The sequence below is a fragment of the Flavobacterium sp. genome (assembly GCF_025352015.1).
Lineage (GTDB): Bacteria > Bacteroidota > Bacteroidia > Flavobacteriales > Flavobacteriaceae > Flavobacterium.
Genome location: NZ_JANXUG010000024.1, coordinates 1 through 40,566, shown reverse-complemented (window position 1 = coordinate 40,566; position 40,566 = coordinate 1). Strand labels below are relative to the sequence as shown.

The following is a 40,566-nucleotide window of genomic DNA, read 5'->3' as shown; positions in this document are numbered from 1 at the left end:
CCATACTTTTTTGCTTTTTCGGATGTTATTCAGGATAATGAAACTATCTTGACTAGAAATTTTAGTTTGCGATTTGTTTGGAATGTTATAGCAATAAGTTGCGCCTTCTTTTATGGTATAAAAACTTGTAGTTCCAGAAGCCAGCATTTCGGCAACCCAAGACGCGGGCGAATAACCTTCGGCTTTCATTAATTCGATTCCTTTTTCAACTCCGATGGCATCCCAAATTTCGAACGGACCATTTTCCCAACCGAAACCTGCTTTCATAGCATCGTCAATTTTATATAACTCGTCTGTGATTTCTGGAACTCTATTCGAAACGTAAGCAAATAGTGACGACAATGATTTTCTATAAAATTCGCCTGCTTTGTCTATTCCGGTTACCAAAACTTTAAAACGATCAATTGGTTTATCGATGGTTTTAGTCAATTCTAAAGTTGCGAAAGAGGCGCGTTTTGCAGCTCTGTATTCTAAAGTATCTAAATCTAAAGTTAAAATTTCTTTAGCTTCTTTTTTGTAGAAACCTTGTCCAGTTTTGCTTCCCAGCCATTTGTTTTCCATCATTTTACTGACAAAATCGGGAAGTTTAAATAACTCGTGAGCTTCGTCGTTAGGACAATTTTCATAAATTCCGTTAGCAACATGAACCAAAGTATCCAGACCAACTACGTCAACAGTTCTAAATGTGGCCGATTTTGGGCGACCAATTACTGGACCAGTTAATTTGTCGACTTCTTCAATAGTAAGTCCCATTTCTTTAACCAAATGAAACAGACTTTGAATACCAAAAATTCCAATCCTGTTGCCTATAAACGCTGGAGTATCTTTCGCAACGACCGATGTTTTTCCTAAAAATTGCGATCCGTAATTGGTCAGGAAATCTAGTACTTCAGCAGAAGTTTGTGGTCCTGGAATGATTTCAAATAACTTTAAATATCGCGCGGGATTGAAGAAATGCGTGCCGCAAAAATGCTTCTGAAAATCGTCACTTCGTCCTTCGTTCATGAATTTTATGGGAATTCCAGAAGTATTTGAAGTTACTAACGTTCTTGGTTTTCTGTATATCTCGATTTGTTCAAAAACCAATTTTTTGATATCTAAACGTTCTACTACCACTTCGATAATCCAATCGTAATTGGCAATTTTGGATATATCGTCGGTGGTATTTCCGGTCGTTATACGACTAGCAAATTTTTGGTTGTAAATAGGCGTTGGACTACTTCTTAAAGCATTTCCCAAATGTTCGTTTACAATTCTGTTACGAACAGTTTTGCTTTCTAATGTCAAGCCTTTCTTTTCTTCTATTTCGTTTAATGCATTTGGAACAATATCCAAAAGCAATACTTCAACGCCAATGTTGGCAAAATGGCATGCTATGCCAGAACCCATTATTCCGGATCCGATTACTGCCACTTTTTTGATAATTCGTTTCATGTTTTTTTATTTGAGAGAAGAAATATTAGACTAAAAGATGATTGACTTTTTCATAAATTCGGATTCATCTATTATCTAATTTAAAAAATCTTCTTCTCTGCAATCAAATCATTTATAATGTCTGCAACTTCAACAAAATTTTGAAGCTTTTCTTCTGTTATATTTTTGCGAATGGTTTCATTAAACTTTAAAACTGTTTCTTTTGATTGTGTTCTTTTTTCTTTTCCAAATTCGGTGAGAAATATTAGTACACCTCTTCCATCATTTGGATTTTTCTTTCTTATTATTAAACCCTTTTCCTCCAAAGTTTTTAAAGTTCGTGTTAAACTTGTGGCTTCCATTCCCATTCTTGAGCTTATTGCTGTTGATGGCGTTCCATCGTCTTTGTCAATGCTTAAAAGAGCGAAGCCTACAGCCATTGAGCCATCAAATTTGGAGGCTTCTTCATTATACATTCTTGCCACTGCTTGCCACGTAGCTCGAAGTATATAATCAATGGTTTTATCTTTCATAAAAATCTATCTACTTAACAAATATACTTAAATTATTATGCATGCATACTATTTTAACAAAAAAACATTGCTTTTAAATTCATTAATAATAAAATTATACTTTTTGTGTTTGATCTATAGAAATTCATATTGTTTGTTAGCTAAAAAAACACGAAGGGTTTCAAATTTATTTTTGATTAGAAACAAAAAAAACTCACAGCATAACTGAAGTTTTTTAAATCTAATACTATTTAAGTTTCGAAACCTATTCTAACATGGTATGATACACATTCATTACGTCTTCATCTTCTTCGATTTTTTCTAATAATTTTTCTACATCCGCAACTTGAATTTCTGTAAGTTCTTTAGTAATTTGTGGAATTCTTTCAAAGCCCGACGATAAAATTTCGATGCCTCGATTTTCTAATTCTTTTTGGATTGCTCCAAAACTTCCGAATGGCGCATAGATTAATATACCATCTTCATCAGCAAAAATTTCTTCGGCACCAAAGTCGATAAATTCCAATTCTAATTCTTCAACATCTACGTTACTATTTGGGATACGAAAATTACAGGTATGGTCAAACATGAACTCAACAGAGCCTTGCGTTCCCATGGTGCCATTACATTTGTTAAAGTAACTTCTAATGTTGGCTACGGTTCTATTATTATTATCGGTTGCGGTTTCGATTAAAATTGCAATTCCGTGTGGTGCGTAACCTTCAAACAACACTTCCTTGTAATTGGCAGTGTCTTTATCGGATGCTTTTTTGATAGCACGTTCTACGTTTTCTTTCGGCATATTAGCCGATTTTGCATTTTGAATTACCGCTCTTAAACGCGAGTTAGCGTCAGGATTTGGACCGCCTTCCTTAACTGCCATTACAATGTCTTTACCAATTCGGGTAAAAGCCTTTGCCATGGCTGACCAACGCTTCATTTTTCTTCCTTTTCTAAATTCAAATGCTCTTCCCATTGCTAAAAAATGTATTTTGTATTGTTTTTATCGGCTGCAAAAATCAGGTATCTAATGCAAGCTTAAAATTTTGATTTTACTTTTTATAAAATGGCAATTTTACCACTATGGCTGCTACTTTATTATTGCGAATTTGAATGAAGATTTCGCTGTCTACTGTAGAGAAATCGGTTTTTACATACCCCATTCCGATTCCTTTTCCTAAACTTGGTGCCATAGTTCCCGAAGTTACAATTCCGATATTATTCCCGTTTGCATCTACAATTTCGTAATCGTGACGCGGAATACCTTTTTCTATAATTTCAAAACCAACGAGTTTTTTTGCAACTCCAGTTTCTTTTTGTTTTTTCAGGTTATCAGAATTGGTAAAGTTTTTGGTAAATTTAGTAATCCAACCCAGTCCAGCTTCCAAAGGTGAAGTGGTATCATTAATATCGTTGCCATATAAACAAAATCCCATTTCGAGTCTTAATGTGTCTCGAGCCGCCAGTCCGACAGGTTTTATTCCAAAAGGTTTTCCGGCTTCAAATATTTTATTCCAAACTTGCTCAACATCGGAGTTTTTGCAATAAATTTCAAATCCTCCTGAACCTGTGTAACCCGTGGCCGAAATAATTACGTGTTCAATGCCAGCAAAATCGGCTACTTCAAAATGATAATATTTTATCGCAGATAAATCTATAGAAGTCAAGGATTGCATCGCTTCAACTGCTTTTGGGCCCTGTATGGCAAGCAAAGAATATTCTTCTGAAATGTTTTTCATTTCCACACCTAAATCATTATGTGATGAAATCCAGTTCCAGTCTTTATCAATGTTTGAAGCGTTGACTACCAATAAATATTGGTTTTCTTTGATACGATATACGATTAAATCATCAACTATTCCACCGTCATTATTGGGCAAGCATGAATATTGTGCACGACCAATTTCCAACACCGAAGCATCATTAGAAGTTACTTTTTGAATTAAAGTCAATGCATTTTCTCCTGTTAATAAAAATTCACCCATGTGTGATACGTCAAAAACACCTACACCATTTCTAACTGTTTCGTGTTCGGCATTCACACCTTCATATTGCACAGGCATATTATATCCTGCAAACGGAACCATTTTTGCTCCCAGACTTTCGTGAATGTGTGTTAAAGCTATATTTTTCATTTTAATTTATAATTTAAATCAGGCACTTCGACTGCGTTTAGTGTGGCAGTTTGGAATTTAAAAGAGTTATTTTCTAACAAACGGCGGTAATAATTTACTCGAAACTTCGCCAAAACCTATTCGAACGGAGCTGTTTTCACAAAATCCTTTCATGATAACTGTGTCATTATCATTGATGAATTTTCGTTCGGTTCCATCGTTCATTTTAATGGGATTTTTTCCACCCCAAGTTAATTCAAGCATCGAACCAAAACTATTGGGAGTTGGACCAGAAATGGTTCCGGAACCCATCATATCTCCAGAATTGATTCGGCATCCGTTAGAAGTATGATGTGTCAATTGTTGGGACATAGACCAATACAGATATTTAAAATTGGATTTAGAAACCAAAGAGGCTGCTACATTTTCGGGTTCAATATATACTTCTAAATTGATATCGAAAGTATGTTTTCCTTTTTGTTGTAAATAAGGTAAGGGTGTTGGTTCTTGAACAGGTCCTTTGCATCGAAAGGGTTCCAAAGCATCCATAGTTACGATCCATGGAGAAATGGAGGAGGCAAAATTTTTGGCTAAAAATGGTCCCAACGGAACATATTCCCATTTCTGAATATCTCTTGCACTCCAATCATTTAGTAACACCATTCCAAAAATATAATCTTCGGCTTCGCTAATGGGGATGTTTTCTCCCATGATATTAGCATCAGTGGTTATAAAAGCAGTTTCTAATTCAAAATCTATCAATCGTGAGGCTCCAAAAACGGGTAAATTATCTCCGTTAGGTAATGTTTGTCCCATCGGACGGTGAACGGGAATTCCGGAGGGAACAATAGTCGAGCTTCTACCGTGATAACCTACTGGAATGTGCAGCCAGTTGGGCAATAAAGCATTTTCGGGGTCACGAAACATTTTACCTACATTGGTTGCGTGTTCTTTACTCGAATAAAAATCAGTATAATCGCCAATTAAAACAGGAAGTTGCATTTCGACATCTTCCATTTTGAAAATAATAATATCGCGATGTTCTTGGTTATCCCGAAGTGTTGCATTGTTTTGGTCAAAAATGTCACCAATTCTATTGCGCACCAATCGCCAGGTTTTTTTTCCATCCGATATAAAATCATTCAAAGTATCCTGCATGAACATATCATCGGTTAATTCGATTCCATCAAAATAATTCAATTGTTGTAACGCTCCCAAATCGATAGCGTAATCGCCAATTCGGGTTCCAATGGTGATGACATCTTCTTTAGTCAAGAAAACGCCAAACGGAATATTCTGAATAGGAAAGTCGCTGTCCTTGGGGACAGTAAGCCACGATTTTCGTCTGGGATTGTTGGTATCTAAAGGCATAATTAGTAGTTTAAGTTTGTTGAAAAATTCAGTAATCAAATATATCATTTACTATTAATTTACCAAACCATTTTTGTAATTTTGAGCACAATTAATAGAAATAAATTCAAATGCAACGCGACACACAAATTTTTGACCTTATTCTTGAGGAACAAGACCGACAAATTCACGGAATAGAACTCATTGCTTCAGAGAACTTTGTGAGCGACCAAGTGATGGAAGCGGCAGGTTCGGTGCTCACCAATAAATATGCTGAAGGATATCCAGGCAAACGCTATTATGGTGGTTGTGAAGTGGTAGATGTTATTGAGCAAATCGCCATCGACAGAGCCAAAGAACTTTTTGGTGCTGCTTATGTAAACGTACAACCGCATTCGGGTTCCCAAGCAAATACCGCAGTTTTTGCTGCTTGTTTAAAACCGGGCGACAAAATTCTTGGTTTTGATTTATCACATGGTGGCCATTTGACACACGGTTCTCCCGTAAATTTTTCAGGAAAATTATATTCTCCAAGTTTTTATGGCGTCGAAAAAGAAACTGGTGTGTTGAATTATGACACCATTCAAGAAATTGCCTTAAAAGAACAACCTAAAATGATCATCGCAGGAGCATCGGCATACTCTCGTGATATGGATTTTAAACGTTTTCGTGAAATTGCCGATAGCGTTGGAGCACTTTTATTAGCCGATATTTCGCATCCCGCGGGATTGATTGCCAAAGGTTTGATGAACGATCCAATTCCGCATTGTCATATCGTAACGACAACAACCCACAAAACTTTACGTGGGCCGCGTGGTGGAATTATCATGATGGGGAAAGATTTTGAAAATCCATGGGGATTGAAAACTCCAAAAGGTGAAATAAGAATGATGTCACACGTTTTAGATATGTCGGTTTTTCCAGGAAATCAGGGCGGACCTTTAGAACATATAATTGCGGCGAAAGCAGTTGCTTTTGGAGAAGCCTTATCAGATGAGTTTTTCACGTACCAAATGCAAGTCCAAAAAAATGCAAAAGCGATGGCGGCGGCATTCGTAAAACGAGGCTACCATATTATCTCGGGCGGAACAGACAATCACATGATGTTGATAGACTTGCGTAACAAAGAAATTTCTGGTAAAGATGCTGAAATAGCCTTGGGCAAAGCCGAAATTACAGTCAATAAAAATATGGTTCCCTTTGATGATAAATCGCCTTTTGTGACTTCAGGAATTCGAGTGGGAACACCAGCAATTACAACCCGAGGCATGGTAGAAAGTGATATGGAAACTATAGTTGATTTAATTGACCGAGTAATCTCCAATGCTGTGAATGATGAAATGTTAGAAGAAATGGCAGATGAAGTAAACGACATGATGAGCGAAAGAGCCATTTTTGTTTATTGAATATAGAAGGTGAAAGTCAAAAGTCATAAAGTCGAAAAGATTAGAAGGAATTTTATTGGTCGCAGAAATAGTTAAAACTATACATAATAGCGGATTTCACTTAAACTTAATAAAAAGAATAATCCTCGTAGAATTTCAGTCTGCCTGAATAAATTTATGAATTTAAAGTCCATATTGGTTTTATTTCCTTACTAGTTTCGGCTTTTGACTTTTAATCTACACAGTTCCGTGGAGTTATGCTGCGACTAGGGTCAAACTTTAAGACTAGATATATGGGAGTATTACGTTTAGAATTGCCAACAGACCCAAGATGGGTGAACATCGTTGAGAAAAACATAGAAGAAATTCTAACCGATCACGCGTGGTGCGAACAAAAAGCAGCTACCAACGCCATTACGATTATAACCAATAATTCGGAGTATGAAGATTTGGTTACCGATTTGCTGGCTTTAGCCAAAGAAGAATTAGACCATTTTGAACAAGTGCACACTATTATAAAAAAGCGTGGTTTAAAACTTGGTCGTGAGCGCAAAGATGATTATGTAAACGAGTTGGCGCAGTACATGAAACGAAGTAATACCGGAAGCAGAGTTTCAGGATTGGTAGAACGCTTGCTTTTTTCAGCTATGATTGAAGCCCGAAGCTGTGAACGTTTTAAGGTGCTTTCAGAAAATATCAAGGACGAAGAATTATCAGGATTTTATCGTGAGCTGATGGAAAGCGAAGCCGGACATTACAAAACTTTCATTACTTATGCCCGCAAATATGGCAAAGGCATAGATGTTGAAAAACGTTGGCGCGAATGGCTTGCTTTTGAAGCCGAGGTAATTGCTAATTATGGTAATAAGGAGACCATTCATGGGTAGTAGTACTTATACACTAATTTTTAGTAACTACCAAGCTATTTTTAGTGTTTACAAATTTTTAAAGTACCTTTTTTTTCGTTTGAATTTATTAGAACAACATAAACACCGAAAGGCAGGTTACTAGTGTCTAAAGTGTATGTAAAAGAATTCACGTTTTTTTTTCAATTCTTGCCCTAGATTGTTATATAGCATTAACTCAAAATTGTTTTCACTTTCATTTAGCATAAACGTGATTTTATCTATAAAAGGGTTTGGGTATGCCATAAATAAATGAGATTGTGTATTTTCATTAATACCTAAATTACAACTGGTAGCACTAAATAAAGTTGGTACTGAATTAAGAGTTCCGGCAGGATTTTAATACCGGGAATGGTAAATGGAAGTATCATTTTTAATACTTAACAATTCACCACCACCACCTTGATAAGTATCTAAATGTATGATTTGCCAATCGGTATCTGCGCCAATTTGGGTTGGGAACAAGATGTTATTATTGTTTCCCGTACCTAATCCTAGCTGATACCCATCATTTCTACCCCAACCCCAAATTGTTCCATTGGTTTTTAAACCTATTGTGGTGTATTGCGTGACTATTTTTTCCCAGTTAGACGCGTTTCCGATTTGTTCAGGTACTTCACTACTATATGTTGCTTGTCCATTTCCAAAATAGTACCCACCAGTAAGTGCTCCGGAAGTACCCCAACCCCAAAGAGTGCCGTCGTTTTTGATGCCAAAAAACATTGGAACACCTGTACCTCCACCTACCGCAGCGGTTTTCCATGTATTGTTTCCAATTTGGTGCGGAGAGCGGTAACTATCATTTAACGAAGCGTTTTGGTATCCGATACGTATACCATTACCGCCCCAAGTTAAGGTACCGTTAATTTTGATGGCACAGGATACGCCTGCAGATGACCTTGAAGCATAAACTTCTTTCCAGTCGGTATCTGTTCCTATCTGCAGAGGCGCGAAGCTATTTGCATTTAAGGGAAATGTGGGTATTCCAAAATTACCATCTTTATTATTTCCCCATACCCATAAAGTACCGTTGGTTTTGATGGCTAGAGTGTGTGAGCTACTAGTAACAACTTTTGCCCAGTCGGTATCCGTACCCAATTGCGTTGGTTGGGTGTATGGAGCATTGGTGGTTTGAGCCGCCGAACCTCCTCCGGCACCAGCGGTGATTCTTCCCCAACTCCACAGCGTTCCATTGGTTTTTATGGTAAGGGTAAAGGTTTCCCCTTGGGCAATGTTAGAAGTCCAATCGGAATCGGTGCCAAACTGAATAAATTCAGAAATGGTGTTGGTATTGCCTAATCCAAAGTAATCATTAGTATTAAATCCTTTTATCCATAATGTTCCCTCGGTTTTAAGCGTATAATATTTAAAAGCATGCCCTATAAAGTAGAGTAGCATTGCGCTGTGGTGGCTGTGCAGTAAAAAAGAATCGTTATGTAAAGTAGTGTTTTTTTCATGGGTTTAAATTTTAATGTAGTTGTGAAATTTTTGTACTAATTTATTGATTTATGGTTTACAAAAAGTATTTTGTGGTGTTTTTATAAATATTAAGGAACTTTTTTTATATGATTTTATTTAGTGAAATCGTTGTTTTCAAAGGAACAAAAACCTTAAAATAATTTCATACATTCGAAATAGTACATTCACAATTTTTATCTGACCTTGCCAGTTATTCCATTTTGGTTGTTAATAAATTAATCAATATTTTATTTAAAAAAGTAGGGCGAATGTACCTCTAAATGATATATTTGAAATCATATAATTTTGAATTATGAGAATTGAAACCGATATAAAATTGGGATTTAAAGATGTAATGATTCGTCCAAAACGCTCTACTTTAAACAGCCGAGCGCAAGTGAGTTTGGAACGAGAATTTAAGTTTCTGCACAGTACTTTAAGCTGGACTGGAATTCCCATTATGGCTGCCAATATGGATACGGTGGGCACTTTCGAAATGGCGTTGGCTTTAGCCAAAGAAAAATTATTTACCGCTATTCATAAACATTATACGGTGCAGCAATGGAATGCTTTTATCAAAGCTGCTCCCAGTGACATAAGCGATTATATTGCGGTAAGCACAGGAACAGGTAAAAATGATTTCAAAAAGATTGATGAAATTTTTGAGCACAATCCGCAGCTGAAATTTATTTGCATTGATGTTGCCAATGGCTATTCTGAACACTTTGTAGATTTTCTGCGTCAGGCTCGAAAACAATATCCAAACAAAGTCATTATTGCTGGAAATGTTGTTACAGGCGAAATGGTGGAAGAATTGCTTTTGGAAGGTGCCGATATTGTGAAAGTCGGCATTGGTCCTGGTTCGGTATGTACAACCCGAGTGAAAACAGGCGTTGGTTATCCGCAACTTTCTGCGATTATTGAATGTGCCGATGCTGCTCACGGACTTGGCGGACACATTATCAGCGATGGCGGATGCTCCACTCCGGGGGATGTGGCTAAAGCTTTTGGCGCAGGTTCTGATTTTGTGATGCTGGGCGGAATGTTAGCCGGGCATACCGAGAGTGGCGGCGATATGATTGAAATCAACAACGAAAAGTTCAAACAATTTTATGGTATGAGTTCAGAAACGGCCATGAAAAAACATGTTGGCGGCGTTGCTGAATATCGCGCCAGCGAAGGAAAGACTGTTCAAGTGCCGTTTAAAGGAAGTGTGAATGATACATTGCTGGATATTTTGGGTGGAATAAGAAGTACCTGCACGTATGTTGGTGCTTCCAAGCTCAAGGAGTTAACTAAACGAACTACTTTTATTCGTGTAATAGAACAGGAAAACCGAGTATTTACGAAATAATCTGCGGTTTATTTTTAAGTTTTAATCACCAAATCATATTTTTCCAAAAGTCCTTTCAACCCATCTGTAGAAAAAACAGCTTTCTTGACTTTGTTTTTTTCAGGGTCGATGGTGTAATCATAACTCGTGTAAAAATCAGTTTTGTGGGCAATCGTATCTATAAAAACAGCGCGTCGCAGATTGCAATGATCAAAAACGGCTTCGGTTAAATCGCTTGCCATAAAATCTACCGAAATCATACTGCAATTGATGAACTGCATTTTCTTTAATTTCAGCGCATAAAATTTGGCATAATCCAACAAGCAATCTTTGAAGTTAAACTCAAAAATTACTTGATCAGTCATCGCAAAATTAACCGCAGTAAAATCACATTTGGTAAACTGAACGCCGCGTAAGGATACATAATTGATTTTGGTATCCTTAAAATTACAATCAAAAAAATTGCAATCCACGAAACTCACGGTTTGGAAAATACAAGCTGTAAAATTGCAGTTGTGAAAGCTGCAGTTTTCATATTCCTTGTATTTAATATGGGCTTCGAGAAAGAAGACGTCTTCAAATTTCTGATTTAGTAAGTAGTCGAACAACATAGCTTTTTTTTTGAAGTGTAAATCTAAACATTTTAAGGAATTACTTTAACTCAAAATTAATAATCGTTGCAGCTCACTTTAACAGTTTATGTATTAATTTTATAACCTATGGAAAAAAATATAAAAAAAGGTTTTTTATTCAAAAAATATGAAGCACCCTATCAAGCGCCATTTGACAAATTATTTGAAATTTTTAAAGAATTAATCACACATACTTCGGGCGATTTTGAGGAAGCTATCGATTGGTTGCGACAGTTGGATGTAGAATATAAACTTACGGACTCTAGTTACACCATCGATGATTTTATTGAAGATTTAAAGAAAAAAGGTTACATCCGCGAGGAACTTAAAGACGATGGAACTTCGGGAACTGAAATAACAGCAAAAACAGAACGCGCCATACGGCAGCAAGCATTAGATCAAATTTTTGGTAACCTCAAAAAATCGGGGACAGGAAATCATAAAACCAAGTATTCTGGTGCTGGCGATGAGCAAACGGGTGAATTTAGAAACTACCATTTTGGCGATAGTTTAGAAAGTATTTCACTTACCGAAAGTTTGCGAAATGCCCAAATTAACAATGGTACCGATGAGTTTATGCTTACCGAAAATGATCTGGTGGTAGAAGATGCGCTATTCAAAGCCCAAATGAGTACTGTTTTAATGATAGACATCAGTCACAGCATGATTTTGTATGGTGAAGACCGCATAACGCCTGCCAAAAAAGTAGCGATGGCACTGGCAGAATTAATAACCACGCGTTATCCAAAAGACACTATTGATATTCTAGTTTTTGGAAATGATGCTTGGCCAATTGCCATAAAAGATTTACCGTATTTAAAAGTTGGTCCGTATCATACCAACACCGTTGCGGGATTGCAGCTAGCCATGGATATGCTGCGAAGAAAACGCAATACCAACAAGCAAATTTTTATGATTACCGATGGAAAACCAAGTTGCATTCGTGAAAAAAACGGCGAATATTACATGAACTCCAATGGACTGGACGATTACATTGTTGAACAATGCTACAATCAGGCCGCCCAGGCCAGGAAATTGCACATTCCGATTACTACATTCATGATTGCCAACGATCCTTATTTGCAACAATTTGTAAACCGTTTTACGGAAGCCAATCAGGGAAAAGCTTTTTATACGGGTCTGAAAGGACTGGGTGAAATGATTTTTGAAGATTATGAAACCAATAGAAAAAAGAAAATTAAATAGTTTTTGGGCGTTTCCCTTTGGGTCGGGCTTTTCGTTCCAATCTTTTTATTGTTTTGTCACATCGAGCGTCCTCGAGATGCTTTTTCTAAAACAATAAAAAGGATTTCCACTGCAATCTCTAACGCAAACTTTAGTACAAGATAAATATCAATTATAAAACAACATAAGAAAAGCAATGAATAATATAAACACACTAGGCGAATTAAAAGCATCAGGATACGTTTCCAGAAGTATTAAAGATGAATTGAGAGATAATTTGCGTGAAAAAATAAAATCGGGGAAACCCGTTTTTGAAGGTATTCACGGATTTGAAAACACGGTGGTTCCCGAACTAGAGCGCGCTATTTTATCACGACATAACATTAATTTACTCGGACTTCGCGGACAAGCAAAAACGAGACTTGCTCGAAAAATGATTGAACTTTTAGACGAATACATGCCAATAGTTTCTGGTTCAGAAATAAACGACGATCCATTAAATCCTATTTCACGATTTGCCAAAGATTTGATTGCAGAAAAAGGAAACGACACACCTATTTCATGGATTCACCGAAGCGACCGTTTTTCAGAAAAACTAGCAACGCCCGATGTTACAGTTGCCGATTTAATTGGAGATATTGATCCCATTAAAGCCGCAAATTTAAAATTGTCTTACGCAGATGATCGTGTAATTCATTTTGGAATGATTCCAAGAGCCAACCGTTGCATATTTGTAATCAATGAATTACCCGATTTACAAGCCCGAATTCAAGTGGCATTGTTTAATATTTTACAAGAAGGCGATATCCAAATACGAGGTTTCAAGTTGCGAATGCCCCTCGACATGCAATTTGTTTTTACAGCCAACCCTGAAGATTATACCAATCGCGGTAGCATTGTTACGCCATTAAAAGATAGGATTGGTTCGCAAATATTGACCCATTATCCAGAAACGGTAGCCATTGCAAGAACAATTACGGAACAAGAAGCGAAGCTCAACAAACAACAATCAGAAAGTGTTTATGTTCCTTCGTTGGCGAAAGATTTATTGGAACAAATAGCTTTTGAAGCGAGAGAAAGCGAATATATTGACAATAAAAGCGGCGTTAGTGCTCGGATGACGATTACAGCTTATGAAAATTTAATAAGCACCGCCGAACGCAGGGCTTTAAAATCGGGGATAGAAAAAACCACTGTCCGCTTATCCGATTTTATGGGAATTATTCCCGCTTTAACGGGAAAAGTAGAATTGGTTTATGAAGGCGAACAAGAAGGCGCAGCTGTGGTGGCACAACATTTAATAAGTGATGCCATTCATACTTATTTTCCAGCCTATTTTCCGAAGATTGAAAAACTTGAAAAAGATTTAGACAGCAGTCCTTATGCTAAAATCCTCGAATGGTTTTTTACCGAAACAGGTTTTGAACTTTTAGACGATGCTACCGATGCTGAATATAAAAAACAACTTGACGCGGTAATGCCGTTAGAGGATTTACTCCAAAAATACCAACCTACAATTGCCCACGAAGATAAATATTTCTTGAAAGAATTTGTACTTTGGGGTTTGGTAGAATATGATAAATTAAGTAAAGATAGAGTAGATACTGGGCACCAGTTTAAAGATTTGTATGGAAGTTACATCAGTAAATTATAGTTTATATAAATAATGAAGCCGTCTCAAAACAAAATTGAGGCGGTTTTTTATTTGGTGACCGCGTCTGGATTACAGCATATAAAACTTCAACTATCGGCAATTTTAGAAAATGCAATTGATTTGACAAACCACTAAATAAAATTAACGTTTTTCTTATCTTGGCACTTTCAAAAACAAATTTTCGTTTATGCCATTATTCCAAAATTCAGTTGTTACCAAACAATTACAAAGTCAAGATAAAACCAAATTGGTTTCTCAATGGAATGTTTTTGCAACTCATTTTCACAATCCAGCTATTCAAGAAAATATCCGCAGTAGTAAAGAAGAACAATACCAAGGCGAGTTTTTGATAGATTTGTTTGTAAACGTTTTGGGATATACCAAAAACCCAACCCCAAATTTTACGCTAACAACAGAATACAAGAACGTAAAAGACAGCAAAAAAGCCGATGGTGCAATACTCATAAATGATAAAGTTAAAGCCGTAATCGAGCTAAAAGGAACAAACACAACCGATTTAAACAAAATAGAAGTACAGGCATTTGGATATAAAAATAACCAACCCGATTGCGTTTATGTAATCACTTCAAATTTTGAAAAGTTGCGATTTTATATTGATAACGCAACCGAACATTTAGAGTTTAATCTTTTCAATTTAACAGAAAAAGAATTTGAATTACTCTATTTGTGTTTGGCTTATGATAACATTGCTAATGATATTCCAAAGAAGCTAAAAGAACAATCTTTAAGCAAAGAAAAAGATATTACCAAAGCATTATATACTGATTACTCACAATTTAAAAGCCAATTGCACCAAGATTTAGTAAAACAAAATCCTGGTTTTGATGCGTTGGAATTATTCAAAAAATCACAAAAATTATTAGATAGATTTTTGTTTTTATTCTTTGCCGAAGATAGACAATTGTTACCGCCAAACTCGGTGCGATTAATATTGAATGATTGGCGAGATTTACAAGAACGTGATGAGGTTGTACCGTTATACAGCCGTTTCAAAAAATATTTTGAATACCTCAACACAGGATTTAAAGGCAAACGATATGATGTTTTTGCCTATAACGGTGGACTTTTTAAACCCGATGCCGTTTTAGATAACATTGTCATCGATGACGAATTATTGTTTATACATACCGCTAAACTATCCGATTATGATTTTGCAAGTGAGGTTGATGTAAACATTCTCGGTCATATTTTTGAAAATTCTTTGAATGAATTAGACGAGATAAAAGCACAACTTGAGGGTGGAATAATTGACAAAGCAACCACCAAAAGAAAAAAAGACGGTGTTTTTTACACACCCAAATACATTACTAAATACATTGTTGACAACACTATTGGTAAACTTTGCATTGATAAAAAAGCCGAAATCAAAATAATTGAAGAAGACTATTTTACCGATAAAAAACGAACCAAAGTAACCAAACAACCATTATTAGAAAAACTAACAACGTATAGAAACTGGCTATTACAAATTACCATTTGCGACCCAGCGTGTGGTAGTGGTGCATTTTTGAACCAAGCGTTAGATTTTTTAATACAAGAACATCAATATATAGACGAATTAGAAACCAAAATAACAGGCGGAGGTTTTGTATTTCCTAATGTAGAAAAAAGTATTTTAGAAAACAACCTTTTTGGTGTTGATTTGAATGAAGAAAGTGTAGAAATTGCCAAACTATCGTTATGGTTACGCACCGCACAACCCAACCGAAAATTAAACGACCTTAACAATAATATTAAATGCGGAAACTCACTTATAAGTGATGTTGTCATTGCTGGAGAAAAAGCCTTTAACTGGCAAACGGCGTTTCCTAAAATATTTGACAAAGGTGGTTTTGATGTTATTATTGGAAATCCGCCTTATGGAGCTACTTTAAAATCAACTGATGTAAAATATTTTAGAGATGTATATTCAACTGTTATTGGACATTCAGAGGTTTATTATATTTTCACAGAAAAAGCAATAAAAACATTAATTAAAGAAAATGGATATTTAGGTTTTATTATTCCAAACGCTTGGTTATCTAATAAATATGCAAAGAAATTAAGAGAATTATTGATTGACGAAACCAAAATAGAAAAACTAATAAATTTCAATAAAAAGATAATCTTTGAAGATGCAAATGTTGAAACGGCAATAGTAATTTCAAAAATCAACCCTACAATTGATAATGTTGCTTTGGTTGGTCAGGATTTAGATTTATTATATGAATTCAAACAAAATGAATGGAAATCAAATAATGATTATCTCATCTCTTTTGCATCGGATAATACTATTGACAAAATCCTTAAAAAAATCAATTTAAGTGAATTTAAGTTAAGTGATAAATTAGACATTTCCAATGGATTTAAGCCATATCAGGTTGGTTATGGAATAAATCAAAACGGAGAACCTTTGAAAGATGAAGATGTAAAAAATAGAATTTATCATTCAAATACAAATGAAAATCAATTATTTAAAAACGAAATAAAAGGAAAAGGAGTTAACCGTTATAGTTTAAAATGGGAAGAAAGTTATATTAATTGGGGAAGTTGGTTAATGTCCCCGAAAAGCTCACATTATTTTGAACAACCTAAAATTTTAGTTAGACAAGTTATAAGTGATTATCTATTTGCTTATTTAGATAAAGAAAAATATTTTGCCGACCAATCATTATACGTCTGTACAAATTACAGAAATAAAGAAGAAGAAAGTTTAGAATTTTATCAATGTTTGTTAAACAGTAAATTATATGGTTTTTATTTCAGAAAATTTTATTCCGAAGAAGATGATTTATTCCCTAAAATAAAAGTGAATGAACTTAAAAATATACCTGTAAAAGATATTTCTAAAGAAAAACAACAACCATTCATAGAAAAAGCTGATTTAATGTTATCATTAAACAAAGAGTTACAGGAACAATCGCAAAAGTTTCAGAGAAACTTGCAAAGAGAATTTCAGTTAGAAACGTTGCCAAAAAAACTACAAGATTGGTATTTGTTGCCATATAATGATTTTGTAAAAGAACTCGAAAAACAAAAAGTAAAATTATCATTATCGCAAAAAGCCGAGTGGGAAGACTATTTTACCACCGAAGCCACAAAACTAAACACCATAAAAAACCAAATAAAAACCACCGACAAAGCCATTGATACGATGGTTTATGAGTTGTATGGCTTGAGTAAAGAAGAAATAAAAATCGTGGAAGAATCGTAGTTTTAAAAATGATGTGTAACGATTTTTATTCACGAACACCAAAAAAATAATAAAAAAGCGTGAGTAGATTGAAATAGTTGAAAAAAGTTAATAATATTACACTAAAGTTTGCAAATTGAAAACTTTATTTTATCTTTGACAAATGAAAGTCCTTGTTAAGAAAACATTACATTATTACATAGACAAATATCCAATTGCAGAAAAGCAAATAAACATTTGGCACAATGAGTTTTCAGAATTGGCTTTTAGCAATTTCAACGAACTAAAAAAAGTTTATGGAAATGCAAGTATTGTAAATAACAACAGAGTTGTATTTAATATTAAAGGTAACGATTTTAGATTAGTTGTTTCAATTAACTTTCTACAACAAACGTGTTATTTAATATGGTTTGGAACGCATAAAGAATATGATAGAATCAATGTTGAAACAATTGCTTTTGATACCAATATACTCAATTTTATAAAAAAATAAATTATGAACTGGAAAGTATTAAAAACCGAAGAAGATTATAACAAAGCATCTTTGCGACTTATGGAAATTTTCCACGCTGAACCCAATACACCCGAATTTGATGAATTGGACTTGTTGACTATTTTAGTTAAAGATTATGACGATAGACATTACCCTATGCCTGAACTTGATGTTTTGGAAGTTATCAAAATTAAAATGCAAGAAATGGGTATGAAAAATAAAGATTTAGAACCAATCATAGGAAGCAAAGGACACGTTTCTGCAATATTATCGGGCAAACGTGAAATTACTTTAAAAATGGCTCAAAAACTTAAAAATTATTTTGGTATTCCAGCCGAAGCATTTTTGCATAGTGCTTAAAGAAAATAGTTATGGGCAAATTTGGATTTTCATTTTCATTAAATAGATTGTTAGGTATAACACAAGCAAAACAACGATTTGCAAGAACAACAGGCATACCAACCACCAAAAACGGTATGCAACGAAAAATTGGTTCGAGTATTTGGAAACTGTTTTTTAAATAGAGAGAAAGCTAAAAATGTAAATTGTTTTGTTTTTTGTAATTATATTTTGTTTTTCAATAATTAGTAATATTTTTGTGTAAATAAATAAGTATGCGAATAGTTAGTTTCAAAAGAATAAAAGAGTTTTCAGAAAAATATAATGATGCTGAAAGCCCTTTAAGTCTTAAGTACTATACAGTAACATCAAAAGAATGGAACTCGTTAAACGATATTAGAAACGATTTTAATACCGTTGATTTTGTTGGTAACCATCGTTTTTTTTTTAACATAAAAGGCAATATTTATAGATTAGTTGCTATCATTTCATTTAACGCAAAAAAAGTGTACATACGGTTTCTTGGAACACACTCGGAATACGAAAAAATAAAAGACATTAAAAACATTTAGCTATGATACAAACAGAAAAAGAATACAACGCAATTGTAGAACGAATTGAAATTCTTATACAAAACTCTGAAAATATCGAAAACCAAGATGCACAAGGATATATTGAGCTAAATATACTATCTGAACTTGTGGCAAATTTTGAAGAAAATCATTACCCAATAAAAAAACCTACGCTTGTTGAAACAATGAAGTTAAGAATGTATGAGCGAGGTTTAAACCAAAAACGACTTTCGGAACTATTAGGAGTTAGCACGTCAAGAGTTAGCGAGTATCTAACCGGCAAAAGTGAACCACCTTTAAAAACAGCAAGAGATATAAGCCAAAAATTAGACATTGACCCAATGATTGTTTTAGGTATTTAATAAGACCATTTCAAACTTATGACAAAAGCAATAATTAAGTTTTTCAAAACTATTACGATAGTGAATATCATTACGAATTTGAGTTAAAATTTTCTGTTTATGATTTAATTGCTAGAGTAGGCATTTTAGCGTTGTTACTTTGGTGGTTTATAAAGTAAAAATGAAACATAATTATTGACAAAAAAACAACGTTTTTAATATTAGCAATACAAAAATCGTACAAATATTAAATTAATAAATCCTTAAACTACTGATTAAAAGTATATTTAAGGATTTATTTAGTGACCGCGGCTGGATTCAAACCAGCAACCTCTTGAGCCGTAATCAAGTGCGCTATTCAGTTGCGCCACGTGGCCTTTTTTGTGAGTGCAAATATAGCTAATACTATTAAATTCGCAAATGAATAGTTAAATTTTTTTTGAGATACTCAAAGCTCTCGCGGTAACATAATACCGCCACGCAAGGAGTGCTTTTTGCCATTTTTTGGCTTGCTCCAAATCCAATTGCTGCTTCGTGAAACTTGGTAATAAAACTTTGTTTACTTTGGCTAATAGTTTATACATCGTTTAAGATTTAGGTAATTTTCGTGTTTCCAATTTTAATTATTACTTCTAGTTTAAAGGCTTCGTACGTTATAATTTGTAAACAAATTTTCAGCATTGATCACGCTACTTTATTTTCCTTTCGAACCAAACGAAAAACCCAAATGCCCGAAAACATTCCCAGTATACCTAGCATTCCCATAAAAAACCAGTTCATTTGATACCCATAATAAGCTATAATTTCCATACCTACTTTAGCGCTTAAAATGTGCGCCAAACTAAAACTCATCGTATAAATAGCCATGTATCGCCCTTCATGACCTTTGGGAGCTCGACTTAATGCCACCGAGTTTGAAAATGGAAAAGCAAACATTTCACCAAAAGTCATGAACACCATCATAATAATTAGTATTCCAGCCCAAGTATTAAATAACAACAAAAATAAACTAATACCCATCAGCATACTTCCAGCGGCAACCACCTTGATTTTGCTTATTTTGTGATGCTCAACATAACTCACCAGCGGCATTTCTAGAAAAAAAATAAGCAAGCCATTCATCGTTAGTAATAATCCGGTTTGAAGCTCTGTTAAATTAAATTGCTCTTTGTGATACAGCGGAATAGTAGTAAACACCTGAAAAAATAATATACCAGTAACCAAGCATCCAAAAAGAAATATCCAAAAAGGTTTGTCTTTAAAAACCGAGTGTGTCAAGACATTATCAGGATTTTGTTTGTCAATAAATTTAGACTTCTTTTTCTCTTTTACCAAGATCCAAAAGATAACAATAGCACCAATGCACGTGCCTCCGTCTACCCAAAATAATCCTCCATAACCAATACTCATTATAATAAAGCCACCCAAAGCAGGACCAGCCGCAAAACCCAGATTTATAGCCAATCGGACTAGCGTTAAAGCACGCGTTCTATTTTCGGCTTTAGCGTACGCTCCAAGCGATACAAACATAGCAGGACGAAACATATCCGCAATAACCATCAGAACAAACATTCCTACACACAATCCAACGAATGTGGTAATCAATTGTACAAAAAACAAAAGTATACCCGTAGTGAACAAACTAAAAATCATGATTCTGTAAAAACCAATTTTGTCCGACAGTTTGCCGCCCAGCCAAGAACCAATGATAGAACCACTACCAAAACAAACCATAATCCAACCCACTTGGCTATACGAAAAATGCAAATCCTCTTTCAAATATTTCGAAAGAAAAGGCAACACCATCGTACCTGCACGATTTATAAAAGTGACAAGCGTAAGAATCCAAATTTCTCTCGAAAATCCTCTAAAGTTGTTGATGTAACGTCGAAAAGCAGTTTGAAGCATTGCTCAATAATTGATTAAGCAAATTTACATTGTTTTTTGAAGCTATTTCCAGCTATCCATTACAATCTTCTTAGTGCTTTACCACATCTACAGCAGTAAAGATGTTTTTACCAAAGCACTAAAAAGGATTTCCATTGCTATCTGGGCTAAAAACCTATATTAATTCCACAAAATTTGTCGTAATATTTAAAATCTGTCTTATTTTTACAAATGAATTTTTTCAACCTCCATACCCACACATTTACCAGCAATCCCGCCATCACAGAGATGGTCAATCAATATCCTTGGGAGTTCGATGCCAGTATTCCCAAGTATTCGATAGGAATTCATCCTTGGCACATCAACAAAGACCGCCTTGAGTCCGATTTACAAACAATAACCTCAAAATTATCTTCAACATCCTGTTTAGCAGTTGGAGAATGCGGATTAGACAAACGCAGCGTTGTGCCTATGGATTTGCAAATAGCCGTCTTCGAAAAACAAATTGCCCTTGCAGAACAGTTTCAAAAACCGTTAATCCTGCATCTCGTTGCCGCCTTTGATGAACTCATAATTATCAAAAATCGATTGAAAATAAGTGTTCCCATCATTATTCATGGTTTTTCAAAAAGCGAGCAACTAGCCCAAAAATTGATCGATAGCAATTTTTATCTCTCTTTTGGAAAATACCTGCTGCGCAATCCACAAGTAGAAGATGTTTTTAAAACAGTTCCCAACGACAGATTTTTTCTAGAAACCGATACGATTACAGAAACACTACAAGATGTTTATCTTTTGGCCGCACACATCAAAAAAATGACACTATCCGAAATGCAATATCAAATAAAGACCAATTGGGAGAAACTATTTTAAACCCTTTAAAACCAATAGCAAAAATCTAACATTTTGTTTATTTTTGCCACCACAACAACCCCCAGTATGAAAAAATGGCAAGAAAGAACAGCACTCTTATTTAAAGAAGAAGGCTTACAAAATTTACAAAATGCTCATGTTATGGTCGTCGGGCTTGGTGGTGTAGGCTCCTTTGCAGCCGAGTTTTTAGCGCGTGCTGGCGTAGGAACTATGACTATTATAGATGGCGATAGTGTAGATATTACAAACATCAACCGGCAATTACCCGCGCTGCACTCCACAGTGGGAATGCCAAAAGTTCAGGTTGTTGGCGACAGATTATTGGACATCAATCCAGACTTAAATTTGATACGCATCGAAGAATTTCTTACCCCCGATAGAGCCTTTGAAATCGTAGACAAAAAGTTTGATTACGTTTTAGATTGCATCGATAGTATCACACCCAAACTAAATCTAATCATAGCCTGCAAACGAAAAAGAGTAAAAATTATTTCAAGTATGGGTGCCGGCGGAAAAACAGAAGCAGCTAAAGTAAAAATTGCAGACATCAATAATACCGCACAATGTCATTTGGCAAAAACAATCAGAAAGCGTTTAAAAGCACATAAAATAGACAAACTAAAAGTAGTTTTTTCATCTGAAATTCAGGACGAAAGCAGTCTAAAAATGACCGATGGCACCAACTACAAGCGCTCTTTTTACGGAACAAATAGTTATATGCCCGCACTTTTTGGCTTGTACGCCGCAGAAACCGTCATCAGATATTTGCTCAAAAAACCCGATTAGTTCAAAAGGAGAATTCAATAGTTATTTTAACAGCCCCAATTCATAAATTAAATCTTACAATATAAAAAGGACATTTTTTTTGTACGAAAAGTATATGGTAAATTGCAAAGTATGCTGAACCCCTTTTTTTAAACAAAATATCCAATTAAATTAAGATAATTTTTTTTAGGTTTCTCGGGTAAAATTTGAGATTACTTACTAGCAGATATTGTCATCAAAGATTTTAACGAATAAAATTATGAAAAAATAAGGAATTTTAATTAACCAACAGCCGTTTTATAAACCTTCAAACAGCGTTCTCGTGCTTCTTTATGATCTACAATCGTCGCAGGATATGCTTCAGTTGAAAACTCGGGAATCCATTTTTTTACGTAAACCAGTTCTTTATCAAACTTTTTTATTTGTTCGGTAGGATTAAAAATTCTAAAATAAGGCGCAGCATCAACGCCGCTTCCTGCCGCCCATTGCCAGTTTCCAACATTACTGGATTGTTCATAATCCAGTAATTTGATGGCAAAATAAGTTTCACCCCAACGCCAGTCTATTAATAAGTGCTTGCATAAAAAACTTGCCACAATCATCCGCACGCGGTTGTGCATGTGTCCAGTAGCATTAAGTTCGCGCATGCCCGCATCCACAAAGGGATAACCCGTTTGACCATCACACCATTTTTGAAACATAACTTCGTTGTTGTCCCAAACTATAGCGTCATATTTAGATCTAAAACTAGCATTAATCGTATGTGGAAAGTGCCACAGTATTTGCATAAAAAACTCACGCCAAATGAGTTCTTTCAAAAAAGTTTCATTGTTACTTTCCAATGCTTTTATAACCATTTTTCGGACAGAAACGACACCAAAACGCAGGTAGACTCCTAAAAATGAAGTTTTATTCAATGACGGAAAATTGCGAGTAGCTTCATAATTGTCTATCAAAGAAGTAGAAATATCAAAAGGAGTAACCTTGATTACAGAATTTTCAAAACCAATGTCAAACAAACTCAAAAAAGGGTAGGAGTGATGCGTTATATTCGAAAGTAATTCTTCTGATTTGTAATGTATAAATGGCGACTTTTTTAAGTTTTCTTTCCATTTATTCGAATACGGAGTGTACACTACATATGCCGTTCCATCATCTTTAACGACTTCATTTTTTTCAAAAATAACCTGATCCTTACTTGTTTTAAATGCGACCTCATATTTTTTGAATAAAAGGTTTAATTCCAAATCACGCTTGCGCGCGTAAGGCTCATAATCGTGGTTTGTATACACAGTTTTGGTATCGTTTTCAGAAAGGAATTTTTTGAATATTTCTTGAGGTTCTCCATAAAAAACAGCCAATGATTTCCCTATTTTCTGCAGTTGGGCTTGAATTTTTTCTAATTGTTTATGGATGAAGCCCACTCGGGCATCGTCTTTGGGTAATTCAGAAAGTATATTTTTATCAAATATAAAAATCGGCAGTATTTCTTCACCACTTTGTAAAGCGTGAAACAAGCCAACATTATCCTCTAATCGCAAATCACGTCGAAACCAAAATATATTCATTTTTTTTATTTAAAAATAAGATAAAAGATAAAAATTGTTATAATTAGTTTGATTTAAAAGGATGTCTATTTTAAATGAAAACCAACTAAAACTAATTTAACCATTAACAAGTAAGCTAGACATCCCACCGTCTACATGGAAAATTTGACCCGATATCCAGGAGCTTTTATGGTCTAATAAAAAACTGGCCATTTGCGCAATATCTTGTGTAGTTCCCACCCGTCTTAAAGGATGACGCAACCCTGATTTGTCTTTTTTTTCATCATTGTTCAAAAATTTGTCTGCTAATGGTGTATCAGTTAAGGACGGCGCAATTACATTCACTCTAATTTTGGGAGCATATTCAGCAGCCAAAGCTTTAGAAAAACCTTCGATAGCACCCTTTGCCGCAGCTACACTAGTATGAAAAGGCATTCCCATGGTTACCGCTACAGTACTAAACAAAACAATACTTGATTGCTCTGAAGCAATAAGTTTAGGTAAAACACTTTGAACAACTTTAACCATCGAAAAAAAATTAACGTGCATATCACTTTCAAAAGTTTCTAATTTAAGTCCTCGAAAAGGTCTTAAATTTATACTTCCCGGACAATATACCAATCCATCTAAAACTTCGGGTAAAGTAGTTAGATCTAAAGAATCTGTGGTAGCATCAAAAGGAATGTGAACAACGTTTAAATTTGCTAAATTTTCATGGGTTCTAGAAGCAATAAAAACTTTGTGATATTGTTGTAATTCTTTTGCTAATTCGTACCCAATCCCGTAGGATCCTCCAATTAATAGTATGTTTTTCATTATTTTGTTATTCTAAAGAACGAAGTAATTTCATCCTTCAATTAATTTACGATTTAAATTCTCCAAAAAGTTCAATTAGTTTTGCTTCACGAAAATCAAAGATTTCTTTAAGCTTTGGTTTTACCAAAAACGGATGTACCATTTGCCCAAGAATGCCCATAGGAACTTTATAATCTACGATGTCTTCCATTTCAACGCCACCCGGAATTTCTTTTAAAAAGTGTTTGTGATGCCACAAAGCATAGGGACCAAAACGTTGTTCATCAACAAAATATTTTTTGTCTTGCACGTGGGTAATTTCAGTAACCCATTTCATCGGAATTCCTAAAACTGGCGTAACAATGTATTGAATAATTTGTCCTGCAAACATTGCTTTTTCATCTCCCGAAAGGGTTTTGAAACCCATATAACTGGGTGTAATTACCTTTAAGTTTTTTGGATTTGATAAAAAAACCCAAGCCTCTTCAAGGCTGATAGGTAATTTTTGTTTTGTATGTAAAGTGTAGATTTTCATATTAAAATTTTTCAAAGATATAATTTATTGTTTAATAAAAATGATAATAAATTAAACAAAATATATTTAGGTTATTCTTAACATTTACACATTTGTAGTATTTGTAAATTTGAAAAATTATAAAAAACAAACTCATGAAAAAAATTATTTTTGTATTAACTTCAATAATTGCTACTTATGTGCTGAATGCACAAGTAAAAACCCCGCAGCCGAGTCCGCACGCTACCCAAACGCAAGTTGTTGGTTTGACTGATGTAACCATTGATTATTCAAGACCAGGTGCTAAAGGAAGGATTGTCTTTGGCGATTTGGTGCCTTTTGGTAAATTGTGGAGAACTGGCGCCAATGCCAATACTACAATTACTTTTAGTGAAGATGTAATTATTAAAGGTAAAACCCTCAAAAAAGGAAAGTATGCATTGTATACGACACCAAAAGCAGATATGTGGGAAGTTATTTTTTACACAGACTCTGACAATTGGGGAACTCCAGATAATTGGGATGCTAATAAAGTAGCTGTCTTGATAAATGTTGACCCAATAGCACTCAATAATTTCGTAGAATCATTTACAATCACTATTAATAATTTGACCAATGATAGCGCAACACTAGATATCGCATGGGAAAAAACAATGGTTTCTTTAAAGTTTGAAGTTCCAACGCAAAAAACGGCCATGGCAAGTATTGATAAAACTTTGGCTGGACCAGCAGCTGGTGATTATTTTTCGGCTGCGCAATATTTTTTTCAGTCTAATGGTGATCTAAATAAAGCATTAGAATACGTAAATAAAGCGCTATCGATGGTAAAACCTGGCGAAGATATTCCGTTTTGGCAGTTGCGTCTAAAATCATTGATACAAGCTAAATTAGGCGATAAAGCTGGTGCTATTATTACGGCAAAATCATCATTGGCGGCAGCAGAAAAAGCAAAAAATAACGATTACGTTAAAATGAACAATGACAGTATAAAAGAATGGACTAAAAAATAATTCTGAATTTAAAATAAGTAATTGAATATGCTCCAATAAGTTAGACACTATTTGGGGCATTTTTATGGAAAGAAAAGTTAAGTATGATTATGCATTTAGTGAAGAATGTGGAAAATTGTAAATAGTTACCATAAAAAAACTCGCTAAAAAGCGAGTTTTAATACTAATAAATTCTAAAACTTACTTCATTTTTCCGTTGACCGATGCGATTGCACCACCAACTGCAGCTGCCATAACAATTGAAATTACAACTCCAATGGCTATCACTTTGTAATTGGGTGTTAGTGTAGATTCATTGGCAAAGAAGCCCGAAATTAATCCTTGGAATAATCCAATAATGGCTCCCGCTTTTAATCCAGTTGTCAAATTGGTAATAGAGGTGAGTCCTGTGAAAAGATAAGAAATAAAGAAGCCAAAAGCAAAACATCCAGCTGTAATCATTCCCATATTCATGGTGCTATCATTCATGGGGAAGGTATCTTTGAAAATCATACCATAAAATAGCCATCCCAATAGCCAATCCACAATTCCTCCGACAATTCCACCGACAATAAATTTCTTTAAATTCATAATTTATATTTTTTATTGGTTAATACTATAAAAGTATCTAATATTAAACAATTGTTAAATTTTAACATAATAAATTATTAACTATTTAAAAATCAATATTGTTAATAACGTTTATTGCAACTGATGACTTTTTTGTTTTTTGAAAGTACCATTATTTACGTCGTTTAAAAAGCTAATTACTCCGGGGAAATAATGCAGTTGATCATCATATTGTGAACAATGACTTCCGTTAGGACAATATAAAAAGCGACCATTTTGAACTTCATTCGAAATCCATTCCATGTGTTTAGGATCCATAGTGTCATATTTTGAACCAATTACTAATGTTGGAATGGTTAAAGTTTTTAGTCGTGCAGTTACATCCCAATTTTTCAAAGTAGCATCACCGGTAATTCCAAATTCGCTTGGACCTTGCATATAAACGTACACGTTAGGGTTCAAATGTTTAAACGCTCGGTTTATAGATTCTGGCCATTGCTCAATTGGTTTTCTTAAGATGTGTTCCGAATAATAATATTTAAAAAGGATTTCCATATACTTTGGATTTTTATAATCCTTGTTTTTTTCGAAGGTTTTTATTTGGTCAAATATTTCTTTCGGAAGTTGTGGTCCTAAAACATCTTCGGCATATTTATTATAGGCGGGAGCATTTGCCATCATGTTGGAAATGATTAATCCTTTCAGGTTTTTTTGGTATTTTAAGGCATATTCCATGGCAAGAATTCCTCCCCAAGATTGTCCCATCAGATAAAAGTTAGAATTATCTAGTTTCAATGCTTTGCGGACTTGTTCTACTTCTTCTACAAAGCGTTCTGTCGTCCACAAGCGGTTGTCATTAGGTTGGTCGCTGTAGTAAGAACCCAATTGGTCGTAATAAATATATTCAATACTTTCTTGAGGAAAATAACCGTCTAACGATTCAAAGAATTCGTGCGTTCCGCCTGGACCACCGTGTAGCAAAAGAACTTTTATTTTTGGGTTGTTACCTACAGTTTTTGTCCAAACATTAAACGTACCAATAGGAGTAGAGATTGGAATCATCTTGATACCTCCTGTGGATTGGTCATCTCTTTTAGAAAAATCAAGATAACGCTCTTTTATTGTATCTACTGGTTTGTTTTCTTTGCAGCCCGAAAATAAAATTACTAGGAACAAGCTGCTTACAAATATTTTTATTTTCATGGGTAAATTTTTTTAAGGTTTTAATTATATATTTTTTGGTACAAATTTTTATACTTTTCCATCACAACTTTGCGCTTTAATTTCAAAGTAGGCGTAAGCTGTCCGCCATTAATCGACCATACTTCTGGAGTTAGTTCAAAACGTTTTATTTTTTCCCAATTGCCAAATTTTTCATTGATTCTTTCTACTTCTTCTTGAATTCGCTTAATAACTTGGTCATTCGAAACAATTTCTTCATTGGTTTTACCAATAATGATGTGATGTCTTTTTGCCCATTCCTTAACAAAATCAAAATTTGTCTGGATAAAAGCTGCTGGCATTTTTTCGCCATCCCCAATCACCATAATTTGTTCTATAAAATGCGATTGTTTCATAGCGTTTTCAATTATTTGAGGTGCAATGTATTTTCCTCCCGAAGTTTTGAACATTTCTTTCTTCCTGTCGGTAATTTTTAGAAAACCTTCCGAATCTATCTCGCCAATATCCCCCGTATGAAAAAAGCCGTCTTTGATTACTTCGTTCGTTAGGATTTCATCTTTGAAATAGCCCATCATTACGTTGGGACCTTTGCAAAGAATTTCACCATCAGTGGCAATTTTTATGGTCACATTTTGAATTACTTTTCCAACGGTACCCACTTTAAATCCGCTATTTCTAACATCGTTAACTGTAATGACAGGAGAGGTTTCAGTCAAGCCATAACCTTCCATAACAGGCATTCCTGCTGCGGCAAACACTCTAGTAAGTCTAGTTTGTAAAGCAGCACTACCCGAAACCATTACCGTAAGGTTGCCTCCCAAACCTTCTTGCCATTTGGTAAAAATTATTTTGCGAGCTATTTTTAATTGAATTTCATACCAAAAACCATTGGTACCATAAGGTTCGTAATGCAGTCCTAAATCGATTGCCCAAAAAAACAGTTTTTTCTTTATACCGGTTAATTCCGCTCCTTTAGCATATATTTTATCATACACTTTTTCGAGTAATCTTGGCACTACAGAAAAAACGGTTGGCTTTACTTCTTTGATATTATCAGAAAGTTTATCAATAGATTCTGCAAAATAAATCGACACCGAATAATATTGATAGATGTACAAAATTACGCGTTCAAAAATATGACAAATAGGAAGAAAACTCAAGGCAACACTCGCTCCTTCTTCGAAAGGAATTCTTGGCGAACTATCCAGCACATTGGATACGATGTTATTGTGAGATAGCATAACTCCTTTTGGTTTTCCTGTGGTTCCAGATGTATAAATTATTGTGGCTAAATCTGTTGGTTTAACATTATTTTTTCTTTCTTCAACTACATTTTGATTTGTTTCATCAGCACCTAACTCTAGTAATTCTCTCCAATTTTTACAACCTTCTAGATCATTGAATGAATAAACTTCTTTCAAATTACTTAAATTGTTTTTAATCAGATTTACTTTTTTGAGTACTTCATCATCTGATATAAAACAGTATTTAGATTCACAATGACTTAAAATATATTCATAATCTTCTTCGGAAATAGTGGGATAAATGGGTACATTTTGAGCACCAATTTGTAATATTCCAATATCCATAATATTCCATTCGGTTCTATTATTAGAAGAAATAATGGCAATTTTATCATTGGGTTGAACCCCTAATCGTAGCAATGCTCTCGAAATGGTGTTGGCTTTATTTATATATTCTTGAGTAGAGGTGGCAATCCATTTGCCGTCATATTTGGTAACAAAACAATTAGGAATATTATTTTTTTCAAGCTGGTAATAAGGAAAGTCAAAAAGCCTTGTAATTTGAATCATTGCTTAAATTTTAATGCAAATTAATTAATATTAGTCTTATTCACAATATTAATTTAAAATATAAAAAAGATAGGTCTTAAATATGTAGTTTTGTCACTTTTAATTTTACTTTTAATGAATAAATACCCAAGATTTCAGGAGTATAAAGTAGTAGCTTACAGAATTTTATTGGCTTACGCTTTTTATTTTGTGGCAAGAGTTTTATTTTATTTTTACAATAGCTCTTTAATAAAAGTTGGCAGCTTTTCTGATTTTCTAAAACTGTGTTTTCACGGATTGGCTTTTGATACTACTGCCATAATATATGTAAACGGGTTGTTTATTTTGCTGTCTATTATTCCTATACTGTTTAACACCAATAAGAAGTTTCAGAAGTTTTTATTCTATTTGTATTTTGTCACCAATTTGCTTGCGTATGCTACTAATTTTGTTGACTTTATTTATTATCGGTATACCTTCAACAGAAGTACCATAGCTTCCCTTGATACCCTTGAAAATGAGAATAATAAGATGCTTTTGTTTTTTGATTTTGTAATCCATTTTTGGGATGTCTTTCTATGGTTCTTTGTACTTGCTTTTTTGTGGATTTATTTATACAAAAAGATTAAAGTGCAGCACAAGACAGAAACCCCTACTTTAAAATACTTTGGATTTTCTACTGTAACATTTCTTATAATTGTGACCCTTTGTATCGGTGGCATACGCGGTGATTTTAAGAAAAGCACTCGGCCAATTAATATTTTAGACGCTAGCCGATTTATAACCAATATTTCGCAATCAAATTTGGTTTTGAACACACCATTTGCTCTTATCAGAACGTGGGATACGAATTCTTTCAAGAAAGTAAATTTTGTTTCCAAATCACAAATAGATAGTTTAGTAGTGCCGATAAAGCATTACAATAATAATCCCGCTGCCAAACTCAATATTGTTATTTTTATAATAGAAAGTTTTGCCCGAGAATACAACGGTGCTTTCAATAAAGGAACAAAAATCCCGAATTATAAAAGTTATACGCCATTTGTAGATTCGTTGGCGCAACACAGTATGATTTACCCAAATGCTTACGCCAATGGATACAAATCAATTCATGGAATGTCCTCTATAATTGCAGGAATACCATCGTTTGAAAATGCTTTTACCTCCTCACCGTATCCACAACAGAAAATTGAGTCGTTGGTTTCTACCTTGAAAAGTGAGGGTTATGACACGTCTTTTTTTCATGGTGCACCCAATGGTTCTATGGGTTTTCTTGGTTTCGGAAACATTTTAGGTTATGACCACTATTATGGTAAAACAGAATACAATAATGATGCTGATTTTGATGGAGTATGGGGGATTTGGGACGAACCTTTTTTACAATATTACAACAAGATTTTGTCACAAAAAAAACAACCTTTTATGGCCACACTTTTTTCTGTTTCTTCGCATGAGCCATATAAAGTCCCCGAGAAATACAAAGATAAGTTTCCAAAAGGCACCGCTAATATTCATGAAAGTATTGGCTATACAGACTATGCTTTAAAACAATTTTTTGCTGCTGCAAAAAAACAACCTTGGTATAAAAACACCATTTTTGTGATGGTTGCCGATCATTGTAATACGATTGCTTATGACGAATACCGTAAAGAATTTAATAAAAATACTGTTCCAATTTTGTTCTTTTCTCCCAACGAAAAATACGTTGGCATAAACAATGAGTGGGCACAGCAAATAGATATTTACCCAACACTTTTAGACATGATTGGCTATCAAAAACCTTTTAGAAGTTGGGGTCGAAGTTTACTAAACGAAAAAAAAGTGCCACCATTTGTTGTGAAATATGGCACTAATGTTTATCAATTTATGAGTGGTGATTACATTTGCATTTTCGACGGAACAAAAGCAACGGGGTTTTATGATAAAAACGATAAAGCGATGGAGCATAATTTAATTTCGAAACGAAATGCAATTATGGATTTACTAGAACTTCGTTGTAAAGCCTTTATTCAGGATTACATGGAACGCATTATTGACAGACGATTGACGACGGTTAAATGATTGATGACAGACGATTTAAGAGTTCATATTTAACAAAAATTTTGACTTCAAAAAATCAAAAATCAAAAATCATCAAACTATAACTTCCCCATATTTTCTGCCAAAGTCTCAATAAACTTTGAAATCGGTCCTTTAATCATCATCGCCATCATTGGGTTAAATTCTCCTTCAAAATGCAATTGAACTGCACTGGACGTATCAGAAACTGAATCAATATTGGCAGTTAAGGTAAAAGGCAATTTATCACTTGCCGCAGATAAAACTACTTTTGAGTTTAGAGTTTTCTCTTTCATCTTCAGTTTAATTTCGGGCATGCCTTTTAAGCCAAAATTGAAAATATCATCACCCAAAACTTCAAATTTTGCAATGTTTTCGGGCATCAGTCTTTCATAGCTTTTCACATCAGATAACGCCTTAAATAAATATTCATCTGATTTTTCTACAGTAACTTTTGGACTTTCAAGGGTCATGTTTAAATGGTTATTTGGTTATTTGTTTTTTATTAGAGGAGAGATAGTAGACCACTAGTTAATAGATGAAAAAGTCTATCTTCTATAATTTGTCTATCCTCTATCGGTCTATTATCTGTTATCTCATTCAACGTTCCAAGTCGACGGGCTTTCTCTCCATTCCTGCAAGGTTTTCAATTCTTTTTCGGTGATATAATTTTTGGCTAAAGCCAAATGCAACAGCGTTTCATAGTTACTCAATGTCTTTAAATCGATAGTCGCTTTTTTGAAGTTTTCTTCTGAAATAGCAAATCCATACGTAAAAATAGCGACCATCCCTTTGACTTGTGCACCAGCTTCTTTTAAAGCTTCAACAGCCAACAAACTACTGTTTCCTGTGCTTATTAAATCTTCAACAACTACAACATTTTGTCCTTTTTGCAGAAACCCTTCCACCTGATTTTGTCTTCCGTGTTTTTTGGGTTCTGGGCGAACGTAAACGAAAGGTAATCCCATATATTCAGCGACCAACATTCCAATCCCAATAGCTCCAGTTGCAACTCCAGCAATTACGTCGGGTTTGCCAAATTCTTTCTCAATGTACTTGGAAAATTCTTCACGCACAAAATTTCTTATCGCTGGGAATGAGAGAATAAGACGATTGTCACAATAAATTGGAGAATTCCAACCCGATGCCCATGTAAAAGGATTTCTTGGATTCAATTTAATTGCATTTATTTGTAAAAGCAATTCGGCTGTTTTTTCGGCTGTGTCTTTATTAAAAATCATAGTACAAATGTATAAAGTTTTTGTCAACGATAAACCTCTTTTTTTAACCAATGAAATCGAGAAGGAAACCGATTTTCAGTTGTTTTTGCTAGAAAGTATTGATATTGAGCAACTCATCATCAAAATGTTTCAGAACAAAATTCAGAAAGCTTCTTTGTACTATCCAGACGAAAAAGCCATTCTAAAAAAACTAAAAGAAAAAATTCCAGTTTGCAAAGCCGGCGGCGGTTTGGTTTATAATAAAAATGGAGCCGTTTTGTTCATTTTTAGAAACGGAAAATGGGATTTGCCCAAAGGAGGCATCGAAAAAGGAGAAGCACTTGAAGATACTGCCATGCGCGAGGTAGAAGAGGAAACTGGCGTTGGTAAATTATCTATCACAAGAAAACTTCAAAAAACGTATCATGTTTTTAAACGCAACGGGAAATACAAATTGAAAGTCACGCATTGGTTTGAAATGCAAACTACTTTTGAAGGAACACCTTTTCCTCAAGCTAATGAAGGCATTGCAAAAGCAGTATGGCTCAAGCCAGAGCAAATAAAAGAGGTGTTGAAAAATTCGTATGAGAATATAAAATTATTGTTTGAAGAAGAAAAGCTACTGAAATAAAATTCAGAATTCACTGTTCACAATTCATAATTGATTATTTGGCTTTACCTTTGCCTAATGACAAATCACCATCATTCTACCAATTTATTACTGAATTTAGGCATTGACAGCTTAAATGAAATGCAAGTTGCTGCTCAAGAAACTATCCTTGACAATAACAATGTTTTATTGCTTTCGCCAACAGGTTCGGGAAAAACATTGGCTTTTTTATTGCCAATATTTGAATTATTGGATGAATACCAAGCTGGAGTGCAATGTTTGATTTTAGTTCCGTCAAGAGAATTAGGATTACAAATTGAGCAAGTGTGGAAAAAAATGGGCACTACTTATAAAGTCAACGTTTGTTATGGTGGCCATTCTATAGAAACTGAAATCAAGAATTTATCAAATCCACCAGCGGTTTTAATAGGAACTCCCGGAAGAATTGCCGACCATATTGATAGAGGAACGTTTAAAGTTGACCGAATTCAAACTTTAGTTTTAGATGAATTTGACAAATCATTGCAATTGGGTTTTCATGAGCAAATGTCATTTATCATTGGTAAATTATCAAAACTCAATAAGCGCATATTAGTTTCTGCAACTGCTGGCATTGAAATTCCAAAATATACTCGGGTTGTAAATCCAACCGTTTTAGATTTTCTGCCTACAGATGAAGAGAAAGTCAATCTCTCTATGAAAATGGTAATCTCAAAAGAGAAAGACAAAATAGGAAGTTTGTTCAATTTGATTTGTTATTTAAAATCGCAGTCGGCTTTAATCTTTTGCAATCATCGTGATGCGGCAGAAAGAATTAGTGACGCTTTAACCGAAAAAGGAATTTACGCCACGTATTATCACGGCGGAATGGATCAAGACGAGCGGGAACGCGCTTTGATTCAGTTTAGAAATGGTACTATGCCTTATTTGGTCACGACAGATTTGGCTGCACGAGGTTTAGACATCCCCGAAATGAAGCACGTTATTCATTATCATTTGCCATCAAAAGAAGACGAATTCACGCATAGAAACGGACGAACCGCTCGAATGTTAGCTTCGGGAACCGCTTATATCATTGCACATGAAAGCGAAAAAAAGCAAGAGTACATCGATTATGTCATGCCCGTTTTAAAACTAGATGATGCTACGACCTTACCAAAACCACCCGAATTTCAGACAGTTTACATTAGCGGCGGCAAGAAAAACAAGCTCAATAAAATTGACATCGTTGGTTTCTTTTCACAAAAAGGAAAACTCGAAAAAGAAGATATAGGATTGATAGAAGTCAAAGATTTTATTTCGTTTGCTGCTGTGAAATTCAAGAAAGTAAAAGAGCTGCTTTCAAACATTCGTGACGAAAAAATGAAAGGCAAAAAGTTTAAGATTGAAATAGCACGAAAAGTGGTTAAAAAAGTGGAGTGAATAGTAGCAGTATACAAGAGTTACAATGATAATCTTTCTTACTTCGATTGTATTTGTTTTTAAAACTTTTCGGTACATTTGTCAATAATAGTTTTAAAAAATTAGATGTTCACAAGCTATTGCGTTATGTGATTTTTAACACTTTTCAAGTCATTTATTAGCCAAAATAAAGTATAAAAATAACAGTAAATGTTAAATAAATTTATGAGCGTAAATCGGGAAACAAATAACAATTTTAATACAAATGTTATTGTTAATTATTCAAAACTGAAACCAACTTTATTTTTTTTACCAATACTTTTACTAGTTGCAATTGTTGTATTTCTTTATTGTCAAGGCTCTTTAAATGTGACGAACTACATAGAAATTCAAAAAAATTGTTTCTTTTTTATTAACTCCAAATTATCACAATTCCCAACTCTAATTTATAATCTCACCCAACTGGGAGACGCACTTATTTTTTTATCGTTCTTAACAATTTTTATAGTATATGCGCCCAAAGTTTGGGAGTGCTTACTATCAGCATTGTTGGTTTCGGTTATATTTTCGAGTTTACTAAAAAACCTATTTGCAGTACCAAGACCTGCTGCGGTGTTTGATACAACTTCTTTTACAATTATCGGAAAAACTTTGTCTGGACATAATAGCTTGCCATCGGGACACTCTATTACCATGTTTACTATACTTACTGCGCTGCTTTTTGGCTTGATGCCTAAAAAGTTACCTAATAAAATTTTATGGTGTTTTTTTATAATCAGCACAGGAATTATCTTAGTGTTTACTAGAGTAGGTGTTGGAGCACATTATCCGCTCGATGTTACAACGGGTAGCATTATCGGATATATCTCGGGTCTTATAGGTATTTTCATCAGCCGAAAATATAAAATCTGGAATTGGATCAACCAAAAAAAATATTACCCTATTTTTATTGTATTGTTCCTAATATCTTGCCTGGTTTTAGTCACCAAAATAAGGCATGAAAACCTGATTATATTTTATTTTTCGTTCATCAGTATAGTGATTTCACTAATCAAAATCAGTACTATTTATGCTAAAAAATAATTTAAAAATAACTCATTTTGTTCTACTGATGAGTGTGCTAAATTTTTTATTCTTTCATTTCCCATTTTACTCTTTTGTTTTTAATAACATTGATTATAATAGTATTAACGGAATTTTTCTGGTTGTTAGTCTAATGATTCTGATGTTGGTTTTGAATGCTTTTGTTTTTTACCTGATTTTTTTTCTGTCACGGTACCTTGGAAAATTTTTGTTGGTCTTGTTTTTTATTATCAGTGCACTTGCGGTGTACTTTATTAATACTTACGGTGTGATAATAGACGAAAGTATGATTGGCAATGTACTCAATACTAAATATGGAGAAGCGAGTAGTTTTTTTTCGATGAAATTAGTAACTTATATCATTCTGCTTGGGTTTCTTCCGTCTATTTACATCATTAAAGTTAAAATAATCAACACAACATGGAAGAAGTTTTTAATCACCACATCGCTTACCTTACTATTTATTTTAACTTTAGTATTTGCTAATGCCACCAATTGGCTGTGGATTGATAAAAATTCAAAAACATTAGGTGGACTTGCGATGCCTTGGTCATATTCAGTAAATCTTTCGCTTTTTTATGTTCATCAATACAAAAAAAATGAAAAAGAAATTTTATTGCCAAATGTTACTCTCAAAGATAACAAGAAATCGGTTGTTGTTTTAGTAATTGGAGAATCGGCAAGAAGCCAGAATTTTTCTTTGTATGGATACCATAAAAACACTAATCCGCTGCTTTCCAAAACACCAAATTTATTTCATTTTAAGGCAAATTCTTGTGCCACATATACTACTGCAGGCGTAAAAGGTATTTTAGAATATAAAAATACAGACGAGTTGTATGAAATTTTGCCTAATTATTTGTACAGAAATAATGTAGAAGTTATTTGGAGAACCTCAAACTGGGGAGAACCACCCGTTCATATAAAAAATTATCAAAAAAGAGAGAACATTATACCCAAATGTCAAGGTGATGACTGCAATTACGATGAAGTTTTGCTGAACGGATTAAAAGAAGAAATTCAAGCCAGTAAAAAAAATAAAATACTGATTGTATTGCACACTAGCACAAGTCATGGACCAACTTATAGTAAGAAGTATCCGCCTAATTTTGAAATTTTTAAACCCGTTTGTAATAGTGTTGAATTAGGAAAATGTTCTCAAACAGAACTTATAAATGCTTACGACAACACCATAGTTTATACGGATTATTTTTTGCATCAAGTTATAGAAGATTTAAAACAATTGAAGGAGTATAGCAGTACGATGATTTTTGTTTCGGACCATGGAGAATCTTTGGGAGAAAATAATTTGTATATGCATGGCTTACCTATTAGTATTGCTCCAAAAGAACAATATGAGATTCCTTTTATAGTCTGGGTATCCGATAGTTCTCAACAACTTAAAACTTATAAAACCGTATCTCAATACCATGTTTTTCATAGTGTTTTACATTTTTTAGGGATACAAAGTGCCATATATAATGAGGAAATGAACATCTATAAATAAGAAATTTTTTCAAAAAAAATAGTAAAGGATTTCAACTAATTTTTATCTAATGATGCTCTGTTTTTTATATTTGGACAAGAAATCATCTTCCTTGCAACTTATGGTTTTTTTGGAAGGTTTAGTAATCGGAAGCGTAAAAAAGAAAGAAGTTCCCTTTCCCACTTCACTTTCAACCCATATATAACCGTCATTTTTTTCTAAAAAACCCTTTACCAATAAAAGCCCGATGCCCGCTCCTTTGTTTTCTTCTACAGCTTTTGAAAGTGATTTTACTTGAGGTACAAAAAGTTGCTCTTGCACATCTCTTGTCATGCCGATGCCATTATCTTTTATTTCAACAATTAGTCTATTCTCACTTTGTTTTGCTGTTACTGTAATGTCACCCCCTTGGTGGGAATGTTTAATCGCATTGGAAACTATATTTTGAAGAATGGAAAGTAACATTTTTTGATCGACAAAAACATGATAATTTGCTTCAATTTCATTGCGCATATTGAGCGTTTTGAGTGCTGCGGTGTCTTTTAAAGATTCAAAAACTTTTTTCACATAAGGAGCCAATTCAATTTTAGTAGGAACAAAGGCTTCGGCGGCATACTTTATTCGTGCCCATTCCACGAGATAATCTAACATGGCTAACTCGTTGACTACAGAATTATAAAACTCTTCCAACAAGTCTTGTGTAAAGACTGTATCTAAATTACCGAAATTAGTCTTTAAATAATCCGCACCTTGTATAATTCCAGCCAACGGGCTTCTTAAATCGTGCGATAAGATGGCAAGTACACTTTCCTTATGATTGTTTAAGTCTTCTAAATCTTTTGCATATTTTTCTATCGCGTCTTCCGATGATTTTCGGGCTGTAATGTCTTTTAATATTTTCACATATCCAATTACAACGTCATCTACGTCTTTCAGTGGAAATACTAAACCATCAGCAAAAAATGTTTTTCCGTCTTTGCATAAGTGCCAACGTACATCAACGGATCTACCATCTTTTAAAGCAGTATCAATTTCATATTTTGGAACTCCTTTTTCTTTATCTTCATTTGTAAAGATAATCTCAAAAGGTTTGCCAATAATCTCTTCGGTATCGTATTTAAATATTTTTGTAGAACCCGAATTCCAACTGTTAATCTTAAGATCTTTGTCGACCGTAAAAATGGAGTAATCCTGTAAACTGTCAATAATTTGGCTATAAAATTCAGTACTGGGGATGTAATGTTCTTTTAAAACTTTGGTATTATTTTTCATTAGATAGCGTTTAAGAATCCTAGTTTTTAATACTAAAATCCACTAACAAATGTGGCTATAAGAATGGTATTTGTGTTACACTATTATGGCTAATTGTTATACTATTTTCTATCTTTTTAATACATAGATTTTAAACGTATTTTGTGGTGTAGCTCCAAAATTTAAGTGCAGACTACTTTGTTACTACCACACTTTCTGGTACTAAAACAGAATAATCACCACCGTTTGTTATTACATCACGAACGATACTCGATGAAATATAGGATGTTTTTGATGCCGTTAAAAGAAATACCGTTTCGATTTTTGACAACTTTCTGTTAGTGTGCGCAATGGCTTTTTCAAACTCAAAATCGGCAGTATTCCTCAAACCACGCAAGATGAATTGGGCATTCATTTTTAGGCACAAATCAATGGTTAAACCTTCATAAGTAATCACCGAAACTTTGGGTTCGTTTTTAAATGATTCCTCGATAAACTTTTTCCTTTCTTCGAGTGAAAACATATATTTTTTTTCGGCGTTAATACCAATGGCTACAATCACTTCATCAAAAAGTGAAATGCCACGTTCAATAATATCAAAATGTCCCAATGTGATTGGATCAAACGAACCAGGAAATACTGCTTTTCTTGTCATTTTGTTGTATGTTATAAGTTGTGAGTTTAAGGTTAAAAGCTGCTCGTCCGACATCTAACAACCAACAACGCTCAACTTTTTATTTTCTCCAAATAGGTTTCCTTTGTAAAGCTAAACTAATTTCGTTATCTAACAAATCGCTCATCAAAATAGCAGCATGTGCAGCTTGTTGCGGAAAGATACTTTGTGGCGACAATCCCGGATTGGTATTGATTTCGATAAAATGTGGAATTCCATTCATGATAATAAAATCACTTCGCGAAAAACCCGTCATGTTTAAAGAGTCGTATACTTTTTTTGCCATTTCTATCACCAAATTTTCGAGTTCTACTGAAATTCTGGCGGGAGTAATTTCCTGTGATTTGCCTAAATATTTGGCTTCATAATCAAAGAAAGCATTTTGAGATAAAATTTCGGTAATTCCTAAAACTTTTGTTTTTCCGTTAAAATTTAAAACACCAACAGATACCTCGGTTCCATTCAAATACGATTCAATCAAAATATCGTTGTCTTCAGCGAAAGCAATTTCTAAAGCTTTGGGTAAATCGTCTAAAGTGGTAATCATGGAAACGCCTAAACTGCTTCCGGACTGGTTTGGTTTTACAAAAAAAGGCAACCCTAATTCGGATTCAATTGCCTTCCCATCAATGGTTTCTCCCTTGGTTATATAAATGGAGTTAGCTTTAGGAACATCAAATTTTGAAAGCACCGAAAGCGTATCTCTCTTATTAAAAGTCAGACTCGATTGGTAATAATTGCATCCTGTATAAGGCAATTCAATAAGTTCCCAATACGCTTGCAGGTGACCATCTTCGCCGGGAGTTCCATGAACGGTGTTTACCGCAACATTAAATTTTACAGTTTGATTGTCTTTAAAAAATGAAAAATCGGCTTTGTTGATAGCGAATTTTACACCCGCTATTAAGCAATACCATTCTTTTTTGAGTATATGAACTTCAAAAGCCTGATATTTTGTGTTGTCAAGATGATTCAGGATTAATTGACCAC

Annotated in this window: 38 protein-coding genes and 1 tRNA gene; 18 read left to right on the top strand and 21 right to left on the bottom strand. The window is 34.2% G+C overall.

The window, feature by feature from the left end; translation table 11 throughout:
• The 5 genes from Q0Q96_RS02825 to fahA form a co-directional block, all read right to left on the bottom strand.
• On the bottom strand, nucleotides 1-1,434 hold a 1,434-nt coding region (locus Q0Q96_RS02825; protein WP_293871478.1), incomplete at its 3' end, for a 3-hydroxyacyl-CoA dehydrogenase family protein.
• A gap of 80 nt (nucleotides 1,435-1,514) precedes the next feature.
• Complete coding sequence (locus Q0Q96_RS02820) at nucleotides 1,515-1,946, bottom strand: MarR family transcriptional regulator (protein WP_293871477.1); 432 nt, start codon at nucleotides 1,944-1,946, stop codon at nucleotides 1,515-1,517.
• A 244-nt stretch (nucleotides 1,947-2,190) separates the two neighbouring features.
• Entirely contained in the window at nucleotides 2,191-2,901 is a 711-nt protein-coding gene (locus Q0Q96_RS02815; protein ID WP_293871475.1) for a YebC/PmpR family DNA-binding transcriptional regulator, read from the bottom strand.
• A 76-nt stretch (nucleotides 2,902-2,977) separates the two neighbouring features.
• Nucleotides 2,978-4,060, bottom strand: coding sequence for a glycine cleavage system aminomethyltransferase GcvT (gene gcvT, locus Q0Q96_RS02810; protein WP_293871473.1), 1,083 nt, complete (start codon nucleotides 4,058-4,060; stop codon nucleotides 2,978-2,980).
• Nucleotides 4,061-4,126: 66 nt separating this feature from the next.
• Nucleotides 4,127-5,410, bottom strand: a complete 1,284-nt coding sequence (gene fahA, locus Q0Q96_RS02805; protein WP_293871472.1) for a fumarylacetoacetase — start codon at nucleotides 5,408-5,410, stop codon at nucleotides 4,127-4,129.
• Nucleotides 5,411-5,520: 110 nt separating this feature from the next.
• Between fahA and glyA the strand changes: the two genes are divergently transcribed.
• Entirely contained in the window at nucleotides 5,521-6,795 is a 1,275-nt protein-coding gene (glyA, locus tag Q0Q96_RS02800; RefSeq protein ID WP_293871471.1) for a serine hydroxymethyltransferase, read from the top strand.
• A gap of 272 nt (nucleotides 6,796-7,067) precedes the next feature.
• Nucleotides 7,068-7,661, top strand: coding sequence for a tRNA-(ms[2]io[6]A)-hydroxylase (locus tag Q0Q96_RS02795; protein ID WP_293871469.1), 594 nt, complete (start codon nucleotides 7,068-7,070; stop codon nucleotides 7,659-7,661).
• A gap of 357 nt (nucleotides 7,662-8,018) precedes the next feature.
• Here Q0Q96_RS02795 and Q0Q96_RS02790 read toward each other — a convergent pair whose 3' ends face one another.
• Nucleotides 8,019-9,077, bottom strand: a complete 1,059-nt coding sequence (locus Q0Q96_RS02790) for a hypothetical protein (protein WP_293871467.1) — start codon at nucleotides 9,075-9,077, stop codon at nucleotides 8,019-8,021.
• 373 nt (nucleotides 9,078-9,450) lie between these two features.
• On the opposite strand from Q0Q96_RS02790, the gene Q0Q96_RS02785 reads away from it, so the two are divergent.
• Nucleotides 9,451-10,491 (top strand): GMP reductase, encoded by a 1,041-nt coding sequence (locus Q0Q96_RS02785; protein WP_293871466.1) that lies wholly within the window; start codon nucleotides 9,451-9,453, stop codon nucleotides 10,489-10,491.
• Nucleotides 10,492-10,505: 14 nt separating this feature from the next.
• Here Q0Q96_RS02785 and Q0Q96_RS02780 read toward each other — a convergent pair whose 3' ends face one another.
• Nucleotides 10,506-11,081 carry a pentapeptide repeat-containing protein gene (locus tag Q0Q96_RS02780; protein ID WP_293871464.1) on the bottom strand — a complete coding sequence of 192 codons (576 nt, stop codon included), beginning with the start codon at nucleotides 11,079-11,081 and terminating at the stop codon, nucleotides 10,506-10,508.
• Nucleotides 11,082-11,189: 108 nt separating this feature from the next.
• On the opposite strand from Q0Q96_RS02780, the gene Q0Q96_RS02775 reads away from it, so the two are divergent.
• The 7 genes from Q0Q96_RS02775 (at nucleotide 11,190) to Q0Q96_RS02745 (ending at nucleotide 18,900) form a co-directional block, all read left to right on the top strand.
• On the top strand, nucleotides 11,190-12,308 hold the full coding sequence (locus tag Q0Q96_RS02775) for a VWA domain-containing protein (protein ID WP_293871463.1): 1,119 nt from the start codon (nucleotides 11,190-11,192) through the stop codon (nucleotides 12,306-12,308).
• A gap of 175 nt (nucleotides 12,309-12,483) precedes the next feature.
• A complete protein-coding gene (locus tag Q0Q96_RS02770; RefSeq protein ID WP_293871462.1) occupies nucleotides 12,484-13,941 on the top strand; it encodes a magnesium chelatase in 1,458 nt (485 codons plus the stop codon).
• A 187-nt stretch (nucleotides 13,942-14,128) separates the two neighbouring features.
• Nucleotides 14,129-17,155 (top strand): TaqI-like C-terminal specificity domain-containing protein, encoded by a 3,027-nt coding sequence (locus Q0Q96_RS02765; protein WP_293871460.1) that lies wholly within the window; start codon nucleotides 14,129-14,131, stop codon nucleotides 17,153-17,155.
• A gap of 142 nt (nucleotides 17,156-17,297) precedes the next feature.
• A complete protein-coding gene (locus Q0Q96_RS02760) occupies nucleotides 17,298-17,627 on the top strand; it encodes a type II toxin-antitoxin system HigB family toxin (protein ID WP_293871459.1) in 330 nt (109 codons plus the stop codon).
• Nucleotides 17,628-17,630: 3 nt separating this feature from the next.
• The gene (locus tag Q0Q96_RS02755) at nucleotides 17,631-17,987 is read left to right on the top strand and encodes a helix-turn-helix domain-containing protein (RefSeq protein ID WP_293871457.1); all 357 of its coding nucleotides are present in this window, start codon (nucleotides 17,631-17,633) and stop codon (nucleotides 17,985-17,987) included.
• Nucleotides 17,988-18,241: 254 nt separating this feature from the next.
• Nucleotides 18,242-18,538: a type II toxin-antitoxin system HigB family toxin gene (locus Q0Q96_RS02750; RefSeq protein WP_293871455.1), complete on the top strand. Its 297-nt coding sequence runs from the start codon at nucleotides 18,242-18,244 to the stop codon at nucleotides 18,536-18,538.
• Between the two features lie 2 nt (nucleotides 18,539-18,540).
• Nucleotides 18,541-18,900 (top strand): helix-turn-helix domain-containing protein, encoded by a 360-nt coding sequence (locus tag Q0Q96_RS02745; RefSeq protein ID WP_293871453.1) that lies wholly within the window; start codon nucleotides 18,541-18,543, stop codon nucleotides 18,898-18,900.
• Nucleotides 18,901-19,182: 282 nt separating this feature from the next.
• Here the strand turns inward: Q0Q96_RS02745 and Q0Q96_RS02740 are convergent.
• From Q0Q96_RS02740 to Q0Q96_RS02730, 3 genes are all read right to left on the bottom strand, one after another.
• Nucleotides 19,183-19,256, bottom strand: a tRNA-Arg gene (locus tag Q0Q96_RS02740).
• Between the two features lie 51 nt (nucleotides 19,257-19,307).
• Complete coding sequence (locus tag Q0Q96_RS02735; RefSeq protein WP_293871452.1) at nucleotides 19,308-19,463, bottom strand: SsrA-binding protein; 156 nt, start codon at nucleotides 19,461-19,463, stop codon at nucleotides 19,308-19,310.
• Nucleotides 19,464-19,563: 100 nt separating this feature from the next.
• Nucleotides 19,564-20,787 carry an MFS transporter gene (locus Q0Q96_RS02730; RefSeq protein ID WP_293871450.1) on the bottom strand — a complete coding sequence of 408 codons (1,224 nt, stop codon included), beginning with the start codon at nucleotides 20,785-20,787 and terminating at the stop codon, nucleotides 19,564-19,566.
• Between the two features lie 210 nt (nucleotides 20,788-20,997).
• Here Q0Q96_RS02730 and Q0Q96_RS02725 point away from each other — a divergent pair, with 210 nt between their 5' ends.
• Nucleotides 20,998-21,639, top strand: a complete 642-nt coding sequence (locus Q0Q96_RS02725) for a TatD family hydrolase (RefSeq protein WP_293871449.1) — start codon at nucleotides 20,998-21,000, stop codon at nucleotides 21,637-21,639.
• Nucleotides 21,640-21,705: 66 nt separating this feature from the next.
• Nucleotides 21,706-22,425 carry a tRNA threonylcarbamoyladenosine dehydratase gene (locus Q0Q96_RS02720; protein ID WP_293871448.1) on the top strand — a complete coding sequence of 240 codons (720 nt, stop codon included), beginning with the start codon at nucleotides 21,706-21,708 and terminating at the stop codon, nucleotides 22,423-22,425.
• Nucleotides 22,426-22,685: 260 nt separating this feature from the next.
• Here Q0Q96_RS02720 and Q0Q96_RS02715 read toward each other — a convergent pair whose 3' ends face one another.
• The 3 genes from Q0Q96_RS02715 to Q0Q96_RS02705 all read right to left on the bottom strand — a co-directional run bounded on the left by Q0Q96_RS02715 (nucleotide 22,686) and on the right by Q0Q96_RS02705 (nucleotide 25,281).
• A complete protein-coding gene (locus Q0Q96_RS02715; RefSeq protein ID WP_293871446.1) occupies nucleotides 22,686-23,972 on the bottom strand; it encodes a deoxyribodipyrimidine photo-lyase in 1,287 nt (428 codons plus the stop codon).
• 96 nt (nucleotides 23,973-24,068) lie between these two features.
• A complete protein-coding gene (locus Q0Q96_RS02710) occupies nucleotides 24,069-24,767 on the bottom strand; it encodes an SDR family oxidoreductase (RefSeq protein WP_293871444.1) in 699 nt (232 codons plus the stop codon).
• 46 nt (nucleotides 24,768-24,813) lie between these two features.
• The gene (locus Q0Q96_RS02705; RefSeq protein WP_293871443.1) at nucleotides 24,814-25,281 is read right to left on the bottom strand and encodes an SRPBCC family protein; all 468 of its coding nucleotides are present in this window, start codon (nucleotides 25,279-25,281) and stop codon (nucleotides 24,814-24,816) included.
• Nucleotides 25,282-25,415: 134 nt separating this feature from the next.
• Here Q0Q96_RS02705 and Q0Q96_RS02700 point away from each other — a divergent pair, with 134 nt between their 5' ends.
• A complete protein-coding gene (locus Q0Q96_RS02700) occupies nucleotides 25,416-26,270 on the top strand; it encodes a DUF2911 domain-containing protein (RefSeq protein ID WP_293871441.1) in 855 nt (284 codons plus the stop codon).
• 180 nt (nucleotides 26,271-26,450) lie between these two features.
• On the opposite strand, the gene Q0Q96_RS02695 is transcribed toward Q0Q96_RS02700, so the two are convergent.
• From Q0Q96_RS02695 to Q0Q96_RS02685, 3 genes are all read right to left on the bottom strand, one after another.
• On the bottom strand, nucleotides 26,451-26,840 hold the full coding sequence (locus tag Q0Q96_RS02695; RefSeq protein WP_293871438.1) for a hypothetical protein: 390 nt from the start codon (nucleotides 26,838-26,840) through the stop codon (nucleotides 26,451-26,453).
• 111 nt (nucleotides 26,841-26,951) lie between these two features.
• Complete coding sequence (locus tag Q0Q96_RS02690; RefSeq protein WP_293871435.1) at nucleotides 26,952-28,022, bottom strand: proline iminopeptidase-family hydrolase; 1,071 nt, start codon at nucleotides 28,020-28,022, stop codon at nucleotides 26,952-26,954.
• 20 nt (nucleotides 28,023-28,042) lie between these two features.
• Entirely contained in the window at nucleotides 28,043-29,815 is a 1,773-nt protein-coding gene (locus Q0Q96_RS02685; RefSeq protein ID WP_293871433.1) for an AMP-dependent synthetase/ligase, read from the bottom strand.
• 114 nt (nucleotides 29,816-29,929) lie between these two features.
• On the opposite strand from Q0Q96_RS02685, the gene Q0Q96_RS02680 reads away from it, so the two are divergent.
• Nucleotides 29,930-31,855 carry an LTA synthase family protein gene (locus tag Q0Q96_RS02680; RefSeq protein WP_293871431.1) on the top strand — a complete coding sequence of 642 codons (1,926 nt, stop codon included), beginning with the start codon at nucleotides 29,930-29,932 and terminating at the stop codon, nucleotides 31,853-31,855.
• 77 nt (nucleotides 31,856-31,932) lie between these two features.
• On the opposite strand, the gene Q0Q96_RS02675 is transcribed toward Q0Q96_RS02680, so the two are convergent.
• On the bottom strand, nucleotides 31,933-32,325 hold the full coding sequence (locus Q0Q96_RS02675; protein ID WP_293871428.1) for an SRPBCC family protein: 393 nt from the start codon (nucleotides 32,323-32,325) through the stop codon (nucleotides 31,933-31,935).
• 123 nt (nucleotides 32,326-32,448) lie between these two features.
• Nucleotides 32,449-33,093: an orotate phosphoribosyltransferase gene (pyrE, locus tag Q0Q96_RS02670; protein WP_293871425.1), complete on the bottom strand. Its 645-nt coding sequence runs from the start codon at nucleotides 33,091-33,093 to the stop codon at nucleotides 32,449-32,451.
• 7 nt (nucleotides 33,094-33,100) lie between these two features.
• On the opposite strand from pyrE, the gene Q0Q96_RS02665 reads away from it, so the two are divergent.
• The 4 genes from Q0Q96_RS02665 (at nucleotide 33,101) to eptA (ending at nucleotide 37,673) form a co-directional block, all read left to right on the top strand.
• Nucleotides 33,101-33,703 carry an NUDIX domain-containing protein gene (locus tag Q0Q96_RS02665; RefSeq protein WP_293871421.1) on the top strand — a complete coding sequence of 201 codons (603 nt, stop codon included), beginning with the start codon at nucleotides 33,101-33,103 and terminating at the stop codon, nucleotides 33,701-33,703.
• Nucleotides 33,704-33,760: 57 nt separating this feature from the next.
• Nucleotides 33,761-35,104: a DEAD/DEAH box helicase gene (locus tag Q0Q96_RS02660; protein ID WP_293871418.1), complete on the top strand. Its 1,344-nt coding sequence runs from the start codon at nucleotides 33,761-33,763 to the stop codon at nucleotides 35,102-35,104.
• Nucleotides 35,105-35,452: 348 nt separating this feature from the next.
• Nucleotides 35,453-36,166: a phosphatase PAP2 family protein gene (locus Q0Q96_RS02655; RefSeq protein WP_293871415.1), complete on the top strand. Its 714-nt coding sequence runs from the start codon at nucleotides 35,453-35,455 to the stop codon at nucleotides 36,164-36,166.
• Entirely contained in the window at nucleotides 36,153-37,673 is a 1,521-nt protein-coding gene (gene eptA / locus Q0Q96_RS02650) for a phosphoethanolamine--lipid A transferase EptA (RefSeq protein WP_293871412.1), read from the top strand. The genes Q0Q96_RS02655 and eptA overlap by 14 nt, the downstream gene beginning before the upstream one ends.
• Nucleotides 37,674-37,715: 42 nt before the next feature.
• Here the strand turns inward: eptA and Q0Q96_RS02645 are convergent, their stop codons facing one another.
• The 3 genes from Q0Q96_RS02645 to Q0Q96_RS02635 all read right to left on the bottom strand — a co-directional run.
• Nucleotides 37,716-38,924 (bottom strand): PAS domain-containing sensor histidine kinase, encoded by a 1,209-nt coding sequence (locus Q0Q96_RS02645; protein ID WP_293871409.1) that lies wholly within the window; start codon nucleotides 38,922-38,924, stop codon nucleotides 37,716-37,718.
• A gap of 172 nt (nucleotides 38,925-39,096) precedes the next feature.
• On the bottom strand, nucleotides 39,097-39,558 hold the full coding sequence (gene coaD / locus Q0Q96_RS02640) for a pantetheine-phosphate adenylyltransferase (protein WP_293871407.1): 462 nt from the start codon (nucleotides 39,556-39,558) through the stop codon (nucleotides 39,097-39,099).
• Nucleotides 39,559-39,637: 79 nt separating this feature from the next.
• A partial coding sequence (locus tag Q0Q96_RS02635) for a D-alanine--D-alanine ligase (RefSeq protein WP_293871404.1) occupies nucleotides 39,638-40,566 on the bottom strand: 929 nt, incomplete at its 5' end.

Bases quoted from the DNA above. Each gene is read 5' to 3' on its own strand.
- Q0Q96_RS02775 (WP_293871463.1), top strand. From the start codon at position 11,190: ATGGAAAAAAATATAAAAAAAGGTTTTTTATTCAAAAAATATGAAGCA.
- Q0Q96_RS02660 (WP_293871418.1), top strand. From the start codon at position 33,761: ATGACAAATCACCATCATTCTACCAATTTATTACTGAATTTAGGCATT.
- gcvT (WP_293871473.1), bottom strand. From the start codon at position 4,060: ATGAAAAATATAGCTTTAACACACATTCACGAAAGTCTGGGAGCAAAA.
- Q0Q96_RS02710 (WP_293871444.1), bottom strand. From the start codon at position 24,767: ATGAAAAACATACTATTAATTGGAGGATCCTACGGGATTGGGTACGAA.
- pyrE (WP_293871425.1), bottom strand. From the start codon at position 33,093: ATGATTTTTAATAAAGACACAGCCGAAAAAACAGCCGAATTGCTTTTA.
- Q0Q96_RS02690 (WP_293871435.1), bottom strand. From the start codon at position 28,022: ATGAAAATAAAAATATTTGTAAGCAGCTTGTTCCTAGTAATTTTATTT.
- Q0Q96_RS02760 (WP_293871459.1), top strand. From the start codon at position 17,298: ATGAAAGTCCTTGTTAAGAAAACATTACATTATTACATAGACAAATAT.
- Q0Q96_RS02720 (WP_293871448.1), top strand. From the start codon at position 21,706: ATGAAAAAATGGCAAGAAAGAACAGCACTCTTATTTAAAGAAGAAGGC.
- Q0Q96_RS02745 (WP_293871453.1), top strand. From the start codon at position 18,541: ATGATACAAACAGAAAAAGAATACAACGCAATTGTAGAACGAATTGAA.
- Q0Q96_RS02755 (WP_293871457.1), top strand. From the start codon at position 17,631: ATGAACTGGAAAGTATTAAAAACCGAAGAAGATTATAACAAAGCATCT.
- Q0Q96_RS02785 (WP_293871466.1), top strand. From the start codon at position 9,451: ATGAGAATTGAAACCGATATAAAATTGGGATTTAAAGATGTAATGATT.
- Q0Q96_RS02725 (WP_293871449.1), top strand. From the start codon at position 20,998: ATGAATTTTTTCAACCTCCATACCCACACATTTACCAGCAATCCCGCC.
- Q0Q96_RS02705 (WP_293871443.1), bottom strand. From the start codon at position 25,281: ATGAAAATCTACACTTTACATACAAAACAAAAATTACCTATCAGCCTT.
- glyA (WP_293871471.1), top strand. From the start codon at position 5,521: ATGCAACGCGACACACAAATTTTTGACCTTATTCTTGAGGAACAAGAC.
- coaD (WP_293871407.1), bottom strand. From the start codon at position 39,558: ATGACAAGAAAAGCAGTATTTCCTGGTTCGTTTGATCCAATCACATTG.
- Q0Q96_RS02675 (WP_293871428.1), bottom strand. From the start codon at position 32,325: ATGACCCTTGAAAGTCCAAAAGTTACTGTAGAAAAATCAGATGAATAT.
- fahA (WP_293871472.1), bottom strand. From the start codon at position 5,410: ATGCCTTTAGATACCAACAATCCCAGACGAAAATCGTGGCTTACTGTC.
- Q0Q96_RS02730 (WP_293871450.1), bottom strand. From the start codon at position 20,787: ATGCTTCAAACTGCTTTTCGACGTTACATCAACAACTTTAGAGGATTT.
- Q0Q96_RS02680 (WP_293871431.1), top strand. From the start codon at position 29,930: ATGAATAAATACCCAAGATTTCAGGAGTATAAAGTAGTAGCTTACAGA.
- Q0Q96_RS02815 (WP_293871475.1), bottom strand. From the start codon at position 2,901: ATGGGAAGAGCATTTGAATTTAGAAAAGGAAGAAAAATGAAGCGTTGG.
- Q0Q96_RS02750 (WP_293871455.1), top strand. From the start codon at position 18,242: ATGCGAATAGTTAGTTTCAAAAGAATAAAAGAGTTTTCAGAAAAATAT.
- Q0Q96_RS02770 (WP_293871462.1), top strand. From the start codon at position 12,484: ATGAATAATATAAACACACTAGGCGAATTAAAAGCATCAGGATACGTT.
- Q0Q96_RS02765 (WP_293871460.1), top strand. From the start codon at position 14,129: ATGCCATTATTCCAAAATTCAGTTGTTACCAAACAATTACAAAGTCAA.
- Q0Q96_RS02665 (WP_293871421.1), top strand. From the start codon at position 33,101: ATGTATAAAGTTTTTGTCAACGATAAACCTCTTTTTTTAACCAATGAA.
- Q0Q96_RS02780 (WP_293871464.1), bottom strand. From the start codon at position 11,081: ATGTTGTTCGACTACTTACTAAATCAGAAATTTGAAGACGTCTTCTTT.
- Q0Q96_RS02685 (WP_293871433.1), bottom strand. From the start codon at position 29,815: ATGATTCAAATTACAAGGCTTTTTGACTTTCCTTATTACCAGCTTGAA.
- Q0Q96_RS02645 (WP_293871409.1), bottom strand. From the start codon at position 38,924: ATGAAAAATAATACCAAAGTTTTAAAAGAACATTACATCCCCAGTACT.
- Q0Q96_RS02715 (WP_293871446.1), bottom strand. From the start codon at position 23,972: ATGAATATATTTTGGTTTCGACGTGATTTGCGATTAGAGGATAATGTT.
- Q0Q96_RS02795 (WP_293871469.1), top strand. From the start codon at position 7,068: ATGGGAGTATTACGTTTAGAATTGCCAACAGACCCAAGATGGGTGAAC.
- Q0Q96_RS02735 (WP_293871452.1), bottom strand. From the start codon at position 19,463: ATGTATAAACTATTAGCCAAAGTAAACAAAGTTTTATTACCAAGTTTC.
- Q0Q96_RS02700 (WP_293871441.1), top strand. From the start codon at position 25,416: ATGAAAAAAATTATTTTTGTATTAACTTCAATAATTGCTACTTATGTG.
- Q0Q96_RS02790 (WP_293871467.1), bottom strand. From the start codon at position 9,077: ATGCTACTCTACTTTATAGGGCATGCTTTTAAATATTATACGCTTAAA.
- Q0Q96_RS02820 (WP_293871477.1), bottom strand. From the start codon at position 1,946: ATGAAAGATAAAACCATTGATTATATACTTCGAGCTACGTGGCAAGCA.
- eptA (WP_293871412.1), top strand. From the start codon at position 36,153: ATGCTAAAAAATAATTTAAAAATAACTCATTTTGTTCTACTGATGAGT.
- Q0Q96_RS02695 (WP_293871438.1), bottom strand. From the start codon at position 26,840: ATGAATTTAAAGAAATTTATTGTCGGTGGAATTGTCGGAGGAATTGTG.